General features: G+C 65.3%; 48 protein-coding genes (1 of these 48 running past the window's edge). 11 read left to right on the top strand and 37 right to left on the bottom strand.

Translation table 11 applies throughout. The features are described from left to right. Both nusA and rimP read right to left on the bottom strand, forming a co-directional pair. Positions 1-998: the 5' portion of a transcription termination factor NusA gene (gene nusA / locus AB7008_RS00240; protein ID WP_014490968.1), read on the bottom strand. Its footprint begins 613 nt before the window's first position; 998 of the gene's 1,611 nt are visible here — the first part of the coding sequence; the start codon lies at positions 996-998; its stop codon lies beyond the left edge, outside the window. A 2-nt stretch (positions 999-1,000) separates the two neighbouring features. Next, a complete protein-coding gene (gene rimP / locus AB7008_RS00235) occupies positions 1,001-1,759 on the bottom strand; it encodes a ribosome maturation factor RimP (RefSeq protein ID WP_304492161.1) in 759 nt (252 codons plus the stop codon). Positions 1,760-2,143: 384 nt separating this feature from the next. Between rimP and AB7008_RS00230 the strand changes: the two genes are divergently transcribed. After that, entirely contained in the window at positions 2,144-3,226 is a 1,083-nt protein-coding gene (locus tag AB7008_RS00230) for a DUF2336 domain-containing protein (RefSeq protein ID WP_304492160.1), read from the top strand. Positions 3,227-3,301: 75 nt separating this feature from the next. On the opposite strand, the gene AB7008_RS00225 is transcribed toward AB7008_RS00230, so the two are convergent. The 12 genes from AB7008_RS00225 to tsaB all read right to left on the bottom strand — a co-directional run bounded on the left by AB7008_RS00225 (position 3,302) and on the right by tsaB (position 14,179). Then, positions 3,302-4,012: a tRNA (guanine(46)-N(7))-methyltransferase TrmB gene (locus tag AB7008_RS00225; protein WP_304492159.1), complete on the bottom strand. Its 711-nt coding sequence runs from the start codon at positions 4,010-4,012 to the stop codon at positions 3,302-3,304. Continuing rightward, positions 4,009-5,166, bottom strand: coding sequence for a M20 family metallopeptidase (locus AB7008_RS00220; RefSeq protein ID WP_304492158.1), 1,158 nt, complete (start codon positions 5,164-5,166; stop codon positions 4,009-4,011). The genes AB7008_RS00225 and AB7008_RS00220 overlap by 4 nt, the downstream gene beginning before the upstream one ends. 84 nt (positions 5,167-5,250) lie before the next feature. Further along, positions 5,251-5,664 carry a helix-turn-helix domain-containing protein gene (locus AB7008_RS00215; protein ID WP_008131807.1) on the bottom strand — a complete coding sequence of 138 codons (414 nt, stop codon included), beginning with the start codon at positions 5,662-5,664 and terminating at the stop codon, positions 5,251-5,253. Positions 5,665-5,884: 220 nt separating this feature from the next. Beyond that, entirely contained in the window at positions 5,885-7,498 is a 1,614-nt protein-coding gene (gene lnt / locus AB7008_RS00210) for an apolipoprotein N-acyltransferase (RefSeq protein ID WP_028155401.1), read from the bottom strand. Beyond that, entirely contained in the window at positions 7,495-8,613 is a 1,119-nt protein-coding gene (locus tag AB7008_RS00205) for a hemolysin family protein (RefSeq protein WP_248880630.1), read from the bottom strand. The genes lnt and AB7008_RS00205 overlap by 4 nt, the downstream gene beginning before the upstream one ends. A 1-nt stretch (position 8,614) precedes the next feature. Further along, the gene (gene ybeY, locus AB7008_RS00200) at positions 8,615-9,103 is read right to left on the bottom strand and encodes an rRNA maturation RNase YbeY (protein WP_232208404.1); all 489 of its coding nucleotides are present in this window, start codon (positions 9,101-9,103) and stop codon (positions 8,615-8,617) included. A gap of 82 nt (positions 9,104-9,185) precedes the next feature. Next, on the bottom strand, positions 9,186-10,181 hold the full coding sequence (locus tag AB7008_RS00195; protein WP_014490976.1) for a PhoH family protein: 996 nt from the start codon (positions 10,179-10,181) through the stop codon (positions 9,186-9,188). 64 nt (positions 10,182-10,245) lie between these two features. Beyond that, the gene (gene miaB / locus AB7008_RS00190; RefSeq protein WP_304492156.1) at positions 10,246-11,640 is read right to left on the bottom strand and encodes a tRNA (N6-isopentenyl adenosine(37)-C2)-methylthiotransferase MiaB; all 1,395 of its coding nucleotides are present in this window, start codon (positions 11,638-11,640) and stop codon (positions 10,246-10,248) included. A 181-nt stretch (positions 11,641-11,821) separates the two neighbouring features. Beyond that, positions 11,822-12,502 carry an HAD family hydrolase gene (locus tag AB7008_RS00185; RefSeq protein WP_304492155.1) on the bottom strand — a complete coding sequence of 227 codons (681 nt, stop codon included), beginning with the start codon at positions 12,500-12,502 and terminating at the stop codon, positions 11,822-11,824. A gap of 4 nt (positions 12,503-12,506) precedes the next feature. Then, positions 12,507-12,962, bottom strand: a complete 456-nt coding sequence (locus AB7008_RS00180) for a Fur family transcriptional regulator (RefSeq protein ID WP_028150589.1) — start codon at positions 12,960-12,962, stop codon at positions 12,507-12,509. Between the two features lie 39 nt (positions 12,963-13,001). After that, on the bottom strand, positions 13,002-13,487 hold the full coding sequence (rimI, locus tag AB7008_RS00175; protein WP_304492154.1) for a ribosomal protein S18-alanine N-acetyltransferase: 486 nt from the start codon (positions 13,485-13,487) through the stop codon (positions 13,002-13,004). Beyond that, on the bottom strand, positions 13,484-14,179 hold the full coding sequence (tsaB, locus tag AB7008_RS00170; RefSeq protein WP_304492153.1) for a tRNA (adenosine(37)-N6)-threonylcarbamoyltransferase complex dimerization subunit type 1 TsaB: 696 nt from the start codon (positions 14,177-14,179) through the stop codon (positions 13,484-13,486). The genes rimI and tsaB overlap by 4 nt, the downstream gene beginning before the upstream one ends. Positions 14,180-14,485: 306 nt before the next feature. On the opposite strand from tsaB, the gene AB7008_RS00165 reads away from it, so the two are divergent. Next, positions 14,486-16,171, top strand: coding sequence for a PAS domain-containing protein (locus AB7008_RS00165; RefSeq protein WP_441258238.1), 1,686 nt, complete (start codon positions 14,486-14,488; stop codon positions 16,169-16,171). Between the two features lie 96 nt (positions 16,172-16,267). On the opposite strand, the gene AB7008_RS00160 is transcribed toward AB7008_RS00165, so the two are convergent. The 4 genes from AB7008_RS00160 to murJ form a co-directional block, all read right to left on the bottom strand. After that, entirely contained in the window at positions 16,268-16,837 is a 570-nt protein-coding gene (locus tag AB7008_RS00160; RefSeq protein WP_028155392.1) for a NifU family protein, read from the bottom strand. Between the two features lie 319 nt (positions 16,838-17,156). Beyond that, a complete protein-coding gene (locus tag AB7008_RS00155; RefSeq protein WP_014490984.1) occupies positions 17,157-17,651 on the bottom strand; it encodes a universal stress protein in 495 nt (164 codons plus the stop codon). Between the two features lie 110 nt (positions 17,652-17,761). Next, on the bottom strand, positions 17,762-18,814 hold the full coding sequence (gene trpS / locus AB7008_RS00150; protein WP_028150593.1) for a tryptophan--tRNA ligase: 1,053 nt from the start codon (positions 18,812-18,814) through the stop codon (positions 17,762-17,764). A 75-nt stretch (positions 18,815-18,889) separates the two neighbouring features. Continuing rightward, entirely contained in the window at positions 18,890-20,440 is a 1,551-nt protein-coding gene (murJ, locus tag AB7008_RS00145) for a murein biosynthesis integral membrane protein MurJ (RefSeq protein ID WP_441258237.1), read from the bottom strand. Between the two features lie 125 nt (positions 20,441-20,565). On the opposite strand from murJ, the gene AB7008_RS00140 reads away from it, so the two are divergent. After that, the gene (locus tag AB7008_RS00140) at positions 20,566-21,567 is read left to right on the top strand and encodes an adenosine kinase (RefSeq protein ID WP_039155072.1); all 1,002 of its coding nucleotides are present in this window, start codon (positions 20,566-20,568) and stop codon (positions 21,565-21,567) included. Between the two features lie 152 nt (positions 21,568-21,719). Here AB7008_RS00140 and AB7008_RS00135 read toward each other — a convergent pair whose 3' ends face one another. Next, positions 21,720-23,414, bottom strand: coding sequence for an AMP-binding protein (locus AB7008_RS00135; RefSeq protein WP_441258236.1), 1,695 nt, complete (start codon positions 23,412-23,414; stop codon positions 21,720-21,722). Between the two features lie 99 nt (positions 23,415-23,513). Beyond that, positions 23,514-24,707, bottom strand: a complete 1,194-nt coding sequence (locus tag AB7008_RS00130) for a serine hydrolase domain-containing protein (RefSeq protein WP_441258235.1) — start codon at positions 24,705-24,707, stop codon at positions 23,514-23,516. A 347-nt stretch (positions 24,708-25,054) separates the two neighbouring features. On the opposite strand from AB7008_RS00130, the gene AB7008_RS00125 reads away from it, so the two are divergent. Continuing rightward, positions 25,055-25,375, top strand: a complete 321-nt coding sequence (locus tag AB7008_RS00125; protein WP_028150598.1) for a hypothetical protein — start codon at positions 25,055-25,057, stop codon at positions 25,373-25,375. A gap of 112 nt (positions 25,376-25,487) precedes the next feature. Continuing rightward, a complete protein-coding gene (locus tag AB7008_RS00120; RefSeq protein ID WP_304492149.1) occupies positions 25,488-26,981 on the top strand; it encodes an NAD-dependent succinate-semialdehyde dehydrogenase in 1,494 nt (497 codons plus the stop codon). Positions 26,982-27,107: 126 nt separating this feature from the next. On the opposite strand, the gene AB7008_RS00115 is transcribed toward AB7008_RS00120, so the two are convergent. Next, positions 27,108-28,025, bottom strand: coding sequence for a LysR family transcriptional regulator (locus tag AB7008_RS00115; RefSeq protein WP_441258234.1), 918 nt, complete (start codon positions 28,023-28,025; stop codon positions 27,108-27,110). A gap of 138 nt (positions 28,026-28,163) precedes the next feature. Here AB7008_RS00115 and AB7008_RS00110 point away from each other — a divergent pair, with 138 nt between their 5' ends. Then, positions 28,164-29,153 (top strand): zinc-dependent alcohol dehydrogenase family protein, encoded by a 990-nt coding sequence (locus AB7008_RS00110; RefSeq protein ID WP_304492147.1) that lies wholly within the window; start codon positions 28,164-28,166, stop codon positions 29,151-29,153. A gap of 29 nt (positions 29,154-29,182) precedes the next feature. Continuing rightward, complete coding sequence (locus AB7008_RS00105; protein ID WP_441258233.1) at positions 29,183-30,061, top strand: MBL fold metallo-hydrolase; 879 nt, start codon at positions 29,183-29,185, stop codon at positions 30,059-30,061. A gap of 173 nt (positions 30,062-30,234) precedes the next feature. On the opposite strand, the gene AB7008_RS00100 is transcribed toward AB7008_RS00105, so the two are convergent. The 3 genes from AB7008_RS00100 to AB7008_RS00090 form a co-directional block, all read right to left on the bottom strand. Beyond that, entirely contained in the window at positions 30,235-32,451 is a 2,217-nt protein-coding gene (locus AB7008_RS00100; RefSeq protein ID WP_304492145.1) for an SLC26A/SulP transporter family protein, read from the bottom strand. A gap of 421 nt (positions 32,452-32,872) precedes the next feature. Beyond that, positions 32,873-33,787 carry a phosphoribosylaminoimidazolesuccinocarboxamide synthase gene (locus tag AB7008_RS00095; protein WP_304492144.1) on the bottom strand — a complete coding sequence of 305 codons (915 nt, stop codon included), beginning with the start codon at positions 33,785-33,787 and terminating at the stop codon, positions 32,873-32,875. A 78-nt stretch (positions 33,788-33,865) separates the two neighbouring features. Further along, positions 33,866-34,783, bottom strand: a complete 918-nt coding sequence (locus tag AB7008_RS00090) for a pirin family protein (protein ID WP_028155383.1) — start codon at positions 34,781-34,783, stop codon at positions 33,866-33,868. Between the two features lie 64 nt (positions 34,784-34,847). On the opposite strand from AB7008_RS00090, the gene AB7008_RS00085 reads away from it, so the two are divergent. The 3 genes from AB7008_RS00085 (at position 34,848) to AB7008_RS00075 (ending at position 38,116) form a co-directional block, all read left to right on the top strand. Continuing rightward, positions 34,848-35,420 carry a GNAT family N-acetyltransferase gene (locus AB7008_RS00085; protein WP_028155382.1) on the top strand — a complete coding sequence of 191 codons (573 nt, stop codon included), beginning with the start codon at positions 34,848-34,850 and terminating at the stop codon, positions 35,418-35,420. 62 nt (positions 35,421-35,482) lie between these two features. Then, complete coding sequence (locus AB7008_RS00080) at positions 35,483-36,547, top strand: helix-turn-helix domain-containing protein (protein ID WP_304494301.1); 1,065 nt, start codon at positions 35,483-35,485, stop codon at positions 36,545-36,547. Positions 36,548-36,691: 144 nt separating this feature from the next. Next, a complete protein-coding gene (locus tag AB7008_RS00075) occupies positions 36,692-38,116 on the top strand; it encodes a serine hydrolase domain-containing protein (protein ID WP_441258232.1) in 1,425 nt (474 codons plus the stop codon). A gap of 179 nt (positions 38,117-38,295) precedes the next feature. Here AB7008_RS00075 and AB7008_RS00070 read toward each other — a convergent pair whose 3' ends face one another. Further along, positions 38,296-39,663, bottom strand: coding sequence for an MmgE/PrpD family protein (locus tag AB7008_RS00070; protein ID WP_028155377.1), 1,368 nt, complete (start codon positions 39,661-39,663; stop codon positions 38,296-38,298). Between the two features lie 119 nt (positions 39,664-39,782). On the opposite strand from AB7008_RS00070, the gene AB7008_RS00065 reads away from it, so the two are divergent. Next, complete coding sequence (locus AB7008_RS00065; protein ID WP_248880595.1) at positions 39,783-40,898, top strand: FUSC family protein; 1,116 nt, start codon at positions 39,783-39,785, stop codon at positions 40,896-40,898. Positions 40,899-40,904: 6 nt separating this feature from the next. Here AB7008_RS00065 and AB7008_RS00060 read toward each other — a convergent pair whose 3' ends face one another. From AB7008_RS00060 to dnaA, 12 genes are all read right to left on the bottom strand, one after another. Continuing rightward, positions 40,905-42,218 carry an SMI1/KNR4 family protein gene (locus AB7008_RS00060; RefSeq protein WP_441258231.1) on the bottom strand — a complete coding sequence of 438 codons (1,314 nt, stop codon included), beginning with the start codon at positions 42,216-42,218 and terminating at the stop codon, positions 40,905-40,907. Positions 42,219-42,357: 139 nt separating this feature from the next. Beyond that, positions 42,358-43,008, bottom strand: coding sequence for a 2-hydroxychromene-2-carboxylate isomerase (locus tag AB7008_RS00055; RefSeq protein WP_248880591.1), 651 nt, complete (start codon positions 43,006-43,008; stop codon positions 42,358-42,360). A gap of 22 nt (positions 43,009-43,030) precedes the next feature. Then, positions 43,031-44,425: an MATE family efflux transporter gene (locus tag AB7008_RS00050; protein WP_441258230.1), complete on the bottom strand. Its 1,395-nt coding sequence runs from the start codon at positions 44,423-44,425 to the stop codon at positions 43,031-43,033. 309 nt (positions 44,426-44,734) lie between these two features. Beyond that, positions 44,735-46,030, bottom strand: a complete 1,296-nt coding sequence (murA, locus tag AB7008_RS00045; protein WP_014491005.1) for a UDP-N-acetylglucosamine 1-carboxyvinyltransferase — start codon at positions 46,028-46,030, stop codon at positions 44,735-44,737. A 164-nt stretch (positions 46,031-46,194) separates the two neighbouring features. Continuing rightward, positions 46,195-46,662 carry a hypothetical protein gene (locus tag AB7008_RS00040; RefSeq protein ID WP_441258229.1) on the bottom strand — a complete coding sequence of 156 codons (468 nt, stop codon included), beginning with the start codon at positions 46,660-46,662 and terminating at the stop codon, positions 46,195-46,197. 202 nt (positions 46,663-46,864) lie between these two features. Further along, positions 46,865-49,300, bottom strand: coding sequence for a DNA topoisomerase (ATP-hydrolyzing) subunit B (gene gyrB / locus AB7008_RS00035; RefSeq protein ID WP_441258228.1), 2,436 nt, complete (start codon positions 49,298-49,300; stop codon positions 46,865-46,867). A 284-nt stretch (positions 49,301-49,584) separates the two neighbouring features. Next, entirely contained in the window at positions 49,585-50,322 is a 738-nt protein-coding gene (locus tag AB7008_RS00030) for a hypothetical protein (protein WP_441258227.1), read from the bottom strand. 136 nt (positions 50,323-50,458) lie between these two features. Then, entirely contained in the window at positions 50,459-52,627 is a 2,169-nt protein-coding gene (locus AB7008_RS00025) for a hypothetical protein (protein WP_441258226.1), read from the bottom strand. A 106-nt stretch (positions 52,628-52,733) separates the two neighbouring features. Further along, positions 52,734-53,477 carry a hypothetical protein gene (locus AB7008_RS00020; protein ID WP_441258225.1) on the bottom strand — a complete coding sequence of 248 codons (744 nt, stop codon included), beginning with the start codon at positions 53,475-53,477 and terminating at the stop codon, positions 52,734-52,736. 118 nt (positions 53,478-53,595) lie between these two features. Beyond that, a complete protein-coding gene (recF, locus tag AB7008_RS00015) occupies positions 53,596-54,732 on the bottom strand; it encodes a DNA replication/repair protein RecF (protein WP_304492133.1) in 1,137 nt (378 codons plus the stop codon). A gap of 127 nt (positions 54,733-54,859) precedes the next feature. Next, the gene (gene dnaN, locus AB7008_RS00010) at positions 54,860-55,978 is read right to left on the bottom strand and encodes a DNA polymerase III subunit beta (RefSeq protein ID WP_014491013.1); all 1,119 of its coding nucleotides are present in this window, start codon (positions 55,976-55,978) and stop codon (positions 54,860-54,862) included. Between the two features lie 280 nt (positions 55,979-56,258). Continuing rightward, a partial coding sequence (gene dnaA / locus AB7008_RS00005; protein WP_028155366.1) for a chromosomal replication initiator protein DnaA occupies positions 56,259-57,671 on the bottom strand: 1,413 nt, incomplete at its 5' end.

The raw sequence follows: 57,671 nt of genomic DNA, 5'->3' as shown, positions 1-57,671 counted from the left end.
AGACGCACGTTCTGGCCGCGGCGGCCGATCGCCAGCGAGAGCTGGTTGTTGGTGTCGGGCACGACGACCTCGATGCGCTCGCGGTCTTCGTCGATGACGACCTTGGAGACTTCGGCCGGCGCCAGCGCGTTGACCACGAAGGTCGCGATGTCGGGCGACCACGGGATGATGTCGATCTTCTCGCCTTGCAGCTCGTTCACCACCGCCTGCACGCGCGAGCCGCGCATGCCGACGCAGGCGCCGACCGGATCGACCGAGGAATCGCGGGAAATCACGCCGATTTTCGCGCGCGAGCCGGGATCGCGGGCCACCGCCTTGATCTCGACGATGCCGTCATAGATCTCAGGCACTTCCTGCGCGAACAGCTTCGCCATGAACTGCGGATGGGTGCGGGAGAGGAAGATCTGCGGGCCGCGGGTCTCACGGCGGACGTCGAAGATGTAGGCGCGGACGCGGTCGCCGTTGCGGAACACTTCGCGCGGCAGCATCTCGTCGCGGCGGATGATGGCTTCACCGCGGCCGAGGTCGACGATCACGCTGCCATATTCGACGCGCTTGACGACGCCGTTGACGATGTCGCCGATGCGGTCCTTGAATTCCTGATATTGCCGGTCGCGCTCGGCCTCGCGCACCTTCTGCACGATCACCTGCTTGGCCGATTGCGCGGCGATGCGGCCATATTCCAGCGGCGGCAGCGTATCGGCGATGGTGTCACCGACCTGGGCGCCGGGATTGGCGCGCTGCGCATCCACCAGCGAGATCTGGTTGGAATGATTTTCGACCTTCTCGACCACCAGCATGTGGCGCGACAGCCGCAGCTCGCCCTTCTTCGGGTCGATCTCGGCATGAACGTCAGTCTCGCTGCCGTAACGTGCCCGTGCCGCCTTGGCGATGGCGTCTTCCATCGCGGCGATGACGATGCCGCGGTCGATCGATTTCTCGCGCGCAACGGCATCGGCGATCTGGAGCAATTCAAGTCGATTGGCGCTGACTGCCATGGCTAGTCTCCTTCGTCAGGCTCGATCTCGCCCCGCCGCGCGCGTTCGGCGGCCAGGCGGTGCTTCTTCGTATTGGTCGGGGCCGGCTTCTTCTTTTGCGGCTTGGTGTTCTTGGTGGTCTTCGCACTGATCTCCGCGTGCGGTGCAGCCGGCGGCTCGATGCCGAGATCGCGGCGCATCTGGCGCTCCTCGGCCTTGCCGCGGCGCATGGATTCCGCGATCAGCTCGTCGGTCAGCACCAAGCGTGCCTCACCGATGTCTTCCATCGTCAGGAGAACGTCGGGATTATCGCTCGCCTTGGCGTCGTCGCGACGCAGATGCACGCTGTCGCCCTGGACGGCACCGAGCGTGCCGCGGAACCGCTTGCGTCCCTCATGGGCGACGGCCATGTCGATCTTCACCAGATGGCCGGAATAACGCTCGAAATCCGACCGGCGTACCAATGGACGGTCAATCCCCGGCGAGGAGATTTCCAGCCGGTAGGCGCGGTCGATGGGGTCGGCGACATCGAGCACGGGCGACAGCGCCCGCGAGATCGCTTCGCAATCCTCGAGCTGCATCGAGCCGTCCGGCCGCTCGGCCATGATCTGCACGGTGCAGCCAGCCTCGCCGGAGATGCGGATCCGCACCAGGCGGTAGCCCATGCCCTCGAGCACCGGACCTGCGACCGCAGACACACGTGCCGCCACGCCCGGCTCGACCACGAGCCTCGGCTCGGCCAGCAACTCGGCATCCGTGGAACCAGTGTTCGGTTCGGTCATATCAGGGGTCAAGGCGCTCGATGGTTAAGGCTTGGTTAAGGACTTGAACAGGTCAGGATTTGCAGAGCCTGTCTCGGAACTCTTTATCCCGGCAGCTCGCCGGGCAGCTTATCTTCCACCAAGCCGCGTTCAGGTAATAAAAAAGAGCGGGTCCTTTCGGGCCCACTCTCACTACGCGGATCGTATGAGAAGATGAATTGGCGCTGATATAGCCCTTTCCGCCCTCCCGGACAAGGCCCATCGCGGGAAAGACGAGGCTTTTTGCACCCGGCCTGTGGCCCCCCGCGCAACGCTTCCTTCATCTAGCAGGCCTAAATTCCCTGATTGTGGGGCGGCTTGGACCAAGGGCGCACCCGCGGCGTGCCCTGTACGAGTTGCGTTTTCATGACCGCTGCCACGTCGCTCATTCCCGGACTGGACGAGATCGTCAAACGCGGCGACCCCCGGCGTCGTGGTGAGATCGCGCGCGCCATCGCCCAGCTGTTCTTCCAGGACGCTGAGAAGCTCCGTCCCGATCTCGTCGATCTCTTCGACAATCTGCTGATCGATCTCGTTCCGCATGCCGAGCTCGCCTCGCGCGTCGACCTCGCCGAGCGCTTCTCGCGCCTGAACAATGCGCCGCCGCATCTGGTGAGCCAGCTCGCGCGCGAAAACGAGATCATGGTGGCGGGCCCGGTGCTGCGCCGCTCGCCGGTGCTCGACGACGCCGCGCTCGTCGAGATCGCGCGGCTGAAGGGCCAGGGCCATCTGCTGGCGATGACCGAGCGCCCCGCACTGTCGGCAGCCATCACCGATGTGCTGGTCGAGCGCGGCGATCGCGACGTGGTGCGTCGCGCCGCGGGCAATGCCGGCGCGATATTCTCGCAAGGCAGCTATTCCGAGCTGATCAAGCGTGCGTCGCAGGACGGCGTGCTGACGCTCAAGATCGGCCAGCGCAACGATCTCTCGGGCGAGCACCTGAAGCAGCTGCTCGACGGTACGCTCGACGTCATCCGCCGCCGCCTCTCGAGCGTGGTCAATCCCGTGCGCCAGGTCGAGATCAAGCGCGCCATGGCGGCGATCGAGGAGGCCGCGCTGCCGCCGGGGCCGCGGCGCGATTTCTCGGCGGCACAGCGCACGGTGCTGACCCTGCATCGCGAGGGTCATCTCGGCGAGAGCGCGCTGCTCGGCTTCGCCAAGGCGCTCAAATACGAGGAATCGATCGCCTCGCTCGCGGCGATGTCCGGCGTCCGCCTCTCGATCCTCGATCGCCTGGTCGCCGGCGACCGCTACGATCCGATTCTGATTCTGGGGCGCGTGCTCAATCTCGGCTGGCCCACGGTGCGCGCGCTGATCCTGATGTGGTACGGCCCGCATCGCACGCCGGCCGATGCCGATCTCGAGCAGGCGCGCGTGAACTTCACGCGCCTGATGCCGTCGACGGCCGAGCGCGTCGTGAAATTCTGGCGCAACCGGCAAACGATCTAATCAAAGTACGGATATTCGTCGTCATGGCCGGGACTAGCCCGGGCATGACGCTTGCGGAGGGACAGCGCGAAAAATTTAGACCCGCCTGAAGCGCAAGTAAGTCGTCTTGCGCCCTTCGCGCGTGGCCTTCCGGCCGTAGCGCGTCATGGTGTAGCCCGCCCATGGCTGCCGGAAATCGTCGGCGCATTCGGCGAGCCACTGAAAATCCTGCGACCGCGCCAGATGCATCAGCGTCCAGGCGCAGTAATCGTCAATGTCGCAGACGAAACGGAATTCGCCGCCCGCCTTCAGCACGCGTGCCATCGCAGCGATGGTGCGGTCCTGGACGAAGCGCCGCTTCCAGTGCCGCCGCTTCGGCCAGGGATCGGGATGGATCAGGTCGATCCGCGACAGCGATGCCGGCGGCAGCCAGGCCAGGAGCTCGGCGGCATCGCCCGCGAACAGACGGATGTTGCCGATGTTGGCGGCCTCGATCTGCGCGAGGATCTTTGCCATGCCGTTGACATAGGGCTCGCAGCCGATGAAGCCGGTCGTGGCGAAGGTCTGGGCCTCCGCCGCAAGATGCTCGCCGCCGCCGAAGCCGATCTCGAGCCGCACATCGTCCGCCGCGGGATCGAAGATCTCGTTGGCATTCGCCGGCTTCTCGCCCGCGATGTCGAGCGCAAGATGCGGCAGCAGATGATCGATCAGCTCGGCCTGGTGCTGCCTGAGCTTGTGGCCCTTGCGGCGCCCGAAGAAGGCGCGCTCGCTGTCATCGCGATCGGGATCTGATTTGCGTTCGCTCATCGCAGCGTCTGGTACAGGCGATGGAGCAGCCGCGCGCGGGGTTCGAGCGACGAGACGTAGATCTGCTCATAATGGGTGTGCGCGCCCTTGCCGTCGACGCCGAGTCCGTCGAGCGTTGCGGTGTGCGCGGCGGTGAAATTGCCATCCGAGCCGCCGCCGGTGTGGGTGTCGACCAGCTCGAAGCCGATCTCGGTGGCAAGCGACTTCGCGTGCTCGTACAGCGAGGCGCCTGCATTGCTCTTCTCATAGGGCGGACGGTTGAGCCCGCCCGTGACCTTGACGGTGACGCCATCCGTCTTCGATGTCAGCCCGAGGATCTTGCCGACGAACTCTTCCGCGTCGGCAAAGCTCGGCACGCGCAGGTCGACTTCGGCATAGGCCTCCTCCGGCGTGACGTTGGGGCGCGTGCCGCCGCGCGCCACGCCGACATTCACCGTAACGCCGCGTGCCAGATCGTTCATCGCTTCCAGCGCCAAGATGACGTTGGCAAGCTCGCGGATCGCGCTGCGGCCATCCTGGGGCCGCGTGCCGGCATGTGCGGGCACACCCTTGATGAATACTTCGAATCGCCCGACGCCCTTGCGTCCGGTGACGATCTTGCCGCCGTCGCGCGCTGGCTCCGTCACCAGCACGTATTTGGCCTTGCGCCCTTCCGCCTCGATCAGCTTGCGCGAGGTCGGGCTGCCGATCTCCTCGTCGGAGGTGAACAAATGGGTGATGCCGAGCGGCGAGCGATCGCCGGCGGCGCAGAGCGCGCGAAAGGCGTGATGGGCGATATAGGCGCCGCCCTTCATGTCGTAGATGCCGGGACCGAACGCGCTGTCGCCTTCGACCTTGAACGGCAGGCGCTCGATGAATCCCATGGGATGAACGGTATCGAGGTGGCTCAACACCAAAATGCCCGGCCGGTCCTGGCCCCAGGTCGAGCGTGCAGCGAGATGATCGCCGCAGCCATCGACGCCGGCGACGCGCTCGAGCGTGACCGGCAGATCGCGGTATTGCTCCGCGACCACGGAGATCAGCTTGTTGACCTGTTCAGGTGTGTCCGTCGGCGTCTCGATCTCCACCCAGCGGCGGATGCCATCGAGAATAGTTTGTGAATCGAACCAATTGGACTTGGTCATGAACGCATCTGTGCCTTTGAACCGCATCATCGAAGAGGGCGCGCGCGAAACGCGGCCGCAAATGACGACATAGGCCAGATTTGGCGCAGTCTCAAATCGGATTGAGCGGTCGCGTCAGCGTTTGTCGGGACCTTCGCGGGCGGCGATCTGCTCGACGAGATCGACGATCGAGCGGCGCATCTTCGAATCAGTGATTCGGGTGAACGCCTTGGTCAAGGCGAGACCTTCGGAGGTCGCGAGGAAGTCCGAGACATAGGAAGGCGAGGCGCCTTCGGCGAAGCCGTCCGGGCCAGCCACGCCGCTCGGTCCGCCCTCGAACAGGAACGACACCGGCACCTGCAGAATCTCGGCGATCTGCTGGATGCGGCTCGCGCCGACGCGATTCGTGCCCTTCTCGTACTTCTGGATCTGCTGGAAAGTCAGGCCCAAAGCTTCACCAAGCTTTTCCTGGCTCATGCCCAACATGATGCGGCGCATACGCACGCGGCTGCCGACATATTTGTCAACAGGGTTGGGCGCTTTCGACATTTCCTCAGCCTCCAAACATCACCTTCGGCGCAATCACAAGAATGCCTCCGGTGCCAGCATCGTCAAAATCAAACCCTGTTATTGGGAAACATTGCGGAGAAATTTAGCAACGCCCGCTGTCTTTCGCAGCGAATGCAGAATGAGGAACCCGTGTGCAGTCTGTCAACCGTGGGACTACGGTTGTCAAAGGATTCCAGCCGCTGCTGCGGCGAGCGCGTGATCAGGGGTGCCGTTTGGCAACACGTCGGCGGACCGCCAGAATCACGGCCAGCGCAACGAGCATGGCTGCGGGCACGTCGCCCACCCGCGCATAGACGGTCGGCGGGATTGCAGCAGGCAGGTTTGCATCCAAAATACCTTCGACGCCGAGGCCGAGGCTGGCAACGGTTCGTCCCACCGGATCGATCACCGCTGACACGCCGGTATTGGCGGACCGGACCAGCGGCAATCCGAGCTCGATCGCACGCATCCGGGCCTGCTCGAGATGCTGATAGGGACCGGTCGACACGCCGAACCAGCCGTCATTGGTGAGGTTGACGATCCAGCCCGGACGCTCATTGCGGCCGGCGACCTCGCCTGGAAAAATTGCTTCGTAGCAGATCAGCGGCAGCGCGGGCGGCGCGCCGGGCACCGCTAGCGCATGTCGCACGCTGCCGGGAATGAAGCCGCCGCGCACGCGCGTGAGTTGCTCGAAGCCGAGCTTCTCCATCAGGTCCTGGTAGGGCAGGAATTCGCCGAACGGCACGAGGTGCAGCTTGTCGTAGACCGAGAGCACGCTGCCGTCGTGATCGATCACGTAGATCGAGTTGTAGGCGCGCGTGATCGGCGTGCCCCGCGGCAGGTCGGGGGCGCGGACCGAGCCCGTGATCAGCACCGTGCCCTTCGGCAGCAACTCCGCGATCTGCGCCATCGCGTCGGCTTCGCGGGTCAGGAAGAACGGAAAGGCGGATTCCGGCCAGATCAGGATGGTGGCATCGCGCACGCCGGTGGATTGCGGTCCCGAGGCGCGGTCCGACAGCGCCAGGTATTTCTTCATCACCTCCGCCTTGGCGGCGTAGTTGAATTTCGCGTCCTGCTGGAGGTCCGGCTGCATCAGGCGCAGCTTCACACCCGCGACCATCGTGGTCGGATGCAGCGACAGGCGGATCGCGCCGAAGATGCTCATGACAATCAGAAGTGCAATCGCAGCCGCCGGCGCGCGCCACGCCGGGCGGCGATCGGGCGTGCGGTCGATCAGCGCCGCCGGGCTTGCGAAGATCGCGACGCTGAGGAACGTCATGCCCCACAGGCCGATCAGCGACGCCGTCTGCGCCAGCGGCAGCGGCTCGGACAGGGCATAGCCGAAGGCGTTCCAGGGGAAGCCGGTCAATGCGTGACCGCGCAGCCATTCGGCGATGGTGAGGCTCGCGGCGAGCGCGAGGATGCGCGTCGCATCCTTGGTCCAGAGCAGGCGGGCCAGCGCGAATCCGATCGCGGTGAAGATGGAGAGATAGGCCGGCAGGCCAAGCACGGCGAACGGCGTCAGCCACGCGAACACGTCGGCGTCGACGAAGAAGGCGTAGCCGATCCAGTAGAGGCCGGGGACGAAATAGCCGAGCCCGAACCAATAGCCCGTCAGTGCCGCGGCGGGGACGCCGCGATATCGTCCGGCGCCCGCGCCGTCGATCAACCAGACCAGCACCGGGAAGGTGATGAACAGCACCGGAAAGACATTGAACGGCGCCAGCGCCAGCACCGACAGCGCACCGCATCCCATCGCAATGAGCGCACGCTTCCACCCCCAGGTGAGGATGATGGCAAGCGCAATCTGCCGAAACCGCTGGAACGAAGTCACTGCGAACCGGTCCCGTCGCTTGGCGGCGGGACGGGCGTGTCGGTGGAAGGCGGTTGACCGCTCTCCGGCGCGGCCTCGCGGCGGCGGCTCTCGCGCTGGGTACGCGGCGCGGGGCGCTCCTTCCGTGTCGAGATGCGCAGCCGCTTGACGCGGCGCGGATCGGCATCGAGCACCTCGATCTCGTAATTGCCGGGGCCGGAGATCACCTCGCCGCGCACCGGCAGGCGCCCGACGAAGCTGACGAGATAGCCGCCGAGCGTCTCGACTTCCTCACCCGCCTCGCCGGTGACGAAATCCTCGCCGATCACCGTGCGGACGTCGTCGAGGCTGGCGCGGGCGTCTGCAATGAAGGCGTTGTCGGGCAGGCGCACGATCGAGGGCGGCTCGTCGCTGTCATGCTCGTCGTCGATCTCGCCGACGATCTGCTCGACGATGTCCTCGAGCGAGACCAGCCCGTCGCTGCCGCCATACTCGTCGACCACCAGCGCCAGATGAATGCGCGTCGCCTGCATCTGCGCCAGCAAGTCGATCGCCCGCATCGACGGCGGCACGTAGAGCAGCTTGCGGATGATGCGCGCATCCTGCAGCGGTAGCGCCAGGTCGACCGTACGCAGGTCGAGGCCGGCCGGCAGCGGCTTCTTGCGCTTGGTCTTCGTGGCCTCCGACACCCGCGCGCGCGCGGTCATGAAAGCGAGCAGATCGCGGATGTGGACGATGCCGACGGGGTCATCCAGCGTCTCGTTGTAGACGACGAGGCGCGAATGGCCGGCGCTCTCGAAGCGGTCCATCAATTCGCCGAGCGGGATGTCGCGCTTCACCGCGATGATGTCGGCACGATGCACCATGACGTCGGCGATGCGGCGCTCGTGCAGACCGAGGATGTTGCGCAACATGGTGCGCTCGACGGTCGAGAAGCCGGTGTCGTCAGGCGTCGTGGCGTCGAGCACGACCTGGAGATCGTCGCGCACCGATCCCGCCTTCCAGCCGAACAGGGTGCGAATGGCACGCAGCAGCCAGCCTTCCGCGGTCGGCCGCATCACCTCGCCTGATGTCACCACGACCGGCAAATTGGCGGTATTGCGCGGATTGTCGTGAATAGGGTCGGAATCGGGCATCTCAATGAGTCCCCGGGCGGTCTGCATAGGGATCGGGTATGCCGAGATGAGACAGGATCTCTCGTTCGAGCGCTTCCATCTCCTCCGCGTCGCCATCGTTCTCGTGGTCGTAGCCGATCAGGTGCAGAAAACCATGCACGGCGAGATGGCTCAAATGATGATCGAACGGCTTCTGTTCCTCGTCCGCCTCGCGCCGCATGGTCTCGTAGGCGATTGCGATGTCGCCGAGCATGCGCGGCGCATCGCCTTCCTTCCACTCGCCCTCCGGCTGGAGCGCGGGAAACGACAGCACATTGGTCGGCTTGTCGATGCCGCGCCAGTTGCTGTTGAGCGTGCGGATGCCGGCATCATCGGTCAGCATCACGGCCACTTCGGCGTCGGCAACGTCCTCGTCGACACTTTCGGCGGCGGCCGCCACCGCACGCTGGATCACCGCTTCGGAATCGGGCTCGCGCTGCCAGCAATCGGCAACGACGAGGACCTCGGTCATGGGAAGGTTTGGATGTGACATCTTGTTTGTTCGGAACCAAAGGACGCCCTGTCCGCGCCCGCATGGTCCGGCTGTTGTCTCGTTACGATTTACCGGTGGCCGGCCGCTGCGGCGAACCTTCGTAGGCGGCGACGATCCGCGCCACGAGCTCGTGGCGGATCACGTCCTCGGCTTTGAAATGAACTTGTGCAATGCCTTCGACGCCGCCCAGCAGGCGCGTCGCTTCCGCAAGGCCCGAAGTCTGGCCGTTCGGCAGGTCGATCTGCGAGGGATCGCCGGTCACGATCATGCGGCTGTTCTCGCCGAGACGGGTCAAGAACATCTTCATCTGCATCGACGTGGTGTTCTGCGCCTCGTCCAGGATGATCGCGGCGTTGGTCAGCGTGCGGCCGCGCATGAAGGCAAGCGGCGCGATCTCGATCTCGCCGGTCTGCAGCGCCCGCTCGACGATGCGCGCGTCCATGAGGTCGTAAAGCGCGTCGTAGATCGGACGGAGATACGGATCGACCTTTTCACGGAGATCGCCGGGCAAAAAGCCGAGCCGCTCGCCGGCCTCGACCGCCGGACGCGACAGGATGATCTTGTCGACTTCCTTGCGCTCGAACAGCTGCGCGGCATGCGCGACCGCGAGCCAGGTCTTGCCGGTGCCGGCGGGGCCGATGCCGAAGACCAGCTCGTGGCGCTTCAGCGCGCGGATGTAGGAATCCTGCGCGGCGGTGCGCGCGCGCACCGGGCGCTTGCGCAAATTGATGCTATCGAAGGTGGATTTGGCCGATTTGGCGTCGAATTCGAACAGCGAGCCCTGTGCGATCACGGCGCGGATCGCGCCTTCGACCTCGCCCTGGTCGAGATCCTGTCCCTTCACGGCCTGCGCGTAGAGTGCCTCCAGCACGCGGCGCGCGGCGTCGCAGCCGTCGCGCGTGCCGCCGATAGTGATGTGGTTGCCCTTGGAGTCGACCACGACGCCGAGCCGCCGCTCGATCTGGGCGAGATGCTGGCCGTAGGGGCCGACCAGCGCGGAAGCGGCGCGATTGTCGTCGAAGTCGATGACGACCTGGGTCTCGGGCGGAACTTGCATGTCGCGGTCAAATTTGCGGCTGGGAGCGAACGAAGACGAATCCGATGCGCTTTTTGGCAAGGGTTCAGGCTCCAATGGCTTGCGATAAAGCGGGCTCGCGCGCGTTACGCGGCGTCACGAGCTCACCGAGGAAACTATAGCGTTCGAGGCTGTCGATCCGGACAGGCAGGATCTGTCCGATGATGTCGGGCGAGGCCATCACATGCGCGGGCTGGAGGAAGGCAGTGCGGCCGACGATCTGGCCCTCCTTGCGGGCCGGACGCTCGAACAGCACATCGACCGTTGAGCCAATCGCGGCCTTGTTGAAGGCCGATTGCTGGCTGTCGATCAGTTCCTGGAGCCGCTCCAATCGCTGGTCCATCTCGGCGGGGGACACCGTCTCCTGCATATCCGCAGCCGGCGTTCCCGGCCGGGCGGAGTATTTGAACGAATATGCGGCAGCGTAGCCGATTTGCGTGACGAGCGCGAGGGTGGCGAGAAAATCTTGCTCGCTTTCACCGGGGAAGCCCACGATAAAATCTGATGAAAAAGCAATGTCTTGGCGCGCGGACCGGAAACGGTCGATGACACGCCGATAATCATCGGCGGTATGTTTCCGGTTCATGGCGGCGAGAATCCGGTCCGAGCCCGACTGCACCGGCAGGTGCACGAACGGCATCAGCTCACCGAGATCGCGATGGGCTGCAATCAAGCTGTCATCGACATCGCGGGGGTGGCTGGTCGAATAGCGCAGCCGTGCGATGCCCGGAATCTTCGCCAGATGTCCGAGCAAGCGGCCGAGCGGCCAGCTTGTCCCGTCCGGTCCCTCGCCGTGATAGGCGTTGACGTTCTGCCCGATCAGCGTGAGCTCGCGCACGCCATTGTCGGCGAGCCGCTTCACGTCGTCGACGATCTTCGCCACTGGACGCGAGACTTCGGCGCCGCGGGTATAGGGCACGACGCAGAAGGTGCAGAACTTGTCGCAGCCTTCCTGCACCGTGACGAAAGCGGAAATGCCACGCGCGCGGATCGCATCGGGTTTTGGCTGGGCCAGGAAGCCGAACTTGTCCGCCGCGGGAAACTCGGTCTCGATCGCACGGCCTTCGTCGCGCGCGCGCTTCAAAAGCTCCGGAAGGTGATGATAGCTCTGCGGGCCGACCACGACGTCCACCACCGGCGCGCGGCGCGTGATCTCCCCACCTTCGGCCTGCGCGACGCAGCCCGCCACCGCAATCTGCATCGCCCGGCCCCCGCGCGCGGCTTCGTCCTTGGCGACGCGCAGCCGGCCGAGCTCGGAATAGACCTTCTCGGACGCCTTTTCGCGGATGTGGCAGGTGTTGAGGATGACGAGGTCGGCATCCTCCGCGTTGGCCGTCTCCACGAATCCTTCCGGAGCCAGCGTGTCCACCATGCGCTGGGCATCGTAGACGTTCATCTGGCAGCCATATGATTTGATGTGCAGCTTGCGCGGCGGCGTCATGGAACCCGGAATTGAGGTGGAGAACGCCCCTCAGATATAGGCTGGAGGGGCGAAAATCCAGCGATTGACATCCAGCGGGGTGGTTCTGGGGGGCCCGCAAAGCGGGAGAACCCGGATTTCGGCCCAAAACCTCCGGATTCCGGTTCACGCGTGTGCCCGGGAACGACGATGAGAGGCAGGATCACCCCGCCAGGGTGTTCCCCGCGACCCGCCGGACCAGCTCCGGCAAGTGCCGCATGTCGTCGAACGTCAATCCGGCGCCGGCGGCGCGCAGTCTCTCGGCGTGACCCGGCGGGCAGTGGCTGCCGCCGTGAAAGCCCAGCACGCTCATCCCGGCGGCATGCGCGCCGGTCACTCCGGGGACGCTGTCCTCGATCACGATGCACCGTTCCGGCGCGGCTTTCATCCGTTCGGCGGCAAACAGGAACAGATCGGGTGCGGGTTTGCCGCGAGCGACCTGGCTTGCGGAAAAGATGTTCGGGGCGAGCAGGTCGTAGAGTCCGGCGCAGGTCAGGCCGTGATGGATCTTCGCCGGCGTGCCGCTCGATGCGACGCATTTGGGCAAATCGATTGCGCCAATCGCAGCGGCCACGTGGGTGATTGGCTGCAAATCGCTGGCGTAGAATTGCAGCGTGGCCGCATTCACTTGGCTCTCAAGATCGTCGGGAAGCTTGCGGCCGATTTCCTGTTCGACCATCCGCCGCGCGTCCTTCTCGGATACGCCGAGGAAGCGGACCAGCACCTGCTCCGAGGTGATGGGATAGCCGTGCCGCGTGAGCACATCGGCATGTGCGCGACAGGAGATCACCTCGCTGTCCACGAGCACGCCGTCGCAATCGAAGATGATGAGATCGATGGGCACTAGATCAAGACGTCGGCTTGTCGTCGTCGAGCGGGACGCAATAGAGCTCGAGCCGATGGTCGACCAGCTTGTAGCCGAGCTTGCGGGCGATCTCCGCCTGCAGCTTCTCGATCTCCTCGGAGGTGAACTCGATCACCTTGCCGTCGCGCAGATTGATGAGGTGGTCGTGATGGCTATCGCGCATCGTCTCGTAGCGCGCGCGGCCCTCGCGGAAATCATGGCGCTCGATGATGCCGGCATCCTCGAACAGCTTGACGGTGCGATACACGGTCGAGATCGAGATCTTGTCGTCGACGGCGACGCAGCGCCGGTAAAGTTCCTCGACGTCGGGATGGTCGACCGATTCCGCCAGCACGCGGGCGATGACGCGGCGCTGCTCGGTCATGCGCATGCCGGTGGCGGCGCAGCGAGCCTCGATGCCGGTCGCCTTGGAGGCGGAGGAAGGTTTAAGTCCAGTCATAGTGTGTCTGCCTGACGGGGGCGCTTTCTGCCATCAATGTTACGACAAGTCACGTCGCATCAGAAGTGCGTTCAATTGTTCCCCGTTGGGCTGCTTATAGTAGCGTTCGCGGCGCCCGACCACCATGAATCCGGCCCGATCGTAGAGCCGCCGCGCCGGCTGGTTATTTTCCTCGACTTCGAGAAATATTGTGCGCACGCCGCGCCCTGCGAGGTGGCCGAGATGCGTCATCAGCAGCGTGCCGGACAGGCCGCGGCCGCGGTGAGCCTGGTCGACCGCGATGGAGAGGATTTCCGCTTCGTCCGCGCCGATCCGCGAGATCGCGAATCCGATGGTCTTGCGGCCGATCCGCAACCGATGCACGAGCGTGTTGCGCTCGCCGATCATGCCCTCGAACTCGCCTTCGCCCCAGCCGCGGGCAAAGGATTGTCCGTGCAACTGCGCCAGTCGCGCGGCGTCGCGCGTGGTCGCCGGCTCGACGGCGGCCGTGCCGCCGCGCCACCATTCCGAAAGCCATCTCATCATGAGGTTGCGGCTTGTGCTGCGAGCGGTGGCTGCGCGGCCGGCTTTGCGTCGGGCGCCTTCAGATAGAACGGGCGCGCCGGCGTGGTTTCGGGATTGGCCGCGGCGCCGAGCCAGGCGACCCAGCCGATGTCGGGCGCGGGTTGGGCGTCGACCGCAACGGGTTGCGGACCGTCCTTCGGCCAGCGATCGGCGAGGATCCTTGCGGCATTGCCGACCAGATGCGGCGCACCGAATTGCGAGGCCGCGATCGCCGCGTCAATTGGAGCGACGCTCGGCCGCACCAGTTGGCTGCCGTCGCTGGCCACGATCTGGAAGTAGACGTGATCGTGCCGCGCATCGATTGCCGAGATCACCGGCGCCGTTCCGCTCTGGCCGACGACGGTGGCGGCATAGGCCGAAAGCGTCGTCAGCCCGACGGCGGGCCGCTTCGCCGCAAGCGCAAGGCCGCGCGCTGCCGAAATGCCGACCCTCAGGCCCGTGAAGCTTCCGGGACCGACGGTGACGGCGATGCGGTCGAGCGAGGTGAAGGCAAGATCGGCCGATTGCATCACGCGCGCGATCATCGGCATCAGCGCTTCGGCGTGGCCGCGCTTCATCAGCAGCGATTCCTCCGCGAGCAGCTGGCCGGTGTCGGTGTCGAGAATGGCGGCCGCGCACGCCTCCAGCGCGGTATCGATGGCAAGGATCAGCATCGAATCAGCTTAGTCGGTCGAGCCGCGGTCGAACCAGTCCAAGTTTGATTTCTCGACAGGCGCACGATCGGCCCCGTAATTCTACGTGGACGCGAAGGCGACAAAGTTTTCGCTCCCCATTTTCGATGCGGATGCATCAATTTGCAACCTTAGAGATAGCTAAGTGATTGAAATGTTGGCATTTTAAGCAATCATTAGCAAACCAATGACACCGTCAACGGGCGGGAGAGTGAGTCAACGACGACTCAGACGCGGCGCTTTGGCAGATCAAGCCGCGCTCGTTCGGTCATTTGGAAGGGTTCATTTATGTCTTTTTGGCGAAGCGGTTCTTCGGCTAGGGAGGCTTTGGCTCAGGTCATTGCACTCGGCAAGTCGCAGGCGGTCATCGAATTCAATCTCGACGGCACCATTATCACGGCCAACCAGAATTTCCTGGACGCGATGGGCTACCGGCTCGACGAGATCGCCGGCAAGCACCACAGCATGTTCGTGATGCCGGAGGAGCGGGGCAGCGCGGCCTATCGCGAGTTCTGGGCGCGGCTCGGCCGCGGCGAATATCAATCAGCCGAATACAAGCGGCTCGGCAAGGGCGGTCGCGAGATCTGGATCCAGGCGTCCTATAATCCGATCATCAACGAAGCCGGCAAAGCGGTGAAGGTCGTCAAGTTCGCGACCGACATCACCGCGCGCAAGATCCGCAGCCTCGAAGATGCCGGCAAGATCTCCGCGATCGGCCGCGCCCAGGCGGTGATCGAGTTCAATCTCGACGGCACCATCATCACAGCCAACGAGAATTTTTTGGCCACGGTGGGCTATCGGCTCGACGAGATTCAGGGCCGCCACCACAGCATGTTCGTCGGACACGGCGAGCGCGACAGTGCGGCCTATCGCGAATTCTGGGCGAAGCTCGGCCGCGGCGAATTCCAGTCCGGCGAGTACAAGCGCTTCGGCAAGGGCGGCAAGGAGGTCTGGATTCTCGCTTCCTACAATCCGATCCTCGATGAGACCGGCAAGCCGTTCAAGGTGGTGAAGTTCGCCACCGACGTCAGCGCGCAGAAGCTGTCGAATGCGAATTTCGCCGGCCAGATCGAGGCGATCGGCAAGTCGCAGGCCGTGATCGAGTTCAGCATGGACGGCAAGGTTTTGTCAGCCAACGAAAACTTCCTCGGCGCGCTCGGCTATACGCTGTCCGAGATCGTCGGCAGGCATCACAGCATGTTCGTGGGCGCCGACGAGCGCGACAGCGAAGCCTATCGCGCCTTCTGGGCCAGGCTGAACGCCGGTGAATTCCAGTCCGGTGAATATCAGCGCGTCGGCAAGGGTGGCCGGCAGGTCTGGATCCAGGCCTCCTACAACCCGATCGGCGATCTCAACGGCAATCCGTTCAAGGTCGTGAAATACGCCTCCGACACGACCGCCCAGGTGATCGCGCGCAAGCGCAGCGAGAAGGTGCGCGACATGATGGAATCGGTCGCCGCCGGCGCCGAGGAGCTCAACGCCTCGGTGCGCGAGATTGCCGAAGCAATGACGCGCTCGCGCGAGACCGCATCGACCGCGGTCGATCGGGTCGAGGCGGCGGACCAGCAGGCGCAGCGGCTGACGCAGGCGGCGGAGTCGATGAGCATGATCGTGCAGCTGATCGGCAGCATCACCGGTCAGATCAATCTGCTGGCGCTGAACGCCACCATCGAATCCGCGCGCGCCGGCGAGGCCGGTCGCGGCTTTGCCGTGGTGGCATCTGAAGTGAAGAACCTCGCCAATCAGGCCAAGCAGGCCGCCGACCGGATCGAGCAGGAGATCGGCAATCTGAACGGCATCTCGGTCGACGTGGTCGCCGCGCTGGGGGCGATCCGGGGCGCGATCGAGGGCGTCAGCGAATATGTGTCGTCAACGGCCGCCGCCGTCGAGGAGCAGAGCACCGTCACCAGCGAAATGTCGGCGAGCATGCGCAAGGCCGCGGAAGAGGCGGCGAGTATCGGCCAGGCGGCGTAATGACCGTCATTCCGGGGCGATGCGAAGCATCGAATCCGGAATCTCGAGATTCCGGGTTCGGTCCTCACGGACCGCCCCGGAATGACGACTTCGTCGTCACATCGGCCGGACTTCGACGACGTCGGGCACGAAATGCTTGAGCAAATTCTGGATGCCGTGCTGGAGCGTCGCGGTCGATGACGGGCAGCCGGAGCAGGCACCCTTCATGTTGAGATAGACGATCCCGTCCTTGAAGCCGCGGAAGGTGATGTCGCCGCCGTCATTGGCGACCGCCGGCCGCACGCGGGTCTCGATCAGATCCTTGATCATGTCGACGGTCTCGGCATCGGCCTCGTCGAAGAACTCGTCCTCGTCGTCGAGCTCGGCATCGCTCTGGGCGGCACCGTCGGCGAGCAGCGGCGCGCCGGACATGTAGTGCTCCATGATGGCGCCGAGGATCGCGGGCTTGAGCTGCTGCCATTCACCGTTCGCCTTGGTCACGGTGATGAAATCCGATCCATAGAACACGCCGGTGACGCCGGGCACATCGAACAGCTTTTCGGCGAGGGGCGAGCGCGTGGCCGATTCTCGGCTCGAAAATTCCATCGGGCCGCCGTCGACGACGACGCGGCCTGGAATGAACTTCAGCGTGGCGGGATTGGGGGTAGCTTCGGTTTGAATGAACATGGTTTTCTCCAGACGTCGCCGGTTCAAGGCCGGCGCGCAAGCTATCCAGTAGCAGATGGCGACGGGGAACGCACGGTCAAGGGGACGTGAGATATTAGTCCAAGATTTTCAGAGGGTTGGACTCCGCTTACCCTCCCCTGGAGGGGGAGGGTCGGTCGCGCGAAGCGCGAGCGGGGTGGGGTGATCTCTCAACACGGGCAGTGTGCGAGGTGGAGAGACCGTCACCCACCCCGTCTCACGTCTCGCTTCGCTCAATGCGAGCCGACCCACGAGCGAGCTACGCTCGTCTCGGACCCCTCCAGGGGAGGTAAGAAGCGAGCTACGACAGCGAATCCACACTTCCGTCGCTCAGCGCGCCCGAGATGATCGTCACCGGCACCGGGAACGTGCCCAGCGCATGCGCGAGCAGCGAGACCAACGGTCCCGGGCCCTCCGCGCCGGGATTGGCGGCGAGCACCAGCATGGCGATGTCAGGGTCCTCGTCGATCACAGCGAGCAGTTGTTCCATCGCATCGCCTTCGCGGATCACCCGCTCCGGCGTGATCGCGGCGATGCCGTTGGCGCGGCCGGCGGCGCGGTCGAGCGCGGCTTCCGCCGCCTCCTGCGCCTCGGCGCGCATGATCTCGGCCACCCCTAGCCATTCCTGACTCTGCTGCTCGGGCTCGATGATGCGCAGCATCACCACGCCGCCGCCGGCGCGGATCGCCCAGCGGCTAGCATAGTAGACCGCGCGATCCCATTCGGCGGTGTCATCGACGATCACGAGGCATTTGGGCTTGTGACCCGGCTCGAAGCAAAGTCGCTTGCTGGTCATGCATGTCCCGGAATGTGCACGGCCGACATGCTGCCACACTCCCTCACGCTTGGGGAGAGGAGAAGCGGCCGGTGCAGTGGGCGCCGGCCGGGTCTCGCAAACGCGGGAAATCAGCGCCGGCGGATGAAGCCGACGATGTCCTTCGAGAGCTTCATGGTCTCGTCGGCGATGGCGCGGGCCCGGTCGGCGCCATCGTTCAGGATCGCGTCGATATGGCCGGGGTCGGCGACAAGGCGCTTCATCTCGCCGGCGATCGGCGAGAGCTTCGTGACGCACAGATCCACCAGCGAATTCTTGAAGCTGGAGAACTGGCCGCCGCCGAATTCCCTGAGCACGTCGGCCTTGGAGCGGCCGGAGAGCGCGGCGAAGATGCCGACGAGATTATCGGCCTCGGGACGTGCTTCCAGGCCCTTTTCCTCGGACGGCAACGGCTCCGGATCGGTCTTCGCCTTGCGCACTTTCTGCGCGATGGTGTCGGCGTCGTCGGTCAAATTGATGCGCGAATTGTCGGACGCGTCCGACTTCGACATCTTCTTGGTGCCGTCGCGCAGGCTCATCACGCGCGTCGCGGGGCCCGTGATCAGGGGCTCCGGCAGCGGGAAGAACAGGCCGTCATTGGCGCCTTGGCTGCGGATCGAGTCGCCGAAATCGTTGTTGAACTTCTGCGCGATGTCGCGCGAGAGCTCGAGATGCTGCTTCTGGTCCTCGCCGACCGGAACGTGGGTGGCGCGGTACAGCAGAATGTCGGCGGCCATCAGCACGGGATAATCGAACAGGCCCACGGACGCGTTCTCGCGGTCCTTGCCGGCCTTCTCCTTGAACTGGGTCATGCGGCCCAGCCAACCCATGCGCGCGACGCAATTGAAAATCCAGGCGAGCTCGGCGTGACCCGAGACCTGGCTCTGGTTGAAGACGATGTGCTTCTTCGGATCGATGCCGCTCGCGATGAACGCCGCGGTCACCTCGCGGGTGTTGCGCGCGAGCTCGACCGGCCCGCCCCAGACGTCCACGCCCTGCGTGATCGCGTGCATGTCGACGACGCAATAGATGCAGTTGTGGGTTTCCTGCATCTTCACGAAGTTGACGATCGCGCCGAGGTAATTGCCCAGATGCAGATTGCCCGTCGGCTGGACGCCCGAAAAGACCCGTTCAACGAATGCCATGGTAAGTCTTCCTGGAAGGTATTCGGCCGTCGTTTCCGACAGCGGCGCTGCCCCGTCAAGGGTAATTCGACGGCATCACGCCTCGGACTCGGTCCGGGCCGGGCGCTTCAGCACATTAGCCGCCTCGCGCCATGAGGCCGCGCCGAGGAATTGCAGGAGCACGCCATAGACGGCGATTCCGGCCGCGATCTGCACGCCCAGGACGATGAAGCGGATCAGCCCGTGCGCCTCGGCGGGCGACAGACCGGTCGTCAGCCAGAGCAGGGCGCCCATGGCAGCCGCTGCGAGCACGATCCGCGGCAGCCGGTTGCGGGCGGCGGCATCGACCGAGAAGCCGAACTCGCTGGTGCCTTTCCGCAGCAGCGAGATCGCACTGCTCCAGGCGCCGGCCGCGATGCTGGCAGCGATTCCGCTCGCGCCAAGGACGTGTCCGAGCACGACAGCGAGGGCGATCGCGACCACAAAGCCCTTGGCGGTCGCCAGCAGCGGCGTCATCGTGTCGCTGCGGGCATAGTGGGCCGGCGACAGCGCCTTGATCAGCACATGCGCCGGCAGGCCCAGCGCCAGCCACATCAGCGCATGCGCGGTGGCCATGCTGTCGTCCGCGCCGAACGCGCCATGCTCGAACAGCAGCCGCACGATCGGCTCGGCCAGAACGATCAGGCCGAGCGTTGCGGGCAGCGCCAGCCCGGTCGCCAGCTCCAGCGCGCGCGATTCCGCATGCGCCACGGCGTCACGGTCGCCGCTACGCACCGCGCGCGTCAGCTCCGGCACCAGCACGGTGCCCATGGCGACACCGACGATGCCGAGCGGCAGCTCGATCAGGCGGTTGGCGAAATAGAGCCAGGACACCGCGGAGGGCGTCGCGGAGGCGATGATCGCGCCCGCGACCATCAGCCATTGCGGGCCCGAGCTTGCGATCATGCCGGGGATTGCCTTGGCGAAAAAGCCGCGCATCTCCTGGTCGAAGCTGATCCGCAGCGGCGTCGCCAGTCGCGCGCTTCGCTGCGACAGCAGCATCAGCAATTGCAGCAGTCCGGCAACGCCGACGGTCGCCGCCAGCATCCATGCCGCGAAGCCGGCGTCGGCATGCCAGACGAGCAGCATTGCAATGGCCGCAATCAGCGCGATGTTGAACAGCAGCGGCGAGAATGCCGTGAGTGCAAAGCGCCCCTGAGCATTGAGCAGTCCCATCAGCACGGTGACAGGTCCGGCGAAGGCGAGATAGGGCAGCATCAGCCGCGCGTTCGCGACGGCGAGATCGAGCGTGCCGCTACCCAGAAATCCGGGCGCGATCACCGTGATGATCAGTGGCATTACAAGCGCAATCACGATCGAGATCGCGATCAGCGCCGCGCTGACCGTGCCGAGCACGCGCCCGGCGAACGCTGATGCGGCCTCTTCGCAGTCGCGATCACGGACGCGCAGCCAGGCCGGGATCAGCGCCGCATTCAGCGCCCCCTCGCTGAGCAGCCGCCGCACCACATTGACGAGCTGGAACGCCGCCAGAAACGCATCCGCCACCGCGCCGGTGCCCAACAGAGCGGCAATCATGGAATCACGCGCAAAGCCGAGCAGCCGCGAGGCCAGTGTTCCCGTCGAGACTGTCAGGAAGGAGCGGATCATTGCGCCGACATAATACCGTTGCTTGCCCGGGCAGGGCCGGTCGTGATAGGCCGCGAGCCAGATTTCAGACCGACAGGAAGCGGATTTCCGCGGGTATCGCAATCCGCCAAACAGGATCAAGGTGAATGGCTGACGTGAAATATGACGTTCTCGGCATCGGTAACGCGCTGTTCGACGTGCTGGTCAAGACCGACGAGGCTTTTCTGGCCAAGCACGGCATGACCAAGGGCAGCATGTCCCTGATCGACGAGGCGCGGGCCGCCGCCATCTACGAGGACATGGGCCCGGCGACCGAAGTCTCGGGGGGATCTGCCGCCAATACCATCGTCGGCATCGGCAGCCTCGGCGCACGCGCGGCCTATGTCGGCAAGGTCAAGGACGATCAGATCGGCAAGCTCTATGTCCACGACATCCGCGCAGCCGGCGTCGCCTTCAACACGCCCGCCGCGAAGGATGGCCCCGCGACCGGCTGTTCCTACATCCTGGTCACGGATGACGGCGAGCGCACCATGAACACCTATCTCGGCGCCGCGCAGGATTTGTCGCCCGCCGACATCGATCCGGCCGAGATCGCTGCCGCCGGTATCGTTTATCTCGAGGGCTATCTCTGGGACCCTAAGAACGCCAAGGACGCCTTCGTCAAGGCGGCCCAGATCGCGCATGATGCCAAGCGCAAGGTGGCGCTGACGCTGTCGGATTCGTTCTGCGTCGATCGCTATCGCGACGAGTTCCTCGGGCTGATGCGCAACGGCACCGTCGACATCGTGTTCGCCAACGAGTCCGAGCTGCATTCGCTCTACACGACCTCGGACTTCGACACCGCGCTGAAGCAGCTGCGCAACGACGTCAGTCTCGGCGTGGTCACGCGCAGCGAGAAGGGCTGCGTCGTGGTGACGCCGACCGACGCTGTCGCCGCGCCGGCCTCGCCGATCGCGAAGCTGGTGGACACCACCGGCGCCGGTGATCTCTTCGCCGCCGGCTTCCTGTACGGCCTCGCGCGTAACCTTGCGCACAAGCAGTGCGGCGAGCTCGGCGCGCTCGCGGCCGCCGAAGTGATCCAGCACATCGGCGCGCGCCCGCAGGTGTCGCTGAAGGAGCTCGCCCAGCAGCGCGGGTTGACGGTTTAAGGCGACGCCGCCTCATTCTCCGCTGTCGTCGCCCGGCTTGACCGGGCGAAAGCATTCCGAGACCTTAGTGGTTCATCGAGAAGTCGCGGCGTACTGGATTCCCCGCCTTCGCGGGGAATGACAGTCGTGCTGTGGCGAGAGCACTCAGCCCCTCACGCCGTCTTCGCCGCCTGCAATCCCAGCCGCTGCTCCACCGCATCGCGCATCACGAATTTCTGGATCTTGCCGGTCACGGTCATCGGAAACTCTTCGACGAATTCCACATAGCGCGGGATCTTGTTGTGCGCGATCTGGCCGTCGCAGAACGCGCGAACCTCTTCGGCCGTCAGCATCTCGCCCGGCCTGACGCGGATCCAGGCGCAGAGCTCCTCGCCATAGCGGGTGTCTGCCACGCCAAAAATCTGGACGTCCTGAATCTTGGGGTGGCGATACAAAAACTCCTCGATCTCGCGCGGATAGAGGTTCTCGCCGCCGCGGATCACCAGATCCTTGATGCGGCCGACGATGTTGCAATAGCCCTCGTCGTCGATGGTGGCGAGATCGCCGGTGTGCATCCAGCCATTGGCGTCGAGCACGTCGCCTGTCTTTTCCTTCTCCTCCCAATAGCCCAGCATGATGCTGTAGCCGCGGGTGCAGAGCTCGCCGCGTTCGCCGCGCTTGACGATCCTGCCCTCGAGATCGACGACCTTGACCTCGACATGCGGATGGATCCGTCCGACGGTCGAGACGCGCCGTTCGAGCGGGTCGTCCGTCGCGCTCTGGAAGCTGACCGGACTGGTCTCGGTCATGCCGTAGGCGATGGTGACCTCGCGCATGTTCATCTCGGTGTTGACGCGCTTCATGACCTCGATCGGGCAGGGCGCGCCCGCCATGATGCCGGTGCGCAACGATGTCAGGTCGAACTTCGGGAATTCGGGGTGATCGAGCTCCGCGATGAACATCGTCGGCACGCCGTACAGCGCCGTGCACTTTTCCTGCTCGACCGCGCGCAGCGTCGCGAGCGGATCGAAACCCTCGCCGGGATAAACCATCGTCGTGCCGAGCGTGACGGAGGCGAGATTGCCCATCACCATGCCGAAGCAGTGATAGAGCGGCACCGGAATGCAGATGCGATCCTGCTCGGTCAGGTGCATCGCACGTCCCGTGAAATAGCCGTTGTTGAGGATGTTGTGGTGCGTCAGCGTCACGCCCTTGGGCGATCCCGTGGTGCCGCTGGTGAACTGGATGTTGACGGGATCGTCGAATTGCAAGGCAGCGCCGAGTGCAATGAGCTGCTCGCGATGCTGCGCTCCGCCCATGCGCGCGACCTCTTCGAACGGGATCGTGCCTGATGCCGCGGGGCCACCGATCTGGATCACCATCCGCAAGTCCGGCAGTCGCGCTGCGGTTAGTTTTCCGGGCTCGGCGCCGGCCAGTTCCGGCAGCAGCGTGTTGAGCATCTCAATGTACTGACTGGTCTTGAACGCGGTCGCCGTGACGATCGCCTTGCAACCGACCTTGCGCAGCGCGAACTCCAGCTCGCTCAAGCGGTAGGCGGGATTGATCGTCACCAGGATCAGGCCGGCCTTGGCAGCGGCGAACTGGGTCAGCGTCCATTCCGGCCGGTTCAGCGACCAGATGCCGATCCGCTGCCCCCGCTCGAGGCCGAGCGCGAGAAAGCCGGCGGCGAGCGCGTCGACCCGTTCGGCGAATTCGGTCCAGGTCCATCGCACGCCGTGGCTGGGCGAGACCAGCGCCTCGCGATGGCCCCAGCGCCGCACAGCGTGGTCGAGGCTGCGACCGATGGTTTCGCCGAGCAGCGGCGTGTCCGAGATGCCGCAAACATAGCTGTCGGCTTGATCTGACAATTCGAAGTCCTCTCGTCAAAGATAGTCAGTGCGATCTTTTTCGGTCGTCATGGCCGGGACAAGCCCGGCCATGACGTGTGGGGAGAACTCGACTCGCCCTCAGGCCGCCCTCTTCCCGCTGCCCGCATCGAGCCCGGCATAGACACCACGCTCGAAGCCCGCGAACGCCTCCAGGCACTTTCCATCCGCGAACGGCAACAGCTGCATCAGGATCACGCCGGTGACGTCGCGCGCCGGATCGATCCAGTAGTAGGTGTTGGCGAGGCCCGCCCATGCAAGGCTGCCTGCGCTGCGGCCTTCCGCCGTCCTGGCGGTGTTGATCATGAAGCTGAGGCCCCATTTCTTCGCCTGCTCCGGGTAGAGATCGACGTCGTTGGTGTAGATCGGCGCCGCCGTCGCCAGCTTGGTCATGTTGAGATCGCCCATCTGGTTCTGCCCCATCATGGCGATCGTCTCGGCCTTCAGCACCTGGTTGCCGTTGCCGCGGCCCTTGTTCAAGACCATCTGGGTGAACTTGATGTAGTCCGCCGCGGTCGAATAGAGGCCGCCGCCACCCATGTGGAATTCGGGGTTCTGCTCCAGCTCGAACGGAATCGCGCCAAGCTGGCCGTCCTCGCCGCGCGCATGCATGCCGACCAGGCGCTTGCGCATGGCGTCGGTGATCTTGAAGCCGGTGTCGCTCATGCCGAGCGGGGCGAACAGATTATCGCGCAGATATGCGTCGAGCCGCTTGCCGCTGACGGCCTCCACGGCCTTGCCGACGAAATCGATATTGGTGCCGTATTCCCAGCGCGTGCCGGGATCGGTCATGATCGGCGTCTTCAGTGCGGCGTTCTGGCAGGTGGTGATCGGAGGAATCCCGGCCTTCTCCAGATAGACCGCAAGATCTCCGTTCCACATGTTGTAGGCGAAGCCGGCGGTGTGGGTCATGAGCTGGCGCAGCGTGATCGCGCCCTTCGCCGGCCGCAGTTTCGGCTCGCCCTTAGCATCAAAACCTTCGAGCACCTGCGGCTTGGCGAGGTCGGGCAGCACCGAACCGATCGGCGCATCCAGCGACAGCTTGCCCTGCTCGACGAGTTGCATCGCGCCCGCTGAAGTCACCGCCTTCGTCATCGAGGCGATCCAGAACACGCTGTCGTCAGTCATCGCATCGGACTTGGACAGGTCGCGCTTGCCGAACGCGCCTTGATAGATCACGTCGTTGCCGCTGGCGGCGATCGCGACGACGCCGGGAATCTCCTTGGCGTCGCTCTTCCGGCTCAGGATCTCGTCGATCTGGGCTCTGCTTTGCATTCGCGTTTCCTCCGGTTTGATTATTGTTGGAAGCGAATGATTGTCCTCCTGCACGGTCCGCGCGGCAAGCGCGTCCAGATGCCCGCGCCGGTCGCGATGTCGTGACTTGACGGTCCGCGGCGTGCGCCCGACGAGAGGGGGCTGAACTGCAACACTCCGTCACAATCTGCGGTGGATGGCCGCAACTCACCGTGACCGTGGATGGGCTCTGGCGATATGTTTCACGTGTTTGAAGCACTTGAAACATTTTGTGCGTTGCGGCGTTTTCGCACGCGGCCAATCGACGGCCAACGTTAAGACTTGATGCAAATATTGGCGGTCGTTCACGACCGCGAGGGGGACCTTAGATGATTTCGACTTGGAGCGAATGGAAGCGCTATCCCCGTCCCGGACGGGGCGACAATCTCGAGGCGCCGATTTCGCCCGGCATCTACGAGGTCCGGATCGCCGGCACCGGCGCGCTCTATTCGTTCGGCGCCGTCGACAATCTGGCGCAGGCGCTGGCGCTGCTGCCGGTGGGCTCGAAATCCTGGTTCGGCCGCCGCGACACCTCCGACGTTCCCGATCTCGAATACCGGACGTGCGCGACGTCCTCGAAGGCGGACGCCAAGGCAGCCGCTGAGCGCATGATCGGCCGGCGCGAGACCTACATGAGTGGCGCGGCATAACCGCGCCGTTGCCACTTTAACTCCCAGCAGATGTGCGTTGTGGGACGGTGCATTGCGCGCCGTCTGTCCCTATATTCCGGGCCGATCCGATCGCGCCCCGAGGAGTAACGCCATGACCCCGACTGCCGCCGCACGCGCCCCGCAAGCCTCGTCCAATCTGCGCGACCGGTTGAAGGATCCGTCGTTGCTGAAGGAGGCCTGCTACATCGACGGCGCCTGGGTCGGCTCGCCGGTCTTCGCGGTGAACAATCCCGCGACCGGCATCGAGCTCGCGAAAGTCCCGCAACTCGGTGCGGACGATACGACCAAGGCGGTCGAAGCCGCCGAGCGCGCCTTTCCGGCCTGGGCCAAGCACACCGCCAAGCAGCGCTCCAACATCCTGCGCAAATGGTTCGAGCTGATCATCGCCAACCGCGAGGATCTCGCGCTGATCCTGACCTCCGAGCAGGGCAAGCCGCTCTCCGAAGCGCTCGGCGAGGTCGATATCGGGGCCGCCTATATCGAGTTCTTCGCCGAGGAAGCCCGTCGCGTCTATGGCGAGACCATCCCGACGCAGCGGCCCGATGCGCGCCTGCTCGCGATCAAGCAGCCGATCGGCGTCTGCGGCGCCATCACGCCGTGGAATTTCCCGAACTCGATGATCACCCGCAAGGTTTCGCCGGCGCTGGCGGCCGGCTGCACCGTGGTGCTGAAGCCCGCCAACGAGACGCCGCTCTCGGCGCTGGCGCTGGCCGTGCTCGCCGAGAGGGCCGGCGTGCCCAAGGGCGTGCTCAACATCATCACCGGTGACGCGCCGCCGATCGGCAAGGTGCTGTGCGAGCATCCGGCGGTGCGCTTCGTCGGCTTCACCGGCTCGACCGCGGTCGGCAAGATCCTCTACCAGCAGGCTTCCGTCGGCGTGAAGCGGCTCGGCCTCGAGCTCGGCGGCAATGCGCCGTTCGTGGTGTTCGACGATGCCGATATCGATGCCGCGGTCGAAGGCGCGATCGTCTCGAAATACCGCAACATGGGTCAGACCTGCGTCTGCGCCAACCGCATCTACGCCCAGGACAAGATCTACGACGAGTTCGTGCAGAAGCTCTCGAAGAAGGTCGCGGCGATGAAGATCGGCGATGGCACCGAGAGCGGCGTCACGCAGGGCCCGCTGATCAATTTGAAAGCGGTCGACAAGGTCGAGCGCCACATCGCGGACGCCGTCAAGCGCGGTGCCAAGGTCGTCACCGGCGGCAAGCGCAGCGAGCTCGGACGTTCGTTCTTCGAGCCGACCGTGCTCGCCGACGTCAAGCCGGACTCGCTGGTGGCGCAGGAAGAGACGTTTGGTCCGCTCGCGCCGGTGATCCGCTTCAAGGACGAGGCCGATGTCATTGCGATGTGCAACGCCTCGCCGTTTGGCCTGGCTTCGTACTTCTACTCCCGCGATCTCGGCCGCGTCTGGCGCGTCGCCGAAGCGCTTGAGTCCGGCATGGTCGGCGTCAACACCGGCCTGATCACCACCGAAGTCGCGCCCTTCGGCGGCGTCAAGGAAAGCGGCCTTGGCCGCGAAGGCTCGCGTCACGGCATGGAAGAATATGTCGAGATCAAATACGTGATGATGGCGGGGGTGTGAGGGCCTAGCGGTCTCCACACCGTCATGGCCGGGCTTGACCCGGCCATCCACGACTCACGCCGCTGGACAAAGAACGTGGATGCCCGGGACAAGTCCGGGCATGACGAGCGGCATCAGTAACGCAGTTCAAGGTGGGCTGAGCCAGGGACTGTCCACATCGGCGACGATGCTCTTCGCCCAATCTATGAATACCCGTACTTGAGGCGCAAGATGCTCGCGTGCCGGAAACATGATCGACAGCGGGCGATGGACGGGCCGCAACTTCGGGAGGACCCGCACGAGCTCTCCGCTGTTCAAGTAGTCCTTGACGACGCAACCGGGCACCTGGATGAGCCCCATGCCGGCGAGAACGCACGCAACGAAGGCCTCCGTGTCGTTCACGAGGATACCGGTTTCAAGGCGAAGTTCGCGCTCGTCAGTTCCCCGCGGGAGGCGCCAGGGTATGGCGATATGGCCCCTGCCTGAGAAATAGTTGACCGCGAGATGGCCACGCAGGTCCTCGACAGTTTCCGGAGCGCCGAACCTGTCGAGATAAACCGGTGATGCGCAGATCAACATGGCCATCTTGGCGAGAACGCGCCCGACGAGGCTGCTGACCGGCAGGTCGCCGATCCTCAGAACACAATCGACACCCTCCGCGATCAGATCGACCGGCTGATCGCTGACGCCAAGAATGAGATCGATGTCCGGGTATTTCGCCTGGAAGTCCGGAAGATTGGGAATGATCAGCGGTTTCGCGATCGCGACCGGGATATCGACCCGCAGGCGTCCTTTCGGAGCGTCGCCCACGCCGCCAAACAGGTTACGCGCCTGACCGACCTCGTTCAATATTGCGACCGAGCGATCATAGAACAACCGCCCTTCACTCGTCAGGGAGGTCTGCCGCGTCGTTCGATGCAGCAGCCTCGCGCCGATCGACTCTTCCAGTTCGTTCACGGCGTTCGTGACCGTCGGTCGGGTCGCGCGAAGGGCCTCGGCCGCCCGAGTGAAACTCCTGTTATCCGCCACGGCGACGAAGACCCTCAATTGCTGCAGGAAATCCACGCGTCTTCTCCGTCCGGGGCAATCGAGCCCGTCCTTGATTGTTACTAGATAGCATAACAATCAAGTTCGAATTTCACCACTTCTGACGAACAAAGGGGAAAGCTATTTCCGAAGCCGAATAATCCGGAGAGACATTAGATGGCGCGCGTCGTTCGCTTTCACGAATATGGTGATGCCGATGTTCTCAAGATCGAGGACGTCGATGTCGCGGCTCCCGATGCCGACGAAGTCCAGATCGAGGTGCGGGCGATCGGGCTCAATCGAGCCGAGGTGATGTTTCGCCGCAACGCCTATGTCCAACAGGCACGATTGCCCAGCCGATTGGGCTACGAAGCGGCTGGTGTCGTCAAAACGGTCGGCGCGTCCGTGCGCGATTTCCGTCCGGGCCAGTCGGTGAGTGTCATTCCGACCGAAGACATGGCGCGATGGGGCACATACGGCGAAGTCATCAATATTCCGGCCCGTCACCTGGTGGTGCATCCCCAAAACCTCACCTTCGAGCAAGCCGCTGCGTCGTGGATGAAATATGTCACCGCGTGGGGCGCGCTGATCGAGCAGGCGAAGTTGAAGGCGGACGACTATTTGGTCGTAACGGCGGCATCCAGCAGCGTCGGGACTGCGGCGTTTCAGATCACGCGTGCGGTAGGAGCGACAGTCATCGCGACGACGCGGACCAGCGCGAAGAGCAAGGCGCTGTTGGATGCGGGTGCCCATCACGTCGTCGCAACCGCCGAAGAGGATCTCGTCGCGAGGGTGATGGAGATCACGAGCGGCAAGGGAGCGCGCGTCATATTCGATCCGATCGGCGGCCCTGCCATCGAGCAGTTGACGCATGTGATGTCACATCGGGGAATTTTGCTCGAGTACGGCGCCTTGAGCCCGGACATTGGCGCGTTCCCCCAATTCGCCGTGCTTGGGAAGAGCCTGACGATCAAGGGATATTTGTACAACGAAGTCGTGCATGACGACGCAGCGCTGGCGCGTGCGAAGGCGTTCATCTCGGAAGGCCTTTCATCCGGGAAGCTGAAGCCGCTGATCTCCCGAAGCTTCAAGTTCGAACAGATCCGGGAGGCGACGCGCTTCCTGGAGTCGAATGAGCAGATCGGAAAGATCGTCGTCACTGTCTGAAGTTCGCGACGCAGTTAGGGGTGATGGGAATGACGAATTCGAACGCCTGGCAGGCTCCCGGCCTGAACCGACGGAAAATCGGCGACTATGTCGTCACCGCTATCGTCGACGGCATCGTAGCTGTGCCGTTCGACCTCCTGTCCGGAATAGGACCTGACGAGGCGATGAGCATGACGGTGGCGGCGGGACGTCCGTCGTCATCTGCGATGACTGTCAGCGCCTATCTGATCGAGGGAAGAGACCGGACCATACTGGTGGATGGCGGTGGCGGCGGCATCAACGGTTGGGGAGGGCGACTGCACGCGTCGCTGGCCGCTGCCAACGTGAACCCGCTCGCAATCGACCAGATCCTCCTGACCCATGCCCATCCGGATCACATCGGAGGTCTCGTCGGGGCCTTGCCGTCGGCGCCTCAGTTTCCGAACGCCGAGATCGTGATGCACGACGCCGAGTTCGCCTTCTGGACGGATGACGCGAACCTCAATCAGGCCCCGGATCCGGTCAAGCCGTTCTTTCACGCCGCCCGTGCCGTATTCGAGGCCTATGGCGCCCGGCGGCGGACGGTCAGCGCCGGGCAAGTCGCGCCGGGCATAGAGATCGAACGTCTGCCCGGCCACACCCCGGGGCATAGCGGCTATCGGATCGATGGCGGCGGTGCGTCCCTGCTCATCTGGGGTGACATCGTTCATTATCCGGATATCCAGGTGTCCCGGCCCGAAGTGACGATTGCGTTCGATGCGGATCCGCAGGCGGCCGCAGAGACCCGCAGGAAAATGCTGGAAAGAGTGTCCGCGACCGGAGAACTCGTCGCTGGAATGCATCTGAATTTTCCCGGGTTCGCCAGGCTGTCGAAGCAAGGACAGTCGTTCGAGATCCGCCATGAGCCCTGGTCTGCGGAGCTCATCTGACGCGAGACGGGTAGCGCTCGCCGAGCGTCGATGATGGCGGGGGGTAGGCGGTCGCTGCTTCCTCCTCGTCATGGTCGGGCTTGTCCCGGCCATCCACGTCTTGTCGGGCGATACAAAGAACGTGGATGCCCGGGACAAGCCCGGGCATGACGACTTTCTGGGTTACGTATTGATCACCGTCTCAGCACCGCAATCGTCCTGTTCGCGAATGTCAGCCGCTCGGCCATCACCGACACGAAATAGGTCAGCAGCTTGTGGCTGAGCGCGGGGTCCTCGTCCCTGATGGCGTCGAACTGAAGCGTGTTGAGCACGTAGAGGACGCTGGCGACCTCGGCCTGGATCGTCGCACTGCGCGGCGTGTTCGACACCAGTCCCATCTCGCCGATCGTGGTGTAGCGCCCCAGGCTGCGCACGCGCGTGGTGCGGTCGTCGTCGGCGGGGACCATGATGCCGACGCGTCCCTCGAGGATGAAATGCATGGAATCGGCGGGGTCGCCGGCCTGCACGATGATGTCGCCGGCCTCGACCTCGAGGCGCTGGCAGCGGTGGATCAGCGCGTCGGCGTCGGCCTCGCTGTCGAGTATCCCGGTGAACCAGTCGCGCAGGCTGGCTTCTTCCTGCTCCCGCCCCTGATGCTGCGAGATGATCTCGTTCTCGCACCATTCCAGCGCATGATCGAGCTCGCCGATGATGGTGACGCCCTCGCCGACGAAGTCGCTGGAGCGCAGCACCTTCTCGGCCGCCGCCGACAGATGCACCAGGATCAGCTCGACGCCGAGGTCATGTGCGCTGCGCTTGATCTGGGCGAAGCTGTAGGCGGCCGAGGAGTCGACGCCGGTGACGAGCTTGAAGTCGAACAGCAGATAGCGGCACTCCGGGCGCTCCTGGAGCAGCTGCTTGACGTGCTGGTAGAGCCGGTTGGCGGAGCCGAAGAACAGATAGCTCTGCAAGTTCAGGCCCTGGATGTTGCCGCCATGGGCCAGCAGCACGTCCTGGTCGTCGCGTGAGCGGTCGAGCGAGGAACGATACTCCGAGCCGTCGAAGCTGTACTTGATCGACTCCACCCGTGCGGCGCTGAACGCAAACGTCGCGCAGCCGATGATCACGCCGATCAGGATGCCCGGCACGAAGCCCCAGGCGACGATGATCGCGATGATGGCGATCAGCGAGAGATATTCGAGCTTCGAGAGCCGCTTGCGCGACTCGATGATCCATTTGTGGAGCTGGTCGGCGCCGAGATAGAGCAGAAGGCCGCCGATGACGAATTTCGGGATGAAGCCGAGCAGATCGGGCGCGATGGCAAGCATCAGCAGGGACAGCGCCGCGACCGTAAGGCCGGACAAGCGCCCGCGGCCGCCGCTGGAGAAATTGAGGATCGTGCGGCTGATCGAGCTGCAGCCGGCATAGCCACCCAGCATGCCGGTCATGATATTGGCGGCGCCGGTGACGTTCAGCTCGCGCTCCAGATTGGCCTCGCGATGCGCGGCAACCTCGATGCCGGTGGTGTTGAACAGCGTGCTGGATGCCGTGACGAAGATGACGGCAACCACGTTGCCGAGCAGGTCCGGCACGGCAAACCAGGGATAGCGGGCGAGATCGTCGGTGTGCCAGGGCAGCACGAAGACCGCCTGCGGCGGCGGCTGAAACGTCCAGCCCAGGGCGCGGGCGTGATCGAATGAAACGCCGGTGATCCAGAACGCCAGATGCGCCGTGAGCACGCCGCCGACCAGGATGATCGGCAGTCCGAACGGGCTGCGCGAGCGATGCCAGGTCAGGTACAGCACCAGCGCCATCGCGCAGGCGGCGCCCAGCTCGAGCAATGTGGTGCCGTTGGTGAAGTGCGGCAGCGTCGTGAACTGTAGCGGGTAGTTGGTGATCACCCGCACCGCGCCCAGGGCGATGAGAAGTCCGGTGGCGCCGAGGAAGCCGCCGACGACGGGATAGGGCACGTAGCGGATGGCGCGGCCCAGCCGCGTCAGGCCCAATCCGCACAGCACCGATCCTGTCAGCACCGTCGACAGGCCGAGCGTGATCAGAACCGGCGAGAGCAGCGGTCCCGACAGGTTCGCCGTCTCGAGGCGTTCGACCACCGAGGCCGCCAGGATTCCCGTCACCGCCGCTGTCGAGCTGTCGGGAGCACCAATTGCGAAGGGCAGGGAGCTGCCGAGCCCGATGACGACCGCAAGCACCGCGGAACTGACGAACGTCGCCGTGATTCCGTAGGACAGGTGAGGCGAGAGCGGCCCGGCGAAGATCAGCAGCGAATAGGACAGCCCGAAGGTGACGGTCAGAACGCTGGCCGCCGTTCCGCCCAATATATCATTCAACGCACGCTTGAGGGCCGGATTGAATCGTGGAGCCGGACTGAAAATAATTGCTGGATCGGTCACGCCGTTGCGCTCGCCCCTGAAAAGTCCCGTCCCGAGACGTAGACGAGTACGGGCTTAGCGCAACTGGATTCTTGTAACTGTGAAATATCCGACAGTTTGGCGGTGCGGATGACCATTCACGGCGAGTGAACGGTCAACCATATGGTGGACAGAAAAACCGAAGCCTCCACACTCACCGCTGTCATTCCCCGCGAAAGCGGGGAATCCAGTACGCCGCAGCCTCTCCGTATCCCATCGCCGTCTCTGGAATACTGGATCGCCCGGTCAAGCCGGGCGATGACAGTTGAGGGTGTAGCGGACAGCTTTCCAATTCCGTCATTGCGAGGAGCGAAGCGACGAAGCAATCCGGACCGTTACCGCGGAAAGACTCTGGATTGCTTCGCTTCGCTCGCAATGACGGAGCGAGACGGAACAGCCGGGCTTAGATCTTCAGCTCTTTCCCCGTCACGCGCCTGTAGGCTTCGAGATAGCGCTTGCTGGTTGCATCCACGACGCTGGTGGGCAGCGGGGGCGGCGGCGCGTCGCCATTCCAGCGGCCGGCGTGGCGCTCGACGTCGAGATAATCGCGCAAAGGCTGCTTGTCGAAGCTCGCCTGCGGCTGGCCGGGCTTGTAGGCATCGACCGCCCAGAAGCGCGAGCTATCCGGCGTCATGACTTCGTCGATCAGGATGATGCGGCCGTCCTTGTCGCGGCCGAACTCGAACTTGGTGTCGGCGATGATGATGCCCTGCTCGCGGGCGAGCTCCTCGCCGAGCGTATAGACCGCGCGCGTCATGCTCTCGAGCGTGTAGGCGACCTCGTCGCCGACGACTTCGCGCATCTTCGCGATGGTGATGTTCTCGTCGTGGCCGGTCTCGGCCTTGGTCGCCGGGCTGAAGATCGACGGCGCGAGCTTCTCGCTCTCGACGAGGCCCGCCTTCAGCTTCTCGCCGGCCAGCGTGCCGCTGGCGGCATATTCCTTCCAGGCCGATCCCGAGAGATAGCCGCGGATCACGCATTCGATCGGGAAGACGGTGGTGCGGCGCGACAGCATGGCACGGCCGAGGATCTCGGCGCGATGCGGCTTCAAGGCCGCCACGGCGGCAATGATCTCGTCGGCGTCGGCGCTGATCATGTGGTGCGGCACCACGCCTTCGAGCTCGTTGAACCAGAATGCGCTGATCTGAGTCAGCACCGCGCCCTTCATCGGGATGGTCTCGCCCATCACGACGTCGAAGGCGCTGATGCGGTCGGTGGTGACCAGCAGCAGGCGGTCGTCGTCGACGGCGTAGATATCGCGCACCTTGCCGCGCCCGATCTTGGGCAGGGGCAGGTCGCTGGAGAGCATGGCGGTCATCGGCAGGGCCTTCGCAGACAAGTCCATCGGACAGGAGATTCAGGCCGCACTGGATGGTACGGCCTAAATCGGGATAGCCTATTCCGGCAGCGGAATGAACTCATGTTCCTGCGGAACTGCGGCGAAGCGGCCGGTTTTCCAGTCCTCCTTGGCCTGCTCGATCCGCTCCTTGCTGGAGGAGACGAAATTCCACCAGATGTGGCGCGGGCCTTCCAATGCATCGCCACCGAGAAACATCATGCGCGTTGCCTTCAGCGCCTTCACGGTGATGCGGTCGCCGGGCCGGAAGATCAGCAGCCGCGGCCCCTCATAACGCTCGTTCGCGATCTCGACCTCGCCGTCGACGACATAGATCGCGCGCTCCTCGTGGTCGGGGTCGAGCGGCACGCTGGCGCCCGCGACCGCCGTGACCTCGGTGTAGAACCAGGGCGAGACCATCGTCACCGGCGAGGTGATGCCGAAGGCGGAGCCCGCGATCACCCGCGCGGTAAAGTCGCGCTCGGAGATCATCGGCAGATCGCCGGCGCCGTAGTGCTGGAACGACGGCGCGATCTCTTCGGATCCGGCCGGAAGCGCGATCCAGCTTTGCAGGCCGAGCATCTGCTGCCCCGAGGCGCGCTGCGCGTCCGGGGTGCGCTCGGAATGGGCGATGCCGCGCCCGGCGGTCATCAAGTTCATCGCGCCGGGTGCGATCTCCTGGACGTTGCCCTCGCTGTCGCGATGCATGATCGAGCCGTCGAACAGATAGGTGACTGTGGCAAGCCCGATATGCGGATGCGGCCGCACGTCCATGCCCTTGCCGGAGACGAACTGCACCGGGCCGAAATGATCGAAGAAGATGAAGGGCCCGACCATCTGCCGCTTGCCATGTGGCAGCGCGCGCCGCACCACGAATCCGTCGCCGAGGTCGCGGGTGCGCGGCACGATGACGAGATCGAGTGCGTCGCAGGACATGGGATCGCCGAGCACGGGATCGTTTGAGGGTTGCCAGCTCATCTTGGTCTCCTGTTTCTTGCTGGTATGATCGTAACAGAACAATGTCGGGAACGGGAGAAGACCGATGATCCCACCGCTCAAGCCAGGCGCCAGGCTGCTCGAGGTCTCAGGCCCCAGAATCGAGACGGAACATTTGATCCTGCGGCCATGGCGCGCGGGCGATATTGCACCGAACGCCGCGATGCTGTCCGATCCCGGCACCGCCCGCTTCATCGCCGCCGACGGCAAGCCGGTCACGACCGAGATTGCCGGCTGGCGTAATGCGGCCGTGATCTCCGGGCACTGGGCGCTCCACGGCTTCGGCATGTTTGCAGTCGAGGAGAAATCGAGCGGCAGCTACATCGGGCGGGTTGGTCCGTGGTGCCCGCCGGGCTGGCCCGGCTTCGAGGTCGGTTGGGGCATTGCCAGGGAATTCCGCGGCAAAGGCTATGCGGTGGAGGCGGCCAGCGCGTCGATCGACTGGGTGTTCGATAGCTTTGAGATCGACGAGATCATGCACTGTATCGAGAGCACGAATACGCCGTCGCAGGGCGTGGCGCGCAGCCTGGGAGCCCGGAAGGAGCGCGAGATCGATCTGTTCGGCAAGCCGGCCGACGCCTGGATCACGTCGCGCGCCGCGTGGACCCGGCGAAATTGAATCGGTCTTTGATCTGAACTAGGTTCGCGTCACGCGCGCGCGTGCGCGATCGGGTCGACCGGATGCTGCTTGCCCATCTCGAACTTGCCTTCCGCGCCGGCGCCGTGGCGCTGCTGTTGGTGTTGGCGGCATCGTTGTTCTCGGACTTCCGCAACGTGCTGGCGGCTCGCCTCGGCGCAGCCTTCGCGCTCGGCTCGGCCGCGCATGCGGTGAGCTATTCGGTCGGCGTGACGTCGCTGGTGCCGGCCTGGCATGCGCCGCTGATCGCACTGTCGACCGGCAATATCGTGGTATTCTGGCTGTTCACGCGCGCGCTGTTCGACGACGATTTTCGCCTGCGCTGGTGGCACGGGCTGATTTGGGCTCTGGTGACAGCGTTCAGCTTCGCCGGGTGCGTCTGGATCGCGCCGGGCGGCCACGTGCGGTTCTCGGTCACCGTGGTGAACCTGATCGTGCTCGGCTTCATCGCGCTCGCGGTAGGGCAGACGATCGCCTCGTGGCCGGCCGATCTGGTCGAGCGCCGGCGGCGCGCTCGCGTCTTTATCGTCTGCGCCGCCGCGCTCTATGGTGGACTGAACGCGCTGCTCCAGATTGCCGTCGCCGGCAGCGACGTCGGCGATGCCGCCAACACCATCAATGCCGGCGTGCTGGCCTGCGTCGTCGCGGCCATCGCCTACGCGATGATGCGTGTCGATGGCGCGGACCTGTTTCCGGCGAATACGGGAATCACGCCAGCTGTCATTCCGAGCCATCCCGCAGCCACCGATGAAGCCGCCGACCAGAAGCTGGTCGATGCCCTGATGCGGCTGATGGCGGACGAGCGGATCTATCGCCAGGAAAACATCACCATCGGCGTGCTGGCGGGCCGGCTGAAAATTCCCGAATACAGGCTGCGCCGGCTGATCAACCAGCGGCTCGGCTACCGCAATTTCAATGTGTTCCTGAACAACCACCGGATCGAGGAAGCCAAGGCCGCGCTCGCCGATCCCGCGCAGGTCGAGGTCCCCGTCATCACCATCGCGATGGATGCCGGCTTCCAGTCGCTCGGTCCCTTCAACCGCGCCTTCAAGGCGGTGACGGGCGTGACGCCGACGGAATATAGGCGGCTGAAGGTGAGCGCGGCGTAAGTTCTAAGCCTTTCTAATCACGCCGAAATTCCAGAATCGACCAGCCCGGTTCAGTTTCAGCCAGTCCATTTTCCGAATCCGGCGAGCGCTCCTCCGACCGCTCCGGCTTCCTCCCGGCACGTTCCCCGAAGCCGGAGAAAGCCCGTGACCCGCAGCCGCAAGATCATCCTCCTCACCACCGCCGTCGCTTGTATCGGCCTCGCATTCGGCGCGGCTCGCGCGCGCAATGCGCCGCAGGTCGCCACCGGCTTCCTCGCCGACATCCTCTGCGCCGAGACATTTGTCTCCGGCCTCGATCCGCAGCGCACGTTCACCGAGACCACCGACGCGATGCCCGGGACTAGCCTGATCACCTGGGCGATGGACTACCGGATCGACCGGGTGCGCAAGGACGTCACCGTGACGCTGTTCGGCCTCGGCCGCAGCCATGCCGTCTATCGCGAGGGGCTGGGCTGTACGCTCGAGCACGGCGCTGATATCGCCGACGTTGCGCCGCCGGCGGAGGACAAGCAGCCCGCATTGCTCCCGGAGATCGCGGGACCTTCGATTGTGCCGCAAAGCGAGGGGCTATCGGCCGCACTCGATCGCGCCTTCACCGAACCCGCGCAACCGCCTTATCGCCGCACCCGCGCCATCGTCGTCATGAAGTCGGGCCATGTCATCGCCGAGCGTTACGCGGATGGTGTCGGGCCGGAGACGCCGCTGCTCGGCTTCTCCATGACGAAGTCGGTGATCTCGGCGCTAACAGGCATTCTCGTGCGCCAGGGCAAGTTGAAGCTCGACGAGCCCGCGCCGGTCGCCGCCTGGACAAATCCGGACGATCCCCGCCACGCCATCATCGTCGACCAGCTGCTGCGCCACACCGCGGGCCTCGCGCTCGGCAGCTCGCTGCAGGCTTCGCTCGGTTCCGCCTTCGAACCGGTCAATCGCATGAAATTCATCGAGGACGACATGGCCGCCTATGCCGCGAGCATGCCGCTTGCGACCGCGCCGGGCACGGTGTGGAATTATCACGACGGCAACACCATCATACTCGCGCACCTGATCCGCAATGCCGCCGGCGGCAACCCCGCCGATGCGCTGCGCTTCGCGCGCCGTGAGTTGTTTGCGCCGCTCGGCATGCGCCACGTCACGCTCCAGCTCGACGGCGCCGGCACGATCGAGGGATCGAGCGAGATGCTGGCCTCCGCGCGCGACTGGGCGCGCTTCGGTCAGCTCTATCTCAATGACGGCGTCGCCGGCGGCAAGCGTATTTTGCCGGAAGGCTGGGTGAATTACTCGGCTGCGGCCACGCCGAATGCCTGGGTCGGCATCGGCGCCGGCTTCTGGACCAACCGGGGCGACAGTTTTGGCGCGAATTTCCGCGTGGAGCACGGCTGGCCGCGCGATGCTTTCTTCGCCAAGGGCACGATCGGGCAGTACACGATCGTGATCCCGTCGGAGCGTCTGGTGATCGTGCGGCTGGGCCGCTCGCCGAACTGGCCGCCGGAAGCGGACGGCGTGTTCGATCTGGTGCGGGATGTGGTGGCGGTGACGCGCGAGAAGGGGACAATGGCGGGGGTGGATTGAGCTCTTTCTTACCCTCCCCTGGAGGGGGAGGGTCGATCGCGCGCAGCGCGAGCGGGGTGGGGTGACGGTCTCTCCGCGACGAACAGTCCCATGTGGAGAGATCACCCCACCCCGTCACGCAATCTCGCTTCGCTCGATCGCGTGCCGACCCTCCCCCTCCAGGGGAGGGTAAGCGCCCACTACCTCCCCAGCTCCGTGGCCTTTGCCACGCGGTCGAACCGCTCCAGCGTCATGATCGCGTCCGCAAACTTCTCCGCGCGCGCGTTCAGCACCGGGCGCGCCAGCGTCAGAAACTTCTGCTGCATCGCCTGCGCATCGGGGAAAGAATTCGGCTCGCCCGAGGGGTCGGCATAGAGCCGCTCATGCACGCCATCATCCGTCGTGATGCTGACGCGCGCGCCGAACGGATGGGTGCGGCCGACCTCGAGCCGGTCGTCCTGCACCACGTCGAACTTGTCGGCGAGCGCGTCGATGGCGGCGTCGCCCAGGCGGTTGTAATCGTCCCAGCCGAACGAGCCCTGGTCGAGCGCGAGCGCGCCGGTGAAGAACATCGAGAACTGGCCGCCGACGATCGAGGTGGGATGCCGCTTGGTCGCGGCATCGCCGGTCAAGGTGATGCCGTTCCGATGCAAACCGATCTCGACGCGCTTGACCTGGTCCGGCGTCAGATTGTGCTCGCGCCGCATCGCGATCAGCGCGTCGATCGCAGCATGGGTGTAGCGGCAGCTCGGATACGGCTTCACGCCGATCTTCATCGTCTCATAGGTCTTGCCGAGCTCGGCCACGGCCTTGTCGGGATGCGCATCGTCGGTGTAGCCGGCGAGCAGGCCGTGCTTGCCCTCGACCGATTCCGTCGCGCCGACGAAATCGTTGCGCGCCAGCGTCGCGGCGATCACGCCATTCATCGCGGCGGCGCCGACCTGGTAGCGCTTGTTCCAGGCGCCGTTGACCAGGAACTGCAGCGAGCCCGCGGCCTGGCTGCCGGAGACGCCGAACGCGGCGATGATCTGCTGCTCGGACAGGCCGAACAATTTGCCGGCGGCGGCCGCCGCGCCATAGGTGCCGGCCGTCGCGGTCGGATGGAAGCCGCGCGCATAATGCGAGGTCGGGTCGAGCGCGTTGCCGAGCCGGCAGCAAACCTCATAGCCCGCCACGATCGCGGTCAGCACGTCGCGGCCCGACGCGCCGACCATCTCGCCGACGGCGAAGGCGGCCGGAACCACCGGCGCGCTCGGATGCAGCGAGGAATCCGCGTGGGTGTCGTCGAAATCGAGGGAATGGCCGAGCGCGCCGTTGAGGAGGGCGGCGACCGCCGGCGTCCAGGTCTTGCTGTCGCCGAACACGGTGGATTCGCCTTTGGTGTCGAGCGCGAGCGCTTCCAGCATCTTCAGGATCGAGGGGGTGGATTCCGCCTCGCTGCGGGCCCGGATGGCGCTGCCGAGGAAGTCCAGCGTCAGCACCTTGGCGCGATCCAGCACCTCCGCCGGAATATCCTGGTACTTCAGATTGACGACATAGGCGGCGAGCGTTGCGGTTTCGTGAGCCATCGTGTTTCCTCGTTTTGGCGCGCAAGTTAGGCGGGCTGATTTGGCCTTTCAAGCGGCCTTGGGGCCGCGGGCATCAGCCATGCTTTTGCCTGGCCGCAAAAGGATCGGGACGTCAGACGATGGCATTTGCAAAACAGCTGTTCGACCGGATCGGGTCGCGGCGGACGCAACTCGGATTGGCGATCCGGGTCACGGTGGCCGCGGTGGCGGCCTATGCGATCGCCACCGCGCTGCATCTGTTGTTGCCGCTCTGGGCCGTCCTGACCTCGCTGATCGTGACCCAGATGAGCGTCGGCCGCTCGCTGAAGGCGACGCGCGACTACGTGCTCGGCACCATCGGCGGCGCCCTCTATGGCGGCGCCATCGCGATCCTGATCCCCTATTCGACCGAAGTTGGTTTGTTGGGGCTGCTGGTGCTGGCGGTCGCGCCGCTCGCCTTCGTGGCGGCGATCAACCCAAGCCTGAACGCCGCCACGGTGACCGCCATCATCGTGCTGCTGGTTCCGACCATGCATCATTCCGATCCCTTGGCGTCGGCGATCGACCGCGTCAGCGAGGTCGGGGTCGGCGCCATCACTGGCCTGCTGGTCTCATTCCTGGTGCTGCCGTCGCGCGCGGTGCGGCAGATCCGCGCCAGCGCGGCCACATTGCTCGAACTGATCGCGGATGCCTTCACCGAACTGCTCGCGGGGCTCACGCGCGGCCGCGACAACGACGCGTTGCACCGGATCCAGGACGGCATCGGCACGGCAATGGTGGGCATGAATGCCATCGGCGCCGAAGCCGAGCGTGAGCGCTCCGCGCGACTGTCGAGCGGGCCCGATACCGGCCCGCTGCTGCGCACCGTGTTGCGGCTGCGCCATGACGTCGTGATGATCGGCCGTGCCACGGTGGTGCCGCTGCCGGCCGAGGTGCAGATGCGGCTTGCAGCCCCGCTGACGGAAGTCTCGACCGTGATCGCGCGATTCCTTCGCTCCGCCGCTGCGGCCTTGCGCGAGGGTGCCGGCGCGCCGGCGATCCATCCCGTGCACGTCGCGCTCCAGCATTATGCCGAGGCCGTTGCCGCCGTCCGTCATGACGGCTTGATTCGTGGCCAGCCCGGCGACACCGCCGAGCGTTTCTTCGCCATCGGCTTCTCGCTGGAGCAGATGCACCAGAACCTCTGCGATCTCGATCGCGTCGTCGGCGAATGGTCGGAAGCCTCGACCGACAAGTCCGCGCGCGTGGCGGAATAAATCCAGCTAGAGATCGAAGAACGCGAGTTGCGTTGCGTCGCGCCGCTCGATGCCAACGGTCAACGCCTTCAGCGCAACGTCAAGACTCGGCTGCTGCTGCTCCAGCTCCCACGCGCCGTCATGGTCCCACTGAAAGCACTGGCCATAGCGGTCGCCGGGCTCGACATGGAGCAGCAGGCAGCGGCTGAGCTGCGACGGCTCGGCAACCGGCACCAGATGTTTCAGCGAGACGCCGTATTCCTGACGGAAATAGGCGCAGGCCTCTTCGAGCTCGTCCTCGGAATGGGCAATGAAGTCCAGGACACTGCGAAGCTGCGTGGCGAGTTCATCAGGCGCATAGAAGCGAAGCTCGGACGATGATTCAGGCAGCCGCACCAGCAATTCGGTCTCGCCGCGCGTCAGCAGGAACTTGCGGTAGTCATCGGGGAGCCGGACGCCGAGCGCCTGCTCCGCTTTGCTCACGTCCGCTTCGCTCGCGGGCGTACCGGGTTTCCAGCGCCAGCCTTTGCTTGACGTTGCCGCCTTGCGCTGGGCCTCGTAGTCCTCATAGCCGGGAAACGCCATGATGTCCTCGTAGCCGCCGAACCGCGACCATTGATAGGCGTCGTCAAAGGCTTCTTCGCGCCGCTTGGGAAAATAGCCGCAGAGCAGTTCGGCGCGCTTGAGGATGCGCGTGTGGTTCGGGGCGGTCTTGCAAAGATGCTCGATCGTCTTCAGTGATGCCTCGGGATTGTCGGCCTGAAGATAGACGTCGCTCAACAATTCCAGGATGCGCCCTTCGAGATCGCCCTCGTAGATGGACCACGCATAATGCGGCTGCCCGGCAGCGCGCCGCGCAACGAGCGTATCGCGCGCCTGTTCGGCAAAGCGCACCGCCTGCGCAAGGTCTTCACCGGCGACCTTGCCGCGGCGAGCGGCGTGCCAGAGATACAGCGGCTCATGTTCGGCCGGCGTGCCCTTGAGCGCGTCGAGCTGCGCGGCCTGCTCGGCCATCGGCGCGCTGAGCGCCAGGATCATCAGCTCATCGAGGCCCTTCTGCCAGTCCGGCTTGGCTTGCGGATTGGGCCCGAGGTCGCGCAGCGTGTAGTTGGTATGATCCGTCTCGACATAGCCGGCCGCGACCAGCTTGGCGACATGGCGGCGGAAGGCCGCGGCGGCGCGGGCGATATCAGGAAATTCCTTGCGCAGAAATTCGTTCGCGTCGGGATCGCCGTTCCAGTTCATATGAACGCCGATCACCATGGGATCGCTGCCCGGGACCAGCATCAATTCGCGATCGTCGTCGCCGGGTGCGCGGTGGAAGAACTTTGCCAGATACATGCGACCTCCGAACGCGCCGCCGGCATCGGGGCGCCACGTCTCAGTCGCATGCTCGCAGAGGTTGGTTCATGGTCGGCCAGAGCGTCTTCGAGCGAAGTGGGTACCGGTTCGCGTCAAGAAAACGCGTTGGAAAATGACTCTAGCGCTTTTTCAGGCCCTTGTCCTTCATGCGCCAGAGCAGCAGGTCGATGCGGTCCTGGCCGAAGAACGGCTCGTTCTCGAACACGAAGGTCGGCACGCCCCAATGACCGGAGGCGGCATGGTCCTTCTCGTTTTCGGCGATCACCCGCTCGTAGCGATCGGGGTCGGCGCTGATCGCTTCATCCATCGCGGCGAGATCGAAGCCGGCCGCCTCAGCGGCGCGCGCGAGGTGATCGCCTTCGTTCCATCCCGCCACCGAGCCGTCCCACAGCACGCGCGCGATCGCATCGGTGAATGCGAGCGAGCGGCCTTCGAGCTGGGCCATCGCACCCAGCCGGGTCAGGCGGTGGATGTAGGGCTGCTCGGCCGCAACATCGAACGTCGTCTTGTCCTGTACGATCGGATCGGGCCTCGGAAAGCGGAACGGGATGCCCTCGTGCTGCGCTACGCGCGTGCTGTCGAGCACCACATAGCGAATGAAGTTCGGGCTGGCCTTCTTGAAGAAGCCGGGCACGCGGACGGCGAGCGGATAGACCGGCCGCAAATTCACCGCGAGATCGTACTCTTCGACGAGCTTGAGCGTCTTCGGCAGCGCCAGATAGCTGAAGGGACTGCGGTAGGAGTAGAAGAGGTCGACCGACAGGGTCATCGCACCGGCTCCATGATCCCGATCATCCCGCCAGTCTGCGCGTCAGCATGCGGAAGCGCAAGATCAGGAGCCCGGCATAGACGAACGTGCCGGTCGAGAACCCGATCCAGACGCCGACCGCGCCGAGCCCGGCATTGAAGGCCAGCACCCAGGCGATGGGAAAGGCGACGCACCAATAGCCGATCGCCGCGAACAGCAACGTCATCCTTGTATCGTTGATGCCGCGCAGCGCGCCGGCCATGATGGTCTGGAGGCCGTCGGCGATGAAGAAGGTCGCGCCGACCAGCAGCAGGGTCGCCGTCAGCTCGACAGTGGCCGCGCTGGCCTCGCTGCTCCCGAAGAACAGCCGTCCGAGCTCGTAGCGGCCGAGGATGATGGCAACGGTCAGGGCTGAGACCAACGCTACGCCAAGCATCGCCGCGACGAGGCCCGCGCGCCTCACCGCGGCCGGGTCGTCGCGGCCGAAAGCATGGCCGACGCGGACCGTCGCCGCCATGCCGATACCAAGTGGGACCATGAACAGCACGGCCGTGACCTGGAGCGCGATCTGGTGCGCGGCAAGCGCCGTGATCGAGATCAATCCCATCAGCAGCGCGGCGGATGAGAACAGGCCATATTCCAGCAGCAGGGAAAACGAGATCGGTGCGCCGACCGCGATGAGCTGGCGCATCAGGGGCCAGTCGATCCGCCACAGGTGGGCGAGCGGGCGGTAGTCCGCGAACGGCTTTCGCCATGCGGCGATGGCGAGTACGGCGAGGAAGGTGCCGAGATTGACGAGTGTGGTCGCAAGCCCCGCGCCGAACAGGCCGAGCTCCGGCAGGCCGAACAGGCCGTGGATCAGGCAATAGACCAGCGCCGCGTTGGCGGGGATCGCCGCAATGGTGATCCACAGCGGCGGTTGCGGCCGGTTCACCGCGCTCATCATGCTGCGCAAGGCGATGAAGCCGAGCGCCGGCGCGATGCCCCAGGCCAGCCCGTTCAGATAGCGCTGCGCGAGCGCGGCCGATTGCGGTGCCTGTCCGAGCGCCAGCAGGATGCGCTCGCCATAGAGCGGCGAGGCCATCATCGGCAGCGAGATCAGGAGTGCGACCCACAGGCCGGAGCGCAGCGAGCGGCGGATGCGCTTGACGTCGCCGGCGCCGAACGCCTGCGCGGCCAGCGGCGACACCGCGGCCATCAATCCGAGCCCGAAGGTGAAGCTGACGAAATAAACCGTATGCGCCAGCGCGGCGGCCGCGACCGCATCCTCGCCGAGCCGCCCGATCAGCGCGAGATCGGTCGTGATCATCGCGATCTGCCCGAGCTGCGTCAGCATCATCGGCACGGCCAGCCGCAGCGTCTCGACGAACTCTTCGGCGAGATGGTTTTGCGGCACGCCGGCTTGCGGCTGCGGACGAGGTTGCACGGTGTCGAGCATGGTTACCCAATAGCATCGTCGAGCGACGAAAACATGGCTCTCGTGTCCCGGACGCGCTGCAGCGCGAAGCGGTGCTGCGCAGAGCCGGGACCAGAAGTTACGGGCGCGGCTCTCGCTCGCATGGGCCCCGGCTCAGCCGCGCATCACTGGCGTGCTGCGCTGCATCCGGGGCACGAGACCATTTCAGGACTCGTAGGGTGGGCAAAGGCGCGCTTGCGCCGTGCCCATCATCAGTCCAACACGGCAACAGAAGCGGTGGGCACGCTACGCTTTGCCCACCCTACGATACTGTGGCGCGGAGAGAATTTCTCAGCCCTTCCGCTCCGGCACGCGTCGGATCTTCGCGCCGAGCGCGTTCAGGCGTTCGTCGATGCGCTCGTAGCCGCGCTCGATCTGGTCGGCGTTGTTGATCGTGGAGGTGCCCTCGGCGCAGACCGCGGCGAGCAGCATCGCCATGCCGGCGCGGATGTCGGGCGAGATCATCGATGCGCCGCGCAGGCGGCTGGGGCCGGCGATGATGGCGCGATGCGGATCACAGAGAACAATTCGCGCGCCCATGGCGATCAGCTTGTCGACGAAGAACATCCGCGATTCGAACATCTTCTCGAACATCAGGATCACGCCGTCGCATTGCGTGGCGGTGACGATCGCGATCGACATCAGATCGGCCGGGAAGGCCGGCCAGGGCTGGTCCTCCAGCTTCGGCACGTGGCCGCCGAAATCGTCCTGGATCTTCAGCGTCTGGTTCGAGGGCACGATGAGATCATCACCCTCGATGCGGCAGACGATGCCGAGCCGCTCGAACCCCATGCGGATCGAGCGCAGATGCTCGACGCCGGCGCGCACGATGCGAAGCGGGGAGCGCGTGACGGCCGCAAGCCCGATCAGCGAGCCGACCTCGATATGGTCGGGCTGGATCCGGTAGGTCGTGGCGCCCAGCGTCGCCGGCCCATGCACGATCATGGTGTTGGTGCCGATGCCCTCGATTCGCGCGCCGAGCGCGACCAGGAAATTGGCGAGGTCCTGCACATGCGGCTCGGAGGCCGCGTTGCGCAAATGGGTGACGCCGTCGGCGGCGACGGCCGCGACCAGCGCGTTCTCGGTTGCGGTGACGCTCGGCTCGTCCAGGAACACGTCAGCACCGGCGAGCTTTGCCGCGCGGAATTCGAGCCGGTCGGTGGCGGTGACCTTGGCGCCCAGTTGTTCGAGCGCGAGCACATGGGTGTCGAGGCGGCGGCGGCCGATGACGTCGCCGCCGGGCGGCGGCAGCATCACTTCGCCGCAGCGGGCGAGCAGGGGGCCCGCGAGCAGGATCGAGGCGCGGATGCGCACGCACAGCTCGGGGTCGAGGTCGGCGGCGCGGATGCTCTTGGCGTGGATGTGCAGCGTGTTGCGGGCGGTCCATTCCGCCGCGGCGCCGACCGAGCGGATCAGCTCGACCAGCGTCTCGGTGTCGCGGATCCGCGGCACGTTCTCCAGCGTCACCGGATGCTCGGTGAGCAGGGCGGCGGCGATGATCGGCAGCGCCGAATTCTTGTTGCCGGACGGCTCGATCGAGCCCGAGAGCCGGTGACCGCCCTCGACAATGTACTGGATGGGCGCCACGGGGTTCTCGCTGTCCTGTTGGGTGGGGCTGTTTCGGGCGGAAACTACAGAGAATTGAGCGCGGGAGCAATTGTGGCGGCCGGGGTCCGCCCGCGGCGATGTGCCGACCAGACCCTCATGGCGAGGAGCGCGGAACGCACCTCTCGAACCATGGAAGGCCCCGCTCAGAACAGGCCGATGATATTCGCGACCACATAGAGGATTGCAATCAGGATCAGCGCGCCGATCATGACGAAGGAAATCTCGATCGCGATGGCGCCGGTGCCGAGGATCGCGGCCACGCCGGCAAGGAGCCGCTCCTCCCGAAAGATCAGCGCGAGAACCGAGAGCAGGATGGCGAGCAGGCCGAGCGAGATTGCGGTGGCCGAAGCGGCTTCGCTCCAGCTGCGCCCAGCCGACTTCTCGACCTTCGGCGCCTGATACTCCACGCCCTTCACGCGCGCGATCACGCGGTCCTTGATGCGATGGCCGGTGTCGACGATGACCTGGTCCGCCGGTGGCGGCGGGAAGATCATCGGCACGACCCAGTGCGGCAACACAGCCGCCATCAGCGCCAGCGCGCCGACAATACTGCCGATGATGCCGAGACGGCGGGAGGGGAGGGCGGAACTGGTCGTTGCGGAGGTGGTCATGGCGCGACGCGTCCCGGCCGGAATTGGCCTTACGGGTTCATGCCACTTCGTCGCGATGGTGGGCGGTGAGGTTCAGCGATGCAGGGATTGGTCTAGCCGTCATGCCCGGGCTTGTCCCGGGCATCCACGTTCTTTGTTTCGCGGAGCAAGGCGTGGATGGCCGGGACGAGCCCGGCCATGACGCTGTGGCAGCAGCGAGCCCTCAGATATCGATCGTCGCGCTCAGGGAGTGTTCCTGGATGAAGTCGCGGCGCGGTTCGACCACGTCGCCCATCAGCTTGGTGAAGATATCGTCGGCCTCGTCGACCTCCTTGACCTTCACCTGCAAGAGCGAGCGCACGTCGGTGTCGAGCGTCGTCTCCCAGAGCTGCTCCGGGTTCATCTCGCCGAGGCCTTTGTAGCGCTGCAGCGATATGCCCTTGCGGCCGGAATCGGTGACTGCCTCGAACAGGTCCGAAGGGCCGTGGACCACATGCTCGCTGTCTTTCCGCCGCAGCCTGCCGGAGCGGGCATAGACGTCCTGGAGCTTTGGCGCGTACTCGTCGAGCTTGCGGGCCTCGGCGGAGCCGAGCAGCGCGTCGTCGATGATGGCCGCTTCCTTGACGCCACGCACGGTGCGCTCGAACAGGAAACCCTGACCCTCGACGAATTGCCCGACCCAGCCGCGCTCGACCTCCTCGGCCTGGTTGTCCAGCCGGGTTGCGATGTACTGCGCCGCGGCCGTGGCGTTCTCGGGATTGCCGTAGACCGACTTGTTCAGCACGCCCGTGATGGCAGCCTGCTCGATGACCTTGCGGTTATAGCGGCTGTGCAGATTGCGCAGGATGCTGCGGACCACGCGGGCGTCCTCGACCAGTGCGCGCAGATCGCGGCCGGTGCGGTCGCCGCCGCTGCCGGGGATGAAGACGCAATCATCGAGGCCGGCGTCGATCAGATAGTCTTCCAGCGCCCGTTCGTCCTTCAGGTACTGCTCGGACTTGCCGCGTGAGACCTTATAGAGCGGCGGCTGGGCGATATAGAGATAGCCGCCGTCGATGATGTCGCGCATCTGCCGGTAGAAGAAGGTCAGCAGCAGCGTGCGGATGTGGGCGCCGTCGACGTCGGCGTCCGTCATCACGATGATCTTGTGATAGCGCAGCTTCTCGACCGAGAACTCGTCGCTGATACCGGTGCCGAGCGCGGTGATCAGCGTGCCGATCTGCTCCGACGACAGCATCTTGTCGGGGCGGACGCGCTCCACGTTGAGGATCTTGCCGCGCAGCGGCAGCACCGCCTGGAATTCGCGGTTGCGGCCCTGCTTGGCGCTACCGCCTGCCGAGTCGCCCTCGACGATGAAGAGTTCGGATTTCGCCGGGTCCTTTTCCTGGCAGTCGGCGAGCTTGCCGGGCAGCGAGGAGACCGAGAGCGGGCTCTTGCGCGTGAGCTCGCGCGCTTTTCGCGCAGCTTCGCGGGCGGCTGCCGCCTGGATCACCTTGCCGACGATCATCTTGGCTTCCGAGGGGTGCTCCTCGAACCAGGCCTGGAGCGCCTCGTTGAGGACGTTCTCGACCACGGGACGCACTTCCGAGGACACCAGCTTGTCCTTGGTCTGCGACGAGAATTTCGGATCGGGCACCTTCACCGAGAGAACGGCGGTGAGGCCTTCACGGCAGTCGTCGCCGGTCAGCGCGATCTTTTCCTTCTTGGCGTTGGCCTCGGCATAGCCGTTGACCTGGCGCGTCAGCGCGCCGCGGAACCCGGCGAGATGGGTGCCGCCGTCACGCTGCGGGATGTTGTTGGTGAAGCACAGCACGTTCTCGTGGTAGCTGTCGTTCCACCACAATGCGGCCTCGACGCCGATGCCGTTGGCTTCCGCGCGCACCATGATCGGCGCCGGCACGATCGCCTTCTTGTTGCGGTCGAGATATTTGACGAATTCCTCGACACCGCCGGAATAGTGCATCTCCTCGCGCTTCTCGACCGCATGGCGCATGTCGGAGAGGATGATGTTGACGCCGGAATTGAGGAAGGCGAGCTCGCGGAGGCGATGCTCGAGCGTGGCGAAATCATATTCAATGTTCTTGAAGGTCTCGGGCGAGGCCAGGAACGTCACCTCGGTGCCGCGCCGGCCCGGTGCGTCGCCGACCACCTTCAGCGGCGCAACCGCATCGCCATGGGCGAACTCGATATAGTGCTCCTTGTCGTCGCGCCAGATGCGCAAGCCGAGCTTGCTCGACAGCGCGTTGACGACGGAGACGCCAACGCCGTGCAGGCCGCCGGAGACCTTGTAGGAATTCTGGTCGAACTTTCCGCCGGCATGGAGCTGGGTCATGATGACCTCGGCCGCCGAGATGCCTTCGCCCTTGTGGATGTCGACGGGAATGCCGCGGCCGTCGTCGCGCACCGTGACGGAATTGTCGGCATTGAGCACGACGTCGACGCGCGTGGCGTGGCCCGCCAGCGCTTCGTCGATCGCGTTGTCGACGACCTCGTAGACCATGTGGTGCAGGCCCGAGCCGTCGTCGGTGTCGCCGATATACATGCCCGGGCGCTTGCGGACGGCGTCGAGACCCTTGAGCACGCGGATCGATTCCGCCCCGTAATCGCTCGGATTTGAGGGCTCGTTTTCGGCAGGTGTCTGCCGAGCAGGTTCTGTCATGAGAGGCCTTCGAGATGTCGCCCGAATCAGCCGCGCAAAAGGCGCTGATTTGCAGGCTATTTGTGCCATGAAAGACCGCTTGCGCCTAGCGCAAAGTATCCTCCGGCAACCCTTTGATCAGATAGGATTTTTGGGCCGGTTTTCAAGGCGTCGGAGGGCCGATTCTGGGGCTCGTGAAAAGGGCGATTCGAGGGGTCGTTTTTGGCCCTTGAAGGCGTGGATTTTGCGGGGCGCAGAGGGGCGCGTTCCCGGGCACTGTGGTGCCCAGGAACAGGCCACTGGGGTCAGTAGATCTGATCCGGCTTCTTATCGTCGTCAAAGCTGAGGGACCAGGCCTCGCCTGTGGCCACGGTGATGGTGTCGGTGCGCAACGGATAGCCCGACACGACCAGCTTGTAGGAATATTTGCCGGGCGGCAGATCCAGCGTTTGCGGGTGATTGACGCCGCCCGCGATCTTGACGGTCTGATCGTTGATCATGAGCGAAGCCACGTCCGGCACGAGATAGCCGAAGATCAACCGCGCCTGTCCGGGCATCGGCAGGAAGTTGGCCTTGGCCGCGGCCTCCGTATTCCGCTGCACCAGGCTGACAATGGTCTCGCCCTTCGCGCGGCCAAGCTTCAGTGTGGCCGGCCCCTTGGGGGAGGCGAAGGCGAGCTCCACATGATCGGCGGCAATCTCAGCGCCATCTGGCCTTTCCTCCCAGCCACGCTTTGCGAGCTCCCTGCGATAGAAGGCGAGCACATCGCTGAGCTGGGCCTGCACACAGGCTTCCAGTCCGACCCGCAGCGGGATCTCGATGCCGGTCACATGGGTGGTGCTGGAGCTGGAGGAGCTGTGTTGCTTCGGCACCGGCATGTCGGCGTCGGGATCGGCCGGTGTAAGTGCGGCCGAAGTTTGCGGTGATCGGTGCATCCATCCGCCGGCGCTTGCGGCGACCAGGCCGCCTGCGAGCAGAGCGAGGCCGCACACGAACAGTCGCCATCGTGCCGGGACCTTCGTCCCGCGCCTTACCGTCGTCATGCCCAGTCTCCAGGGATGTCGCGCGTTGTGATCTTCGCGCCATGCAGCGGCTGCGACACAGTCGCCGCCTCCAGCGACTAGTCGCCCCATGAACCGGACAGGTTCAACCTGGCCGTTACAGGCACAGGCGGCGGGATCAATACATCTGGAGCGGAAGCACCTCGCCGGTCGGCCCCACCAGGAGGCCCCAGGCGTCGCCGGCGGCGACGGTGAGGCTCTCGGTGCGGGCAGGACGCCCCGGCATGCGCAGCGCGTACTGATACTTGCCGGGCGGCAGATCGAGCATCGGGCCCTTCGGCGATTGCGGGCCGCCCGCACCGGCCGCGATCTTCACGGTCTGATTGTTGATCGTCAGCGACGCCTCCTTCGGCCCGATATTGCCGAGCATCACCCTGGCCTGGCCCGCCTTGGGCATGATGTCGGCCTTGGCCGCTGCCTGTGGATTCCGTTGCACCAGGCGGACCGTTGTCTCCTCCCTGGCGCGGCCGAGCTTCAGCATGGCCGGACCCTCCGGCGAGGTGAACGCCAGCTCCGCCCGCTCGGCGGTGACCGTCGCGCCGTCAGTCTTTTCCTGCCAGCCGCGCTTGCTGAGCTCTGCGCGATAGAAGGCGAGGACATCCGAGAGCTCAGCCGGAATGCTGGCTTCAAGCTCCTTGCGGAACGATTGGTCGCTGCCGGGGAATTTCGTCGAGCTGATCCCGCTCGAGCTGCGCTGCGTCGGTACCGGCAGGGCAGAATCGGGATCGGGCTTGAGCGGCTCGGTCGATTTGGCTTGGATCGGCTTTGCTTCTGCGGATTTGGCCTCAACCGGCTTCGCTGCAGCCACCATGAGGCCGGTGCCGTTGGCGCTGACATTCACCTTCGGGCCCATCTGCATCACGGTCATCGAGATCGACTTGCCGGCCTTGGAGAATTCCATCACCGCCATGTTGGGCTGGTTGATGACGGAAGGCTGCTCCTTCCAGCCCGCGTTCTTCAGCGATGCGCGGTAGAAGGTGCCGAGCGCCTTCACGCTCGAGGTCGAAGAGAATTCGAGTCGGCCGTCGCCGCCTTCGAACTTCACGCCTTCGGCGGTCTCGGGCAGCGGCACGGGTGTCTTGCTGTCGGCGAGCGCATTGAGTGGTGTATCGGAGAGCGCGGCGGCCTGCACCTTGCGGCGGGCCTCGTCGGCGGCGATGACCTTCTGTGCGGCTGCCGCGGCATCGCTGAAGAACTTGTCGTCGGCCTCCTTCTTCGCCTTGGCGCGAGCGGCAAGCGCGGAGTCCTTCACCTGCGCGGTCAGGCTGACCATGGTGAAATCGTATTTGCGGCCGAGCCGCAGCACGCCGGTTTCCTCGGCGTTGGAGATCTTGATCGCGACCTCGTCGCCGGGCGCGAGCGGCGCGCTGCCGTCCTCCTGCCAGCCGCGCGCGGCGAGCTCGCGGTGATAGAAGGCCAGCACGGCGGGCAGCTCGGCCATCGCGGCGGCCGACATCTCGCGCTTGTTGGAGCCAGCGCTGCCGAGGCTCCTGGCCGTCTTGGTCGGGTTCGGCCGCGGCAGCCCGGCAAGATCGCTATCGGCTTTGAGCTCGCTGGGCAGGGCGAAGGGCGCGACGCGGATGTCCACATTGGTGCGGCCGTCGTCGCGGCGCGTCAGCGTCAGCATGACCGGCTTCTGCTGATAGAAGCCGCCTTCCTTGCTGTCAGGGTGCGCGTAGAAGGCGCGCAGTCCGTTGGGAACGGTTTCATCCAGGCTGCTCGTCCAGCGCGCGGCGGTTTCCGGTGTGAGCTTCTGCCAGCCGATCGCGGCCATCTGGCTGGCGTAGAAGTCCGACGTTGCATCGAGCGCGCCGGGCGCGATGCAACTGAGATAGGGCCGGGTCCCATCGAACATGATGTCGCTCGCGCCGTCGGGAAACGGCACGTTCCCGTAGATCCGGTCGGTCGAGTAGTGGACCACGGACTGGTCGGGCCGGCCGAGGCCCTGCGTGAGATAGACCGAAAGGCCCAGCCGTCCCTTCTTGAAGTTCAGTGTGGTGCTCTTCTCCTCCAGCGGCCTCACATAGGGCACCCAGCCGTCGGCGCTGAGGAGTTTCTTAACCGCCAGCGATGTCACGGCTTCCGGCGTCGGCATGCGGTATTCGACGCGGTAGGGATCGGGGCGCGAGGTGTCTTCCACCGCGCCTTCAAGCTGCGGCAGCGCATGGACGTCGACGATGCCTCCGTCGGCGGCGGCCGCGATCGAGCAGCTCGCCATCAGGACAAGGCCGCAGGCAAGCAGCTGCCATCGTGCCGGGACTTGCGTCCCGCGCGGGATCATCGACATCGTCACGTCTCCAGGATATCGCGCCCGGCTCGGGCATGCGCATTTGCAGGCTGCGACACCGTCGACGCGGCCTCAGACGAGAAGTCGCGGCAGAAACCCGTGAGGTTCAATACAGCAGGAGCGGCGACCACGCCTCTCCGTCGCGCCCGACCGTAAGCTCCCAGGTATCGCCGGCGGCGAAGTTGAGGATGTTCGTCGCGGCTGGATGGCCCGGCACGCTCACCTCGTAGGAATATTTGCCGGGCTGCAGATCCAGCGAAACCGCGTAGGCGCCGGCGGCGTGCCTGATGGTCCGGTCGTTGATCGTGAGCGTGGCTTCCGTTTCGCTGATATTGGAGAACACCAGCTTCGCCTGGCCGGGCTGGGGCATCACGTTGGCATTTGCAGCGACAGATGCGTTCTTCTGCACGAGATTGACGGCGGTGCTGGCGTCCTTGCGGTCGAGCGCCAGCATGCCAGGTCCGAGCGGGGAGGCGAAGGCGAGCTGGACGTGATCGGCGGAGACCACCGCGCCATCGTGCTGCTCCTGCCAGCCGAGCTTGCTGAGCTCGGTACGGTAGAAGGCGAGGACGTCGCCGAGCTCGGCGGGCACGGTGGCCTCCAGCCTTGTGCGGAGCGGCGTTTCAATGCCCTTGACGACGGTGGTGTGCGTTCCTCGGTAGCTATAGCGGGTCGGCGCGGGCAGCCTGGCCCCGGGGTCCGGCGTGAGCGCCGACGCGAACAGCGGCGACAGATGCGGCACCCAGGCGCTGGCGCTTGCTGCGAGCATGCAGCTTGCGAGGAAGACGAGGCCGCACGCGAACGCCCGCCATCGTGCCGGGGCTTGCGCCCCGGGCCTTACCGTCCGCATCTCATTCTCCAGGAATGTCGCGCATCGTGTCATCGCGCGATGGGTAACGGCTGCGACATCGTCGGCGCGGCCTCTGGCAACTAGTCGTGGCGGAAAACGGTCGGGTTCAATGCGAGGTCTAATGCCGGGCCGAAACCCGTCCGCTCTCGACGTCAAAGACTTCGCCGCCTGCGCCGATGTCGGCAAAGGCGGCGGGGTCGGCGCCGGTCAGCCACACCTGCGCGCCGAGCTTGCGCAGCTCCTCGAACAGCGCCGCGCGCCGGTTCGGATCGAGATGCGCGACGACCTCGTCGAGCAGCAGTAGCGGTACGATGCCGGTCATCTCGGCGACCAGGCTCGCATGCGCCAGCACGAGGCCAATCAGCAGCGCCTTCTGCTCGCCGGTCGAGGCATCGCGCGCCGGCATGCTCTTCGGCGCATAGATCACCTGGAGATCGGTGAGGTGCGGGCCGTCGGTGGTGCGGCCGGCGATGGCGTCGCGTGGGCGGTTGTCGCGCAGGATCTGGCGGTAGCGATCCTCGACCGACGTCGCCGTCTCGTTGAGCAGCGCGTTCTCCATCCAGCCGTCGAGCGCGATCTGCGCCGAGGGGAATGCGGATTGCTGCGCGCGCGCGTTGAGCATGCCCGTGAGCCGCGCTGCGGTCTGGCCGCGCGTTGCGGCGACCGCGACCGCAAGCTCTGCGGTCTCGCGCTCGATCGCATCACACCAATGGTCGTCGTAATTGCGCGTCTCGAGCAGGCGGTTGCGCGACCGCAGGGAGCGTTCGAGCGCGGAGATCCGGCTGGAATGCTCGCTGTCGATGGCCAGCACCAGGCGATCGAAGAAGCGCCGCCGCTCGGACGCCGCGCCCATGAACAGCCCGTCCATCGCCGGCGTCAGCCACACCATGCGGATATGGTCGCCGAAGGCGGTGGCCGAACTGACCGGCTCGCGGTCGATGCGGCAGCGCCGGCTGACTGCGGCGTCCGCGCGTGGCGCGTCGATGCCGGTGCCGAGCGTGGCGAGCCCCAGCGCGCCCTCGACCTGCGCGGACACCGCCCAGGAGCCGTCGCCCTGGTTGTCGGCGACATCTTCCAGCGTGGCGCGCCGCAAGCCCCGGCCCGGCGACAGGAACGAGATCGCCTCGATGCAATTGGTCTTGCCGGCCCCGTTCGGTCCGACCAGCGCCACCATGTCAGCCGCCGTCTCGAGCCCCGCCGCCCGGTAATTGCGAAAATGCGTCAGCGTCAGGCGTTGTATGCGGGAGGGGGTCATGGAAATCCGCTTTTCGTCATGCCCGGCCTTGTGCCGGGCATCCACGTTCTTGGCTCCAAAGACGTGGATGGCCGGGACAAGCCCGGCCATGACGGATGTAGTCGATACGAGGGAGTGCCGGTAGCCCTCACACCCGCATCGGCATCAGCACGTAGAGCGCGCTCTTGTCGTCCTTGTCCTGCACCAGCGTCGGCGAGCCGGGGTCGGCGAGCTTCAGCGTGGCGACGTCGCCTTCGATCTGGGCGGCGATGTCGAGGAGGTAGCGCGAGTTGAAGCCGATATCGAGGGCGTCGGAGGCGTATTCGACTTCGAGCTCTTCGGTCGCGCTGCCGGAATCCGGGTTGGTGACGGATAGCACCAGCTTGCCCGGCGACAGCGAGAGCTTCACGGCGCGGCCGCGCTCGCTGGAGATGGTGGAGACGCGGTCGACCGCGTTCTCGAAATCCTTCTTGTCGACGACGAGTTCCTTGTCGTTGCCCTGCGGGATCACGCGGCCATAGTCGGGGAAGGTGCCGTCGATCAGCTTCGAGGTCAGCACCACATTGCCGATGGTGAAGCGGATCTTTGCCTGCGACAGCTCGATCGTGACTTCGGCCTCGTTGTCCTCGATCAGGCGCTGCACCTCGCCGACGGTTTTCCGCGGCACGATCACGCCGGGCATGCCGTCGGCGCCCTTGGGCTGGACCAGGTCGAGCTGGGCGAGGCGGTGGCCGTCGGTGGCAACGCCGCGCAGGGTGGCGGCCGTGGCCGTGCCCGCGGCGTGCAGATAGATGCCGTTGAGGTAATAGCGCGTCTCTTCGGTCGAGATCGCGAACTGGGTGCGGTCGATCAGCCGCTTGACGTCCTTGGCGGCGAGCGAGAACGAGTGCGACATGTCGCCGGCAGCGAGATCCGGGAAATCATTCTCCGGCAGGGTCTGCAGCGTGAAGCGCGAGCGGCCGGCGCGGATCGCCAGCACGGCGCGGTCGCCGTCGGCCTCCAGCACGATCTGCGAGCCGTCAGGCAGCTTGCGCACGATGTCGTAGAACATGTGCGCCGGCACGGTGGTGGAGCCCGCGGTCGCGGTTTCGGCCGGGAGCGTCTCCGTCACCTCGAGGTCGAGGTCGGTCGCCTTCAGCGACAATTTAGCGTTCTCGGCGCGGACCAGCACGTTGCCGAGGATCGGAATGGTGTTGCGGCGCTCGACCACGCGGTGGACATGACCCAGCGATTTCAGGAGTTGCGCGCGTTCGACCGTAACCTTCATTGCACTACTCGCCCGATCCCCAAGGAAACACAACGTTGGAAAAGCCGGGCGGCGGGACGCGCGCCTCGGCACCGAAGACCCCGAAAAGCCGGATCATCCAGCCGATATGACCAAAGCCGTCAGGGTCGCGCAAGGTGGCGCGGAAAGCCATCGGTTTCAAGGGATTGGGGGGTGGTTCCCCACGATTTACAGCCCAAAAGGAGGGCGGCCGTCCCGGCAAACGAACACCGCCGCCCAGGCATGGCCGGGGCGGCGGGAGAATGGCAGGAGCCTTAGGCGTTTATTCCTGAAGCTGGCGCTTCAGCGATTCGACTTCCTCGGACAGCGCCGTGTCCTTGTTGACCAGCGCCTCGATCTTGCGCACGGCGTGCAGCACCGTGGTGTGGTCGCGCCCGCCGAAGCGGCGGCCGATCTCGGGCAGCGAGCGCAGGGTCAGCGTCTTGGCGAGATACATCGCCACCTGGCGCGGACGGACCACGTTGGCGGTGCGGCGCGAGGACAGGAGGTCGGAGCGGCTGACGTTATACTGCCGCGCCACCACGCGCTGGATGTCCTCGATCTTGATCCGCTTCGGCTCCTGCGGCCGGACCAGATCGCGTACCTCGCGCTCGGCCATCTCCAGCGTCACCGGCTGGTTGTTCAGCTTCGAGTGCGCGAGCAGCCGGTTGATCGCGCCTTCGAGGTCGCGGCCGTTATGGGTGATGGTGCGCGCCAGATAATGCAGCACCTCCTCCGGCACGTCGAAGGTGGCGTGATGGGCGCGGGCCGCCGCGACGCGCGACTTCAGGATTCCATGCCGCAGTTCTTCGCCGAGCGAACCCATCTCGACCACGAGACCGCCGGCGAGGCGCGAGCGCACGCGATCGTCGAGGCTTTCGAGGTCGGACGGCGGACGGTCGGCCGCGATCACGACCTGGCGGCCGGCATCGATCAGCGCATTCAGCGTGTGACAGAACTCGGCCTGGGTCGACTTGCCCTGCAGGAACTGGAGGTCGTCGATCACGAGCACGTCGATGCCGCGCAGCGCTTCCTTGAAGGCGAGCGCCGTCTGCGTCTTCAGCGCGGCGACGAAGCCGTACATGAATTTTTCGGCGGTGAGATACAGGACCTTGCGCTCGTTGCCGGAATTGCCGGCCCAGGTCACGGCCTGGAGCAGGTGCGTCTTGCCGAGGCCAACGCCCGCATGGATGTAGAGCGGGTTGAACATGACGGGATCGCCGCGCCGCCCTTCGGCGACCTGACGTGCCGCCGCATGCGCCAGCGTGTTGGAGCGGCCGACGACGAAGCTTGCAAAGGTCAGGCGCGGATCGAGCGGCGAGCCGCCGAGCGCGTCGTGGTTTGCGGAGACCGGCGCAGTCGCCGTCGAGCGCAGTTCCGGCGCGGGCGCGCGGCGTGTTTCGACCGGCGCAGGCGCTTCCTTCTGCTGCATGACCGGGCGCACCGCGGAGCGAACGGTGAGATCGATGCGATGCACTTCCGGCGCCTCGGCCTGCCAGCACGACAGCACGCGCTCGGCATAATGCGCCTGAATCCAGCTCTTCAGGAAGCGTGTCGGCACCGAGAGCCGCACGCTCTCCTCCTGCACGCCTTCCAGATCCATGCGGGCAAACCAGCTCGTGTAGACGTCTTCGCCTACGTTCGAGCGCAGCCGGCTCTTCACGCGTGACCAGCGATCCTGTTCCGATGTGTTCAT

The sequence above is a fragment of the Bradyrhizobium sp. 521_C7_N1_3 genome (assembly GCF_052075975.1).
GTDB classification, from domain to species: domain Bacteria; phylum Pseudomonadota; class Alphaproteobacteria; order Rhizobiales; family Xanthobacteraceae; genus Bradyrhizobium; species Bradyrhizobium japonicum.
Note: the sequence above shows the minus strand (reverse complement) of the source record. Positions and strands in the feature narration are given on the sequence as shown.

Coding starts and splice junctions, on each gene's coding strand:
- AB7008_RS00165 (WP_441258238.1), top strand. CDS start 14,486: ATGTCTTTTTGGCGAAGCGGTTCTTCGGCTAGGGAGGCTTTGGCTCAG.
- AB7008_RS00060 (WP_441258231.1), bottom strand. CDS start 42,218: ATGTATCTGGCAAAGTTCTTCCACCGCGCACCCGGCGACGACGATCGC.
- AB7008_RS00095 (WP_304492144.1), bottom strand. CDS start 33,787: ATGACCGCCATGCTCTCCAGCGACCTGCCCCTGCCCAAGATCGGGCGC.
- AB7008_RS00180 (WP_028150589.1), bottom strand. CDS start 12,962: ATGACTGGACTTAAACCTTCCTCCGCCTCCAAGGCGACCGGCATCGAG.
- AB7008_RS00085 (WP_028155382.1), top strand. CDS start 34,848: ATGATCCCACCGCTCAAGCCAGGCGCCAGGCTGCTCGAGGTCTCAGGC.
- ybeY (WP_232208404.1), bottom strand. CDS start 9,103: ATGACCGAGGTCCTCGTCGTTGCCGATTGCTGGCAGCGCGAGCCCGAT.
- AB7008_RS00130 (WP_441258235.1), bottom strand. CDS start 24,707: ATGCAAAGCAGAGCCCAGATCGACGAGATCCTGAGCCGGAAGAGCGAC.
- AB7008_RS00040 (WP_441258229.1), bottom strand. CDS start 46,662: ATGACCACCTCCGCAACGACCAGTTCCGCCCTCCCCTCCCGCCGTCTC.
- gyrB (WP_441258228.1), bottom strand. CDS start 49,300: ATGACAGAACCTGCTCGGCAGACACCTGCCGAAAACGAGCCCTCAAAT.
- trpS (WP_028150593.1), bottom strand. CDS start 18,814: ATGGCATTCGTTGAACGGGTCTTTTCGGGCGTCCAGCCGACGGGCAAT.
- miaB (WP_304492156.1), bottom strand. CDS start 11,640: ATGACGCCGCCGCGCAAGCTGCACATCAAATCATATGGCTGCCAGATG.
- AB7008_RS00070 (WP_028155377.1), bottom strand. CDS start 39,663: ATGGCTCACGAAACCGCAACGCTCGCCGCCTATGTCGTCAATCTGAAG.
- tsaB (WP_304492153.1), bottom strand. CDS start 14,179: ATGCTGATCCTTGCCATCGATACCGCGCTGGAGGCGTGCGCGGCCGCC.
- AB7008_RS00090 (WP_028155383.1), bottom strand. CDS start 34,783: ATGAGCTGGCAACCCTCAAACGATCCCGTGCTCGGCGATCCCATGTCC.
- murJ (WP_441258237.1), bottom strand. CDS start 20,440: ATGATCCGCTCCTTCCTGACAGTCTCGACGGGAACACTGGCCTCGCGG.
- AB7008_RS00025 (WP_441258226.1), bottom strand. CDS start 52,627: ATGTCGATGATCCCGCGCGGGACGCAAGTCCCGGCACGATGGCAGCTG.
- AB7008_RS00205 (WP_248880630.1), bottom strand. CDS start 8,613: ATGCCCGATTCCGACCCTATTCACGACAATCCGCGCAATACCGCCAAT.
- AB7008_RS00140 (WP_039155072.1), top strand. CDS start 20,566: ATGGCTGACGTGAAATATGACGTTCTCGGCATCGGTAACGCGCTGTTC.
- AB7008_RS00030 (WP_441258227.1), bottom strand. CDS start 50,322: ATGACGACGGTAAGGCGCGGGACGAAGGTCCCGGCACGATGGCGACTG.
- AB7008_RS00050 (WP_441258230.1), bottom strand. CDS start 44,425: ATGCTCGACACCGTGCAACCTCGTCCGCAGCCGCAAGCCGGCGTGCCG.
- rimP (WP_304492161.1), bottom strand. CDS start 1,759: ATGACCGAACCGAACACTGGTTCCACGGATGCCGAGTTGCTGGCCGAG.
- AB7008_RS00225 (WP_304492159.1), bottom strand. CDS start 4,012: ATGAGCGAACGCAAATCAGATCCCGATCGCGATGACAGCGAGCGCGCC.
- rimI (WP_304492154.1), bottom strand. CDS start 13,487: ATGATGAGATGGCTTTCGGAATGGTGGCGCGGCGGCACGGCCGCCGTC.
- dnaN (WP_014491013.1), bottom strand. CDS start 55,978: ATGAAGGTTACGGTCGAACGCGCGCAACTCCTGAAATCGCTGGGTCAT.
- AB7008_RS00195 (WP_014490976.1), bottom strand. CDS start 10,181: ATGCAAGTTCCGCCCGAGACCCAGGTCGTCATCGACTTCGACGACAAT.
- AB7008_RS00215 (WP_008131807.1), bottom strand. CDS start 5,664: ATGTCGAAAGCGCCCAACCCTGTTGACAAATATGTCGGCAGCCGCGTG.
- AB7008_RS00065 (WP_248880595.1), top strand. CDS start 39,783: ATGGCATTTGCAAAACAGCTGTTCGACCGGATCGGGTCGCGGCGGACG.
- AB7008_RS00055 (WP_248880591.1), bottom strand. CDS start 43,008: ATGACCCTGTCGGTCGACCTCTTCTACTCCTACCGCAGTCCCTTCAGC.
- AB7008_RS00160 (WP_028155392.1), bottom strand. CDS start 16,837: ATGTTCATTCAAACCGAAGCTACCCCCAATCCCGCCACGCTGAAGTTC.
- AB7008_RS00120 (WP_304492149.1), top strand. CDS start 25,488: ATGACCCCGACTGCCGCCGCACGCGCCCCGCAAGCCTCGTCCAATCTG.
- AB7008_RS00230 (WP_304492160.1), top strand. CDS start 2,144: ATGACCGCTGCCACGTCGCTCATTCCCGGACTGGACGAGATCGTCAAA.
- recF (WP_304492133.1), bottom strand. CDS start 54,732: ATGACCCCCTCCCGCATACAACGCCTGACGCTGACGCATTTTCGCAAT.
- AB7008_RS00155 (WP_014490984.1), bottom strand. CDS start 17,651: ATGACCAGCAAGCGACTTTGCTTCGAGCCGGGTCACAAGCCCAAATGC.
- AB7008_RS00110 (WP_304492147.1), top strand. CDS start 28,164: ATGGCGCGCGTCGTTCGCTTTCACGAATATGGTGATGCCGATGTTCTC.
- AB7008_RS00125 (WP_028150598.1), top strand. CDS start 25,055: ATGATTTCGACTTGGAGCGAATGGAAGCGCTATCCCCGTCCCGGACGG.
- AB7008_RS00220 (WP_304492158.1), bottom strand. CDS start 5,166: ATGATGCGGTTCAAAGGCACAGATGCGTTCATGACCAAGTCCAATTGG.
- AB7008_RS00105 (WP_441258233.1), top strand. CDS start 29,183: ATGACGAATTCGAACGCCTGGCAGGCTCCCGGCCTGAACCGACGGAAA.
- AB7008_RS00080 (WP_304494301.1), top strand. CDS start 35,483: ATGCTGCTTGCCCATCTCGAACTTGCCTTCCGCGCCGGCGCCGTGGCG.
- AB7008_RS00020 (WP_441258225.1), bottom strand. CDS start 53,477: ATGCGGACGGTAAGGCCCGGGGCGCAAGCCCCGGCACGATGGCGGGCG.